The organism is Nocardioides sp. GY 10113 (assembly GCF_004919105.1).
In the GTDB taxonomy this organism is placed as follows: domain Bacteria; phylum Actinomycetota; class Actinomycetes; order Propionibacteriales; family Nocardioidaceae; genus Nocardioides.
This window is the reverse complement of record NZ_STGK01000001.1, coordinates 1-57671: the sequence shown is the minus strand read 5'-3', so window position 1 is coordinate 57671 and position 57671 is coordinate 1. Positions and strand designations below refer to the sequence as shown.

The following is a 57671-nucleotide window of genomic DNA, read 5'->3' as shown; positions in this document are numbered from 1 at the left end:
CGGCTCCACGCCGGCCGACTCGGACGTCAGCCCGGCCGCGGCCACAGCGTCGTGGACGATCTTCCGCTCGAAGGGCGACATCGGGTCCAGCGAGACCGACTCGCCGGACTCACGCACCCGAGCCGCGGTCTCCTCGCCGAGCTTCGTCAGGCGGGTCCTCTTGTGCGCACGGAAGCCGGAGATGTCCAGCATCAGGCGGGAGCGCTCACCGGTCTCCCGGTAGACCGCGAGGCGGGTCAGCTCCTGCAGTGCCTCGAGCACCTGTCCGTCACGGCCGACCAGCTGGTTGAGGTCCGCGCCCACGATCGAGACCGACGCGCGGTCGCCCTCGACGTCCATGTCCAGGTCGCCATCGAGGTCCGCGATGTCCAGCAGCTCCTCGAGGTAGTCCGCGGCGATGTCGCCCTCCCGCTCGAGGCGGGCGACCTTCGGCGAGCCCTCGCCGGAGACGCCGGTCTCGTCGGACGCCACGGTGTCCGCGGCGGCCTCCGTCGCCGTCGTGTCCAGTTCCGTCTCAGTGCTCAATTGCCAGCTCCCTTGTTCTGGTTCGGGCGGCCTCCGCCGCCGGAGTTCTTCCGCTGCGAGCGCGACTGCCGCTTGGGCTGCGTGCGCTGGGCGGGACGCTTCTCTTCCTCGACGACCGTCGGCTGCTCCGCCTCGACGATGGTCGTGCCGTGCTTCGCCGCCTTCTCACGGTCCCGCTGAGCCTTCGCGTCGAAGGCCGGCGTACCGGGGGCGGGGTTGTTGCGGATCACGTAGAACTGCTGGCCCATGGTCCAGATGTTCGAGGTGGTCCAGTAGAGGACGACGCCGATCGGGAACGCCACACCGGTGATCGCGAAGATGAACGGCAGGACGTAGAGCAGCATCTTCTGCTGCTGCGCGTACGGGCCGGTCATCGCGTCAGCCGGCATGTTCTTCGACATCAGCTGCTTCTGGGTCGTGAACGTCGTCACGATCATGATCACGAAGAGGATGAACGCGACCACCATCACCAGCACGTTGGGGTCGTCGCCCCAGGTGCGGGCACCCCAGAAGGAGTCCGCGAGCGGGATCTTGCCGAAGATCTCGGCGCTGCCGAACTCCAGCGCCTTGTCAACGGTCAGGAAGCCGTGCGCCGTACCGTCCGACGCGCCGTCCAGGATCCGGAAGAGTGCGAAGAAGACCGGCATCTGCAGCAGCAGCGGCAGGCAGGAGGCGAACGGGTTGGTGCCCGCCTCCTTGTAGAGCTTCATCGTCTCCTCGGCCAGGCGCTGCCGGTCGTGGCCGTACTTCTTCTGCAGCTCGCGCACCTTGGGCTGCAGCAGCTGCATGTTGCGGCTGGACTTGATCTGCCGTACGAAGAGCGGGATCAGTGCAGCGCGGATGGTCACCGTCAGGCCGATGATCGCGAGCGCCCAGCTCATGCCGCCGTCCGCGGGCATGACCAGGCTGAACAGCCAGTGCCACGCGAGCAGGACCGCCGAGATGGCGTAGTACAGCGGCTCCATGATCAGGTTGCCGATGTCGCCGATGATGCCCACTATCAGGCTCCTTGAGAGGGTCGGGCCCGGTCGGCGTCCACCGACTCGGGCGTTGCAACGTGGGGGTGGTGCTCACGCTTCGGGGGCACGTGATCGACGCCCCCCGGATTCCAGGGGTGGCAGCGGGCCAACCGACGCGCCGCGAGCCAGGAGCCTTTGATCGAGCCGTGCACCCGGATCGCCTCGACGGCGTAGTGCGAGCACGACGGGTAGAAACGGCAGACCTGGCCGTAGAGGGGGCTGATCACGGTCTGGTAGGCCCGCAGCAGCCCGATCAGCACCCACTTCACGAGCAGACCCGGGCCAAGCAGTGCCGGAGATCGCGATCCAGCTCCGCGAACGACGCGGATGCGGCGGCCGGGGTCGCTCGGACCACCAGCACGCTCGCCGGCGGCAGCGCAGCGAGCTGCGCGGCCACGGCGTGCCGCAGCCTGCGCTTCACCCGCGTGCGAACCACGGCGCCTCCGACCGCCTTGCTCACCACGAATCCGACGCGCGGCACCGACGTACCCCCCGATAGCACCGAAGCCTCCCCGTCGCTCGCGACGAGGAGGTGGGTGACGAGGGTGCGCGAACCCGAGCGGCGGCCCTCACGGCTGGCTACCCGGAAGCTGTCCGAGTCGCGCAACCGCGATGCGGTGGGCAGCACGATCAGCCCCGGGTCAGCCGCGGCCAGCGCACGTCTGGATCAGACGGCGAGGCTGCTGCGGCCCTTCCGGCGACGGTTCGCCAGAATGGCACGGCCTGCGCGGGTGCGCATGCGCAGTCGGAAGCCGTGCGTCTTCTGACGACGACGGTTGTTCGGCTGGTACGTCCGCTTGCTCACGTCTGAACCTCTCAAAGGTGTATCGGGAAGGGTCGTCCGGCACGCGACAGCGCCGCGCCCGCTGGTCGGCCGGCACCGCGCAGCCACGCTCCGAGGGCCTCGAAACCCTGCGGTGGTCGTGGACATGCGGCACCGGTCGACACCAGACGACCGATCTACGGTACGCGGAGCGCGGAGACAGGGTCAAACCCGCGACGCCCTCTGGATCCCCACGTTTCGGGACATTGTCCCGAAACCTGTGGATAGCGGGTTGTCCGGCAGTGGAGATCGGGCTACTTTCGATCATCCGGGGTTCCCCGCCGATGAGGACGCCACGACCGTGCAGGCGCCGTGCAGGCAACGAGCAACAAGACTCAAAAAAACATCCTGACCTGCACAAACCTGATACTACTGGCGCCGCCGATTGGTCTCGGTAGTGGTCCGTGGGCGAGAGTGGACCACCGTTCACAGCCTGTGGACAAAGTTGTGGAAGCACCATCGCCTCCGCGATCGACCGACATCACGCATCCATCATCGAGCGGGAGGCAACGTGACCGGGACACCCGAGGGGCACGAGGGCGAGGACCAGCGCACGGCAACCCCGGACGAGCGCCTCGCCGTCGAGTGGCGGCTACTCGTCAACGACCTCCAGGCCAACCAGCGAGCCTGGCTCCAGCTCAGCAAGCCGGTCACCCTGCACGGGACCACCGCGATCGTGGCGGTCCCCGACGACTTCACCCGCAGGCGCCTGGAGGACCGGCTGCGCGGCCAGCTCGAGGACTCCCTCAGCGACCGGTTCGGCCACGAGGTCCAGATCGCGGTGACCGTCGACCCGAGCCTCCAGCTCGACCCCGGGCCGGCGGCCGACGGTTTCGGCGCCGCCCCGGAGACCGCCGCCAGCGAGCCGCTGGCGCCGCCCGTCGACCCCACCCCTCCGGCGTACGACGATTTGTCGACAAGTCGCCGTGGCGACATGTCGATGCCGTCCATGTCCCCGATCTCGGAGATGCCGGCGATCGGCTACGACCCGACCGAGCCGCCGCCCCCCGCCGTCGCGATGCCCACCGCGGCACCCGCCGCCACCGTCACCGGCGAGTCGCGGCTCAACCCCAAGTACACGTTCGAGACCTTCGTCATCGGCTCCTCGAACCGGTTCCCGCACGCGGCCGCGGTCGCGGTCTCCGAGGCACCGGGCCGCTCCTACAACCCGCTGCTGGTCTACGGCGAGTCCGGGCTGGGCAAGACGCACCTGCTGCATGCGATCGGCCACTACGTGCGCACGATCTACGCCGGGAGCAAGGTGCGCTACGTCTCCAGCGAGGAGTTCACCAATGAGTTCATCAACGCGATCCGCGACGACCGGCAGGACCGGTTCAAGCGCAAGTACCGCGACATCGACGTGCTGCTGATCGACGACATCCAGTTCCTGGAGGGCAAGACCCAGACCCAGGAGGAGTTCTTCCACACGTTCAACACGCTGCACAACGCGAACAAGCAGATCGTGCTCACCTCCGACCGCCCGCCCAAGCGGCTCGAGGCGCTGGAGGACCGGCTCCGCAACCGGTTCGAGTGGGGCCTGATCACCGACGTGCAGCCGCCCGACCTCGAGACCCGCATCGCGATCCTCCGCAAGAAGGCGGCGATGGACCGGCTCACCGCGCCCTCGGACGTGCTCGAGTTCATCGCGAGCAAGATCCAGACCAACATCCGCGAGCTCGAGGGCGCGCTGATCCGCGTCACCGCCTTCGCCAACCTGAACCGCCAGGAGGTCGACATGACCCTGGCCGAGATCGTGCTGAAGGACCTGATCCCCGAGGGTGGGGAGCCGGAGATCACGGCGCCGCTGATCATCGCCCAGACCGCGGCGTACTTCGGGCTCTCCATCGAGGAGCTGACCGGCCCCAGCCGCGGACGCCACCTGGTGATGGCCCGTCAGATCGCGATGTACCTGTGCCGCGAGCTCACCGGTCTCTCCCTGCCCAAGATCGGTGCGCAGTTCGGCAACCGCGACCACACCACCGTCATGTACGCCGAGCGGAAGATCAACCAGCTCCTCGGCGAGCGCCGTGCGGTCTTCAACCAGGTGAGCGAGCTGACCAACCGGGTCAAGATGCAGGCCCGACAGGGCTGAGCGAGGCCCCCGGCCGATCGAAATCCCCACCTGTGGAAAAACCGGTGAAAACCGTACGAACTACACGGGGAGGATTCGGTGGAGCCGCCGACGACGTCCTCCCCAGGACGGCGCCGCTCCACACGAACTTGTAGTTCGCCCCGATTTCGTCCACACCTGTTATCCACCGGTCACATCCGGCCTGACCTGGGAAGAGACGACTTCTCCACAGTTTCCACCGGTGCTATTACTCCTCCGAGAATTCCTACGATCCATCCTCCTCGTGAACTTCTCCCGGGCCCCTACCTGGGGATGAACTACAAAAACCTGTCATTCGGGGACCACTCGGGGCCGACCGCTCACGCCCACGGCGCACCAACCGATGACACGCGTGGCAGGATGCACACAGCACGCCTGGACCGAACAGGCCCGTGCGCATCACACGAACATGCCGGCGCCGACAGCCATGTCGTCCGCTGCCGTCCCCTTGAGAGGTACGCAGAAGTGAAGTTCAGAGTCGACCGCGACGTCTTCGCCGACGCCGTCGCCTGGGCTGCTCGCAGCCTCCCGATCCGTCCGAGCGCCCCCGTCCTCGCGGGCCTGCTGATCTCGGCCGGTGACGAAGGCCTGGTCCTGTCGACGTTCGACTACGAGACCTCCGCGCGTGCGACCCTGGCTGCCGAGGTCAACGACGAGGGCACCGCCCTGGTCAGCGGCCGCCTGCTCGCCGACATCTGCCGTGCGCTGCCGAACAAGCCCGTCGACGTCGTCCTCGACGGCGCCCGGGTCTCGGTGATCTGCGGCTCCTCGCGCTTCTCGCTGCAGACGATGCCGGTCGACGACTATCCGACGATCCCCGAGATGCCGGCTGCCTCCGGCGTCGTCAAGAGCGCCGACTTCGCCCACGCCGTGGCCCAGGCCGTGACCGCCGCCGGCCGCGACGACATGCTCCCGGTGCTCACCGGCGTCCGGATCGAGATCGAGGGCGACGCGATCGCGCTGCTGGCCACCGACCGGTTCCGTCTCGCCCAGCGCGAGCTGAGCTGGACCCCCGGCACTCCGGACGCCTCCCTCGCGGCGCTGGTCCCCGCGAAGGTCCTCGCCGACACGGCGAAGTCGCTGACCCAGGGCGAGGAGATCACCATCGCGCTCTCGGCCACCGGCGCCGGTGACGGCCTGATCGGCTTCGAGGGCACCGGTCCGGGTGGCGTGCGCCGCACCACGACCCGCCTCCTCGACGGCGAGTTCCCCAAGGTCCGCAGCCTCTTCCCGAACGAGAAGCTCACGCTGGCCACGATCGACAAGGCGGCGCTGATCGAGTCCGTCAAGCGCGTCGCCCTCGTGGCGGAGCGCAACACCGCGGTCCAGCTCGCCTTCTCCGACGGCGTCCTGACCCTGGACGCCGGCTCGGGCGACGAGGCGCAGGCGTCCGAGTCGGTGCCGGCCACCATCGAGGGTGAGGACCTGGTCACCGGGTTCAACCCGCAGTTCCTGCTCGACGGCCTCGGCGCGATCGACGAGCCCGTCGTCGAGCTGGCCTTCACGCAGGCATCGAAGCCCGTGGTGATCAGCGGTGCCGGCGACGACGCGGAGCAGTCCGGACTGTTCCGGTACCTGCTCATGCCGCGCCGACTGCTCAGCTGACCTCGCATCACGGCGCGTGCCGTCGTAGCGTCACGCACGGGTAGCCCGCACACACCACCCAGGGAGCGACCATGGACATCGGACTCGTCGGCCTCGGCAAGATGGGCGGCAACATGCGCACCCGACTGCGCAACGCCGGCCACACGGTGGTCGGGTACGACCGCAATCCGGACCTCGCCGACGTGGACAGCCTCGCGGCGATGGTCGCGGCGCTGCCCCGGCCCGCGGTGGTCTGGGTGATGGTGCCAGCCGGCGCCCCGACCGATGCGACGATCTCCGAGCTCAAGGAGCTGCTCGGCGAGGGTGACCTGGTGGTCGACGGCGGCAACTCCAAGTACACCGACGACATCGCACACGCCGCCTCCCTGGCCGAGAAGGGCATCGGGTTCGTCGACTGCGGTGTCTCCGGCGGCGTCTGGGGCCTGGAGAACGGGTACGCGCTGATGTACGGCGGGTCGGCGGAGGACGCGGCCAAGGTGATGCCGGCGTTCGAGGCGCTCAAGCCGGCCGGGACCAGCGACGGGCTCGTGCACTGCGGCGCCACGCCGGGCGCCGGCCACTTCGCGAAGATGGTTCACAACGGCATCGAGTACGCGATGATGCAGTCCTACGCCGAGGGCTGGGAGCTGCTCGAGAAGGCCGAGATCGTCGACAACGTTCCCGAGATCTTCGCCTCCTGGCGCACCGGCACTGTGGTCCGGTCCTGGCTGCTCGACCTGCTGGTGGACCAGATCCGCGCCGACGAGCACCTGGATGCCATCCGGGGCTACGCCGACGACTCCGGCGAGGGGCGGTGGACCGTCCAGGCCGCGATCGACCACGCCGTGCCGATGCCGGCGATCTCCGCGAGCCTCTTCGCCCGGTTCGTCTCCCGCCAGGACGACAGCCCCGCGATGAAGGCCATCGCCGCGATGCGCAACGGCTTCGGCGGCCACGCCACGCACTAGCTCTGATGGCGCGAGCGCGTCGCTCGCTCCGCTCGCGCCGCGCTGCCGCGCTCGCAGTCGACGTCTCCTGTGGTCGCGGTGGTCTGGCGGCCTACGCGGGCGGCCCGCGGAGAAGCTCGCTCGCGCCCTCCGGTCGCTCGTTCCTCGCTCCCTCCGGGGCGCTTGCTCGCCTTCCCCGCGGTTGCCGCCCTCGCACTGCCCGGGGCGGATAGTCGCGCTCCGGGCCCATCGCGCCGCGCTCCGGCAGCGGGTTCCTGACGTCTGCGCGGCCTCGGAGAGCTGACGCCTGCCGAGAGGGGGTGGGCCTCCTGGGTGCCAGGCGGCGATGTCGACGTACCGACTGGTCACCGCCAGTGCACGCAGTCCGCCCGTCCCTCGGGCCCAGCCGGCCGCGCCCGCCCGCTCCACCCACGCCAGGGTGGGGCGGGCGCGGTGCGCTCCGCCGGGGTGGGACCGGCTCAGGCCTCGACGGCCATTCGGACCACGGCGAAGCCGAGCCAGGCGGCGGCGAAGCCCCAGGCCAGCGGATGCCTGGCCCAGCGGTCCAACGACGGCGGCGTGCTGCGGCGTACTCGGGAGAGGGCCAGCAGGACCGCGACCAGCACCACGATCCCGGCCGCGACCGGGCCGAAGGGGTGGGCGGCGAGGGACTCCCGCCACCAGCCGTGCACCAGGTAGACCCAGGACCGGGTCAGCCCGCAGCCGGGACACGGCAGCCCGGTCAGCTGCCGGAACGGGCACAGCACCGGGCCGTCCTCGATGGTCCGGGGCGAGAGCAGGCAGGCCACCGCGAGGGCGAGGACCCCGCCGCCGGCGAGCACCTCGGCGCTCGACAGGCTCGACGGCGGGGTCCGGGGGGTCACCGCAACGGCCTGCCCTCGGCGTCGGGGATCTTGCGCATCAGCACCAGGATCGCGTCGACCAGCGCCCAGATGCCGCAGCCGCCGAGTGTCAGCAGCTTCGCGACGCCGAGCCCCGTGTAGCCGAGGTAGAACCGGTCGACGCCGAACTGGCCCAGGAACCAGGAGAGCAGCGCGGTCGTCAGCCACTCCTTGTCGGAGAAGAGGCCCGGGACGTCGCGCGCGGCGAAGTACTGCTGGCTGTCCGCGGCCCGTACCGGCGCGTCGGGCTTGAGCTGTCCGGCCCGCGCCATCTGGCCCAGCGCGGCGTAGTCGTACGGCCCGTACTCCTGGCCCACGACGGAGAGGTAGAACGGGCCGGCGGGCGCGGCGGGCGCGCCGTAGCCCGGGAAGGACTGGTACCCCTGCGGGGCTCCGTAGCCGGGAGCGCCGTACCCCTCGGCGGGCGCGCCGTACGGCTGGTCGTCGGGCCCGCCCTGCGGCGGGTGCGGTGGTTGCGTCATGTTCGGGAGCCTAGGCTTGTCCCGCCACGACGACGCCCGCTTTCGGGCGTTCGCCGCGGCGACACGGGATCGGCGGAGGAGGAGAACGATGCACGTCGCGCACCTGACCCTCCACGACTTCCGCTCCTACGCCGCGGTCGACGTCGAGCTCGACCCAGGGGTGACGGCATTCGTCGGCCGCAACGGGCAGGGCAAGACCAACCTGGTCGAGGCGATCGACTACCTCTCCCGGCTCTCCTCGCACCGGGTGGCCACCGACGCGCCGCTGGTGCGCGCGGGAGCCGACCAGGCGATCGTCCGCGCCGCGGTGGTCCGCGACGGCCGGACCGCGGTGCTCGAGGTCGAGCTGAACCCTGGGCGCGCGAACCGGGCCCGGATCAACCGCTCCCCGCTCCCCCGCGCCCGTGACCTGGTCGGCATCGTCCGCACCGTCGTGTTCAGCCCCGACGACCTCGCCCTGGTCAAGGGCGACCCCGGCGAGCGGCGCCGCTTCCTCGACGAGCTGCTCGTGCTGCGCGCACCGCGGTACGCCGGCGTCCGCTCCGACTACGACCGCGTGCTCAAGCAGCGCAACACGCTGCTCAAGTCGCTCTACGCCGCGCGCGGTTCCAGCCGCGACGCGGCCCTGGCCACGCTGGCGGTGTGGGACGAGCAGCTGATCGGTGTCGGCACCGAGCTGCTCTCGGCGCGGCTGCGCCTCGCGGCCGACCTGGCGCCGTACCTGGGCAAGGCCTACGAGGCCGTGGCCCGGGGCGCCTCCCGCGACGACGCGCGGATCGCCTACGCGGCGAGCGTCCCGGTGGAGAACCTGGTCGGGAGCACCGAGGCGGCGCCGAGCACGGAGGAGCTGCGTGCGGCGTTCGTCGACGAGCTGGCACGCCGGCAGCGCGACGAGATCGACCGCGGGGTGACGCTGGTCGGCCCGCACCGCGACGAGCTGCAGCTGACGCTCGGGCCGGGCGAGGAGAACCGGCTGCCGGTCAAGGGCTACGCCTCCCACGGGGAGTCGTGGTCGTTCGCGCTGGCGCTGCGGCTGGCCTCCTACGACCTGCTGCGCGCCGACGGCGACGACCCGATCCTGGTCCTCGACGACGTCTTCGCCGAGCTCGACGCGGAGCGGCGCAGCCAGCTCGCCGGGCTGGTCGCCGGCGCCGAGCAGGTGCTGGTCACCGCGGCGGTGGCGGCCGACGTGCCGGTCGAGCTGCGCGGCGTCACCTTCCACGTGGCCGACGGGGAGGTGCGCCGTGCCTGAGGAGGAGATCGCCCCCGGCGGGCCGGGGCCCGAGGGGGTGCCCGAGGGGGTGCCCGAGGAGCACCAGCCGGACGGCCTCGACCTGGCCCAGCTGATGATGCGCGGGGCGGCCGGCACCACCGCCCCCGCCTCGGCCGCGGCGAAGCGCGGCATCGTCATCCGCGGCACGCAGCCGGGCGGCGGCGGGCGCCCCGGCCGACTGCGGCGCAGTGAGACGCAGATGAGCGGCGCGCACCCCGACGGGCGCGACCCGAAGGCGCTCGGCGCCGAGCTGGATCGGATCATCGGCGACCGCGGGTGGTCGCTGGACCTGCAGGTCAGGGGCGTCTTCGCGCGCTGGGCCGAGATCGTCGGACCCGAGATCGGAGCCCACTCCACGCCGGAGACCCTGGTCGACGGGGTGCTCAAGGTGCGCACCGACTCCACCGCGTGGGCCACGCAGCTCACGCTGCTCGCCGCCACCGTCGTACGACGCCTCAACGAGGAGCTGGGCGACGGGACGGTCGGGGTGGTCGAGGTGATCGGGCCGAACGCGCCGAGCTGGAAGCACGGTCGGCGTTCTGCCCGGGGCTCCCGGGGGCCACGGGACACCTACGGCTGAGCCGTGGTGGTGGCCGGGATCGGCGTCACGACGGGTCGCGACGCCGCGATTGTCCAGCAGCCCCTGGGGCGATCCGGGGCGCGGATCGGCGTATCGGGGATCGGGCGGACCCCTGTACGGGGCTCCAATCGCCATTTCTGGCCCTCTGAGAGCGGGTTTCTGTCGGATTGTCCCCCGTCAGCGGGCGGCGCTACGTGTCCAGACGCCCTCTAACGGCTAGAATGGCGGCCTAGGCCGGGATCATGCGCCCGGGGTGTCCCCAAGCGCTCGCCTCGGCCTTCGCCATGTCTCGCCATCCTGAAGAGGTCCGTGTGTCCACTGCCGACCAGCCCACGCCTGCGGTTTCCGAGCAGACTCCCGGTCCGGCCACCCCCTCGGTCGAGTACGACGCCTCCGCCATCCAGGTGCTGGAGGGGCTCGAGGCGGTCCGCAAGCGCCCGGGCATGTACATCGGGTCGACCGGTGAGCGGGGCCTGCACCACCTGATCTGGGAGATCGTCGACAACGCGGTGGACGAGTCCCTCGCGGGCTACTGCGACACGATCAAGGTCTCCCTCAACGCCGACGGCTCGGTCAGCGTCGCCGACAACGGCCGCGGCATCCCGACCGACACCGCCCCCGGCCAGGAGCTTCCGGCCGCGACGCTGGCGCTCACGGTGCTGCACGCGGGCGGCAAGTTCGGTGGCGGCGGCTACAAGGTCTCCGGTGGCCTGCACGGCGTCGGCTCCTCGGTGGTGAACGCGCTCTCGACCCGGCTGCGCCTGGAGGTCAAGAACCGCGGCTACCTGTGGGAGCAGGACTTCTCCCTCGGCGTGCCCGACTTCCCCCTGCGCCAGGTCCGCCCCCTCGAGGAGGGTGAGCGGACCGGCACCACGGTCACCTGGTGGGCGTCGGAGGACATCTTCGAGACCACCGACTACACCCTCGAGACGATCTCCACCCGGTTCCGGGAGATGGCGTTCCTGAACAAGGGCCTGCGGATCGAGCTGCGCGACGCGCGCCCGAAGTCCGAGGGCCTGGCCGACGCGGTCGAGGAGGGCGCGATCGAGGTCGACGGCGTCGCCGAGTCGGCCGCGGAGATCCACGCCACCGACGTCGACGGGCACAAGGCGCTGGAGCAGGTCTTCCAGTACGAGCGCGGCCTGGCCGACTACGTCGACTTCCTGAACCGCAAGAAGACCGTGATCTCCCCGATCATCGCGTTCGAGGCCGAGACCCCCGGCGACGTCGCCAACCCGATGAGCCTCGAGCTCGCGATGCAGTGGCAGGCCTCGTCGTACAACGAGTCGGTGCACACCTTCGCCAACACGATCAACACCCCCGAGGGCGGCACCCACGAGGAGGGCTTCCGCGCGGCGCTCACCTCGCTGGTCAACCGGTGGGGCGAGGAGTGGGGCCTGATCAAGAAGAAGGAGGACCGGCTCACCGGCGACGACATCCGGGAGGGCCTGACCGCCATCATCAGCCTCAAGATCGGCGAGCCGCAGTTCGAGGGCCAGACCAAGGCCAAGCTCGGCAACACCGAGGCCAAGGGCTTCGTCCAGGGCGTCGTCCACGACCAGCTCGGCGACTGGATGGAGAAGAACCCGGGCGAGGGCAAGGAGATCATCCGCAAGGCCCAGGCCGCGGCGACCGCCCGGCTCGCCGCGCGCAAGGCGCGCGACCTGGCCCGCAACCGCAAGGGCCTGCTCGGCGGCGGCGGCCTGCCCGGCAAGCTCCGCGACTGCTCCTCGCGGGACCCGGAGGAGTGCGAGGTCTTCATCGTCGAGGGCGACTCGGCCGGCGGCTCCGCGGTGATGGGCCGCGAGAACCGGATCCAGGCGATCCTCCCGATCCGCGGAAAGATCCTCAACGTGGAGAAGGCCCGCATCGACAAGGTGCTGGCCAACCAGGAGGTGCAGGCGATCATCTCGGCCCTCGGCACGGGTGTGCACGAGGAGTTCGACATCGCCAAGCTCCGCTACCACAAGATCGTGCTGATGGCCGACGCCGACGTCGACGGCCACCACATCAACACGCTGCTGCTGACGCTGCTGTTCCGGTTCATGCGTCCGCTGATCGACGCCGGGCACGTCTTCCTGGCGCAGCCGCCGCTCTACCGGATCAAGTGGAACAAGCCGCACGCCCACGAGTACGTGTACTCGGACGCCGAGCGCGACGCGGTGCTGGCGCACGGCCAGGCGAACGGCAAGAAGCTGCCCAAGGAAGCGCCGATCCAGCGCTACAAGGGTCTCGGTGAGATGAACGCCGACGAGCTGTGGGAGACCACGCTCGACCCCGACCAGCGCGTCCTGCTCCAGGTGACGCTGGAGGACGCCGCCCAGGCCGACGAGATCTTCTCGATCCTGATGGGCGAGGACGTCGAGCAGCGTCGTTCCTTCATCCAGCGCAATGCGAAGGACGTCCGATTCCTCGACATCTGAACATCGGTGGTTGACGTGCGAGCGAAGCGAGCCTCGAAACCACCACACCTGGCAGGTTTCGAGGCTCGTCGCTAGCGCTCCTCGCACCTCAACCAGCGAAGTATCCCGGAATCTAAGAATGTTCCTAGACACTCGTAGAGCGAAGCAGAAAGAGCAATCGTGACCGAGACCCCCACCGACACCGGTACCCCCGAGGGCAGCGGCGGCCGGATCGAGCCCGTCGACCTGCAGGAGTCGATGAAGCGCTCCTACATCGACTACGCGATGGCCGTCATCGTCGGCCGCGCGCTGCCGGACGTCCGCGACGGCCTCAAGCCGGTGCACCGCCGCGTCCTCTACGCGATGTACGACGGTGGCTACCGCCCCGATCGCGGCTTCAACAAGTGCGCCCGCGTCGTCGGTGACGTCATGGGTAACTACCACCCGCACGGCGACTCGGCGATCTACGACACCCTGGTCCGCCTGGCGCAGCCCTGGGTGATGCGCAACCCGCTGGTCAACGGCCAGGGCAACTTCGGCTCGCCGGGCAACGACCCGGCCGCGGCGATGCGGTACACCGAGTGCCGGATGGCACCGCTGGCCATGGAGATGGTCCGGGACATCGACGAGGACACCGTCGACATGACCCCGAACTACGACGGCAAGACCGAAGAGCCCACCATCCTGCCGTCGCGGTTCCCGAACCTGCTGGTCAACGGCTCCGCGGGCATCGCGGTCGGCATGGCGACCAACATCCCGCCGCACAACCTCCGAGAGGTCGCGGACGGCGCGGTCTGGGCACTCGAGCACCCCGACGCCACCCGCGAGGAGCTCCAGGACGCCCTGATCGAGCGGATCAAGGGCCCCGACTTCCCCAACGGCGCGCTGATCGTGGGCCGCGAGGGCATCGAGCAGGCCTACCGCACCGGCCGCGGCTCGGTCACCCAGCGCGCGGTGATCGAGGTCGACGAGGACAAGTCGGGCCGCACGGTGCTGGTCATCACCGACCTGCCCTACATGGTCAACCCCGACAACCTGCTGGTGAAGATCGCCGAGCTCGCCGACGCCGGCAAGGTGCAGGGCATCAGCGACGTGCGCAACGAGACCTCCTCGCGCGTGGGTCAGCGGATCGTGGTCGTGCTCAAGCGCGACGCGGTCGCCCGGGTCGTGCTCAACAACCTGCTCAAGCACACCGAGCTGCAGACCAACTTCTCCGCCAACATGCTGGCGCTGGTCGACGGCGTCCCGCGGACCCTGACCATCGACCAGTTCATCAGCAACTGGGTCGAGCACCAGATCGAGGTCATCCGTCGTCGTACCGAGTTCCGGCTGCGGAAGGCCGAGGCCGACGCCCACATCTGGCGCGGCCTGGTCAAGGCGCTGGACATGCTCGACGAGGTGATCGCGCTGATCCGGCGCTCCCCCGAGGTCGACGACGCCCGGCGCGGCCTGATCGAGATGCTGGAGATCGACGAGATCCAGGCGAACGCGATCCTCGACATGCAGCTGCGTCGCCTGGCCGCCCTCGAGCGCCAGAAGATCATCGACCGGCTCGCCGAGCTCGAGCTCGTCATCGCCGACCTCAAGGACATCCTCGCCAACGTCACCCGGCAGCGTCAGATCGTCATCGACGAGCTCGGCGAGATCGTCGCCAAGTACGGCGACGACCGTCGTACGCAGATCATCGCGGCCGCCGGTGACATGTCGATGGAGGACCTGATCCCGGACGAGGAGCAGGTCGTCTCGATCACCCGCGGCGGCTACGCCAAGCGGACGCGCGCCGACCAGTACCGGACCCAGAAGCGGGGCGGCAAGGGCGTGCGCGGCGCGTCGCTGCGCGGCGACGACGTGGTCGAGCACTTCATCTCGACCACCAGCCACCACTGGCTGCTCTTCTTCACCACCGCGGGACGGGTCTACCGGACGAAGGTCTACAACCTTCCCGAGGCCTCCCGCGACGCGAAGGGCGGCCACGTCGCCGGCCTGCTGTCGTTCCAGCCCGACGAGTCGATCGCGCAGGTGCTCGCGATCCGCGACTACGACCAGGCGCCGTACCTGGTGCTCGCGACCCGCAGCGGCCTGGTGAAGAAGACCCGCCTGGCCGACTACAACAGCCCGCGCCAGGCCGGTGTCATCGCGATCAACTTCCGCGAGGACGACGACGAGCTGATCGGCGCGGAGCTGGCCAGCAGCGAGGACCACATCCTGCTGGTCTCCCGCAAGGGTCAGGCGATCCGGTTCCCGGCCGACGACGGTCAGCTGCGGCCCATGGGCCGGGCGACGTCGGGCGTGACCGGCATGAAGTTCAAGGACGGCGACGACCTGCTGTCGATGTCGGTGATCCGGGCCGCGGACGTGGCCCACGAGGAGGACGCGGACAACGTCCAGTACGTCTTCACCATCACCGACGAGGGCTATGCCAAGCGGACCCGGATCGCGGAGTACCGCGTGCAGTCCCGCGGCGGCCTCGGCATCAAGGCGATGGCGCTGGCGAACGAGGACCGCGGCGTGCTCGTCGGAGCGTTCATCGTGGTCGACGGCGACGAGATCCTCTCCATCACGGCCACGGGCCAGGTGGTGCGCAGCCCCATCAACGACGACTTCCGGCCGACCGGACGCTCCACGCAGGGTGTGAAGTTCGTGTCGCCGAAGAAGAAGGACTCGGTGGCGGTCGTGGCCCGTTCGGTGGAGAGCAAGGACGACGAGGACGCCGACGACAACGGCGCCGAGAACGGTGCCGAGAACGGTGCCGACGGAGCCTCCATCGAGGGTGCGGAGGGCGCTTCCGAGACGAACGAATCGCCCGATCAGGCCGTGGGTGACACAATCGAGGGGTCCGCGGAGGTGACGTCGGAGGGATCCGACGCCCCCGATGGTTCCGCAGAGAGTGAGAGCTGATGACCGAGCGCGTCGAGGACACAGCAATCCGGCCCGGCGTCACCGTCGACGAGGGGAAGGCGTCCGGCGAGCCCGAGACGTCGCCGAGCGAGGGTGGTGCGCCCTCGAGCGACTCCGCCAAGGGGGCCACGAAGGGGTCGTCCAAGGGCGCGTCCAAGGGCGCGTCCAACGGGGCGGCGTACGGGTCGCTGAAGGGCTCGTCCGGTGGTCCGGCCAACGGCACCGTCGACGCCCCGAGCCCGATCGCGGCCTCACCGGTCGCGCCGGCTGCCGCGCCCGCCACCCAGGCGGCCCGCCCGCGCGGGCCGCGCCGCGCCCGGCTGCGGGTCACCCGCGTCGACCCGTGGTCGGTGATGAAGACCTCGTTCCTGCTCTCGATCGCCTTCGCGGTGGTCACCGTCGTGTCGGTCGCGATGGTCTGGCAGGTGCTCGGCGCCGCCGGCGTCTGGGACTCCATCAACAGCACGATCCGCGAGAGCATCGGCGGCGAGGACGTCTCGGCCTTCCAGATCGAGGACTACCTCGGCACGTCCCGGATCCTCGGCTTCACGATGCTGGTCGCGGCCATCGACGTGGTGCTGCTCACCGCGGCCGCCACGCTCAGTGCGTTCCTCTACAACATGTCCGCGGCGCTGCTCGGCGGCGTCGAGGTCACCCTGGCCGAGGACCAGTGAGCCTGGCCTGAGCCCTGCTGGTTGTTGCCCGGCGTCGACCCTCGTGGGTCGGCGCCGGTGCTGTTGGGGCTGGTCAGGTGGGTGCTCCGCGGTGCGTCGGGTGGGTCTGGCGATCCGGTGGTGGACGGTGGTCCCGTTCCGCGGGCGTCGTGATGCGGACGGTGCGGTGCGGCCCGGTGGACTGGTCGCCGTCGTGTGCCTGAGACCAACGCAGAGGCGGTTGTCAGGCACACGACCCCGACCGGACCATCGCCGGAGGCCGTCGATTTCGCCCCGCCGGGGGGCTCGGGTAATGTTCCCTCTCGGCTTGGGCAGACGGGGCTTCCACCCTGACGTCCACGCCACCCGGGCCTATAGCTCAGACGGTTAGAGCGCTTCCCTGATAAGGAAGAGGTCACAGGTTCAAGTCCTGTTAGGCCCACCGGTAACGGTCCGATGACCGCAGCCGCACCGCACACGGAGGTCACAGCGTGAAGAAGTTGATGCTCACGGTCCTGGCGGTCGCCGGCGCGGTGTTCGCCAGCAAGAAGCTCCAGGAGAGCAAGGCCGAGAAGGCCCTCTGGGCCGAGGCCACCGACAGGCTTCCGGAGGCCTGACCTCCACTCCCCGGCGTGATCCGCGCCGACCGCGGGGCCTTGGCGCAATTGGTAGCGCACCTGCTTTGCAAGCAGGGGGTTAGGGGTTCGAGTCCCCTAGGCTCCACCAGCTGAAACCGCAGCCACCGGCTGCGGTTTCTGTCGTTGCGGGCCGGCGACCGGTGCCTCGCTCCGACCGGTGAGGTCAGCGCCCGCCGACCCACCGCACGACGTCACCCTGCGGGCCCAGCGCCCGCTGGGTTAGCGTCGTCTCGGTGTAGGCCAGGTGGTCGCGGGTGCGCACCACGCTGCGACGGGTGGCCACCACCTCGAGCCCGTACGCCGCACGCAGCTCGTCGTGCTGCCGCGAGACCGGCGTGGCGTAGGCCGGGATCACCCGCGTCGGCGCGACGTGGGCGCGGGCGCCGGTCGGTCCGCGGTCGGTGCGCCAGGCGTCGTGCGCGTCGTACTCGTCCGCGAGCGGGGTGGGAGCGGGCGTGCGTTGGGTGAGGATCACCAGCGCGGCGATCACCAGTCCGATGCACACCATGAGGAGAACGGTCTCCATCTCCACACCCCCTTGCTCGACCCGCGTATCCCGTCGCGCTTCCTGCGCAAACCTGCGAGCAGGTGAAGGAGGCTGGCGCACCAGCGCGGGCCACCGGGGATCTCGCCCGCGTATCTCCTCCGTATTGGTGACGCGCACCCGAAGGGGAAGCGCGTTCGGGGCGTCGTTGCGCCCGACGCTGGAGCGGCGCATGCTGGAGGGCGAACCCGCCGCGCTCCCCGGCAGCCCCCGGCCCGGGAGGACGCAGTGGCACCTGACCCGCGCGACGCGTTCGAGGAGGCCTACGCGGCCGGCGTACCGGGCACGCTGCGACGCCCCGCCGGCCGCGCCGAGAGCCGTACCGGCCCCCGCTCCCGCGACGACCGCCGGCCGCCGACGGGGGCGCCGCCGCGCACCGTGAGCCCGGAGACTCCCCCGTCGCTCGCGCCCACCGAGCCGACGGCGTACGGCGGCTCGATCCTGATGGGCGACGGCAGCCTGGCGCGCGGGTGGGTGGTGGTCGAGGGCGACGCCATCGCGGAGGTCCGCTCCACCAAGCCGCGCACCGTCGAGCACGCGATCGCCACCGAGGGGGTGATCCTGCCCGGGCTGATCGACCTCCACGGACACCCCGAGTACAACGTGTTCGCCGCCTGGGAGCCGCCGAGGACCTACATCAACCGCGGCCAGTGGCGCGGCAGCGACGAGTACGCCGGCCTGGTCAAGGAGCCCTGGGCGGCGCTCACCCACGGCGGTGCGTCGGTCTCGATCAAGACCGCGATGACCCGGTACGCCGAGGTGCGGGCCGCCGTCGGCGGGGTGACCGCGATCCAGGGCGCCTCGAAGGACTACCCGAACAAGGCCGAGGCGCTGGTCCGCAACGTCGACCTGTTGGTCTTCGGGGACCAGGTCGCGCGCAGCACGGTCGACGTCGGCCGGCTCCGCGAGGACGACATCGAGTCCATCCGCGCGGGGATCTTCGACACCGGGACCGTCAAGGCCCACTACGTCCACCTCGCCGAGGGGCAGAAGACCAACGACGCCTCGGTGCGCGAGTTCGAGCGGTTCGCCGCCTCGCCGCTGTTCAGCCACGCGACGGTGATGATCCACGGCACCGCGTTGACCCGCGACCACTTCGACCAGCTGGCCGCGGTCGGCGGGAAGCTGGTCTGGTCGCCCCAGTCCAACCTCCGCCTGTACGACGAGACGACCGACGTGGCCGCCGCACTCGCCGCCGGGCTGCCGGTGGCGCTGGGCGCCGACTGGATGCCGTCGGGCAGCCCCAGCCTGCTGCACGAGCTCAAGATCGCCCAGGAGGTGGCCGCGCAGACGCCGGAACTCACCCTCGAGGCGCCCGACCTGGTCCGGATGATCACCAGCGGAGCCGCCGAGATCGCCGGGCTGGGTGACCGGATCGGCACGCTCGCCGCGGGTCGACCGGCCGACCTGACGATCCTCCAGAAGCGGGTCGACGACCCCTACGACAGCGTCGTGGCGGCGTACCCGTCCTGGGTGGACCTGGTGATGATCGGCGGCGACGTCATCTTCGGCCGCCCCGACTGGGTGGCGGAGCTGACCGGTGGCGAGGCGGGGGTGGAGCAGTACGAGCGGGTCACCGCGTGGGGGCGGCACATGCTGCTCGACACCCGGTTCGGGTCGCCCGAGGACGGTCCGCCCGAGGGCCCGCCGCGCCGGCTGGCCGAGATCCGTGCCCGGCTGATCGCGCGCTACCCCGCCGTCGGACCGATCTTCGCCTAGGCGACGGGACAGGAACGGAAGGAGCCGTCATGGTCGACGTGGACCCCGGAGCACCGCCCGTCCCCGTGTGGGACAAGGGGCCGCCGATCGCGATCGCGCGCCACTTCGCCGCGCTGCCCGCGATCGCCGCGGAGCACCGTGAGCTGTTCTGGTACGACTGGGGCCCGGTCTTCTACCGTGGCCGGCTCAACGGCACCGCCCGGGTGCTCGGCATCGCCTCCGACCCCGGCCCGACCGAGCGGCTGGTCGCCCGGACGCTCGTCGGCGACGCCGGCCAGCGGGTCCAGGGCTTCCTCGCGAAGATCGGCCTGACCAGCACCTACGCGCTGGTCAACGCGTTCCCCTGGGCGGTGCACCCGAGCGACTCCAGCAGGGCCCGCAAGCTGCTGAAGGACCCCGACCAGCTGCGCTGGCGCAACCGCTTCTACGACCTGGTCACCGACGCCCGGCTGGAGGCGATCGTCGCCTTCGGGCAGAACGCACAGGCCGCGCTCGACCTGTGGACGACGGCGCCGGACGTGCCGGTCTTCCGGATCCCGCACCCCTCCTCCGACGACGCCGCCGTCCTGGCCGCCCGGTGGCGCGAGGCGGTGACCGCGCTGCGTGGGCTGCTCGCCCCGGACCCCGGCGGGGAGCAGTCCGCGCCCAACTACGGCGCCGCGCTGGTCGAGGCCGACTACGCGCCGATCCCCGCGGCGGACCTGCCCTACGGCGTACCGGTGTGGATCGGGGACGACCGGTGGGGCCGGTCGTCGAGCCCGCCGCACTTCAACCCGATCAAGCGGGCCTCCGACGACAAGGAGCACGCGATGGTGTGGCAGGCGCCCGGCGGCTGACCACCGGGGCCCTACTCGCCCTCCGCGGTGGTCCGGAGGTCCTCCTCGTCGAACTCGTCGTCGTACTCCTCGTCGTCGGCGATGAGGATCCCGAGCTGGGTCATGATCGTCACCGCGTCGTAGTAGAACCGGACGGTCTCGGTCCTCCCGTCGGCGGCGTAGGTGGCCACCTCGCAGAACGGCACCGCGATCGTCTCGTTCGTCGGCGGCATGCCGGCGAACTCGCCGTCGTTGCGCCCCTTGGCGAGGAAGAAGCAGACCGAGTGCCCCGGGCCCTCCAGGTAGCTCGCGTCGGCGACGGTCGCGGTGGAGAAGCCCCGGGCCCACTCCGCGAGGTAGTCGATGGCCTCCTCCGGGCCGCGGTAGGTGCCGCCGCTCGGTACGTCGATCAGCGTGACGTCGTCGGCGAGGTGCTCGGTCATGCTCGCGAAGTCGCGGTCGTTGAACAGGCGGTGCATGAGGCGCTGCGTGTCGCTGTGTCCCATCAGTACTCCTGTGCCGGTCGGACAGCGGCACGGACGGATGTCAGGTGGCGTGGATGGCATGGGTCGGTGCCCCTGTGGAGATGACGTACCTCGGGTCGAACCTAACCCGGCGGGCGCTCGGTCGACACCCCGGAGTGCGGTGCGGGCCGACGTGGTCCATGTGGGCGATGCGCTGCGCGCGGTCCCGGCCCTACGTTCGGTCCATGAGTCGCCCGCGGCGCGCAGCGGGGCGGATCGCCGTGACCGGGACCGCCGCGGCGGTGGCGATCGGCGGCGTGGCGGCGTCCGCGCCGGAGGCCTCGTCGGCGCGCGACGGCGGGGCGATCGACGCCCCCACGCCACCAGCCTGTGACGAGGTCCGGACCCGGAGCAGCAGGACCGCCCACTTCATCGACGGCGACGGAACCCTCTTCTTCACCGTGCGGAACCGGCGGTTCGGCGAGGAGCTGTGGGTCTCGGACGGCACCTCCGGATCGACGGGGATGGTCAAGGACATCGGCCCCGGTCGGGCCGACGGCTTCGACGCGGCCGGATACGACCGGTCCCCGATGGCCGCGGCGGGAGGTCTGGTGCTCTTCGCCGGCGACGACGGGGTGCGCGGGCGGCAGCTGTGGGCGTCTGACGGCACGGAGGCAGGCACCGCCCTGGTGAAGGAGATCGGGTCCTCGGCGCCGCCCTACTACGACGAGGGTCCGGCCTCGCTGACAGGCATGGGCGGCGCGGTCTACTTCAGTGCTGAGGACGAGGCGCACGGCCACGAGCTGTGGCGCTCGGACGGTACCGAGGCGGGGACGGCGCTGGTCAAAGACCTTCGGCCGACGGAGTACGACGGGTACCCCCGCAACCTGACGGCAGTCGGCGACCGGCTCTTCTTCACCGCTCGGGACGGGGTGCACGGTGAGGAGCTGTGGGTGTCGGACGGGACCGAGGCGGGCACCGCGCTGGCCAAGGACCTGCGGCCCGGGGTCTCGTCGAGCGAGGTCAGGGGGCTCACGGGCGTCGGCGGGAGAGCGTTCTTCCTGTTCGACGACGGGGTGCACGGTGAGGAGCTGTGGACGTCGGACGGAACCGCCGCCGGCACGGTACTGGCGAAGGACATCCGGCCGGGGCGCCGATATGCCGAGGTGCGCGAGCTGACAGGCCTGGGGAACATGCTCTTCTTCACCGCCGACGACGGCGTGCACGGTCGTGAGCTGTGGACGTCGGACGGCACCGAGGCGGGAACCGTCATCGTCAAGGAGAGCCTGCCGGGCCGGCCCAGCGCGTTTCCCGACTACCTCACCGCGGCCGGCGGGCACCTGTTCTTCACCCGCTGGAACCGCGCGCACGGCTACTCCCTGTGGAAGACCGACGGCACCAGGGTCGGCACGGTGCGGGTCAAGAGCTTCCCGCGCGGACCGGCCGCCACCTACCCGTGGGACCTGGTCGGGGTGGGCGGCTCGCTCTACTTCCGCGTCGATGACGGCGTGCACGGTGACGAGCTGTGGCGCTCCGACGGCACCGAGGCGGGGACGGTGCTGGTCAGGGACATCCGCCGGGGCTCGCGCGCGGGGTACCCGCGGGACCTGGCGGCGGTCGGCGACCGCCTCTACTTCACGGCCAACGACGGCATCCACGGCGACGAGCTGTGGACCTCGGACGGGACCGGGGCCGGGACCATGATGGTCGACGACATCGATGCGCACGTCATCTTCCGGGTGCTGCGGAGGACGGAGCCGAACACGAGGAAGGGCACGCTGCGGGTGGGTGTCCGCGTCGGCGCGGCCGGAACGATCGAGATGACGCCGGTCGGGCGATCGCTGCTCAGGCCGGCGACCGTCACCCCTGGCGGGCCAGGCGAGTCCTCGCTCCTCCTCCGGCCGACGCGCGAAGGTCGACGCACGCTGCGACGTACCGGACGCCTGGTGGTGACCGCGGAGTTCACCTACTCCCCCTGCGGCGGCGTCGGCGCCAGCCGTACGCGCTCGTACACCCTGAGGTTGCGGTGACCGCGCGGCGCCGCCGTGCCAGGCGGGCGGCGACGCTGGGCGCCGCGGCAGCCGTTGCGCTGGGAGGATCAACGGCGGGGCCGGATCCCGCAGCGGCCCAGGATCAGTCGATCCTCGCCGCCGGCTCCGCGACCGCCGGCCTCGGGAGCACCCGGTGCGGCAGCACCCTCCCTCGCACGCGGGCCAGCAGACCCCAGGACATGGTTGCGGCGGGGCCCTGGGTCTACTTCACGGCGGCGGACGGCGTCCATGGTCGTGAGCTGTGGCGGTCGGACGGCAGCACCGCGGGGACCACGATGGTCACGGACATCCGCCCCGGGGGCCGGTCGAGCCGTCTCCGGTACCTCACCGCGGTCGGTGGTGAGGTGTACTTCACCGCAACGGACGGCCGCCACGGGCAGGAGTTGTGGCGCTCGGACGGCACAGCCGCTGGGACCACGATGGTCACGGATCTCCGTCCGGGGGTCGGCTCGGGCGACATCGGGGCGGTCACCGCCTTCGGAGACCGGGTGGTCTTCGCCGCCCGGGACCGCGCGCACGGGTGGGAGCTGTGGCGCTCGGACGGTACCGCCGCCGGGACGCTGCTGGTCAAAGACATCTGGCGGGGCCAGGGCAGCGGCGCCCCCAGCTATCCGGCGGTGGTTGGAGGTGAGGCCTACTTCACCGCCGACGACGGCGTGCACGGGCGCGAGCTCTGGCGCTCGGACGGCACCAGGGCGGGCACGGTCCTCGTCAAGGACCTGGCACCGGGGAGGGACGACAGCTACCCGGGAGGTCTGACCGACGCCGGTGGGGTGGTCTTCTTCACCGCTGAGGGCGGTGACCCCGCCGGAGCGCTGTGGCGCTCGGACGGGACCGCTGCCGGCACCGTCCTGGTCAAGGCGATCAGGGCCGACGGCTACGGCGCCGAGGTCGGAAACCTGCAGTCCTTCGGGGACGATCTCCTTTTCACGGCCAGGGACGGGGTCCACGGCAGCGAGCTGTGGCGGACGGACGGGACCGAGGCGGGGACGACCATGGTCAAGGACATCCGCCCCGGCGCACGGAGCAGCAGCGTTGGGAGCATCACCGATCTCGGCGGGACGGCGGTATTTCGTGCGGAGGACGGGACCGGAGGGCCACGCGAGGTCGGGCTCTGGCGGACGGACGGCACGTCGGCCGGGACCTTCGAGCTGAAGACCTTCGACCTGGGCGACTACGGCAGCTCGCTCTGGATCGTCGCGGTCGGTGGGACCGCGTTCCTCGGCCCACGGCACGGCGCGCACGCCGGCGAGCTGTGGCGCTCGGACGGCACCGAGGCGGGGACGACCCTGGTCAAGCGCATCGGCCCCGGTGCGCAGTACGGCAACCTGACCGAGGGCAGCGAGCTCGCGGGGGCGCTCCTGTTCGCCGCGAACGACAGGCTGCACCGCAAGGAGCTGTGGCGCTCGGACGGCACCGAGGCGGGGACGGCACTGGTCGAGGACATCAACAGGAGGGTGGCCTTCGAGATCGGGCGCGCGCCGGTCCACGATCTCGAGGAGGGCACGCTCACCGTACAGGTCCGGGCGGACGGCGCCGGACGCTTCGAGGTCAAGCCGACTCCGCGGCTGCGGCGGTCGGTGGCGGACCTGGCCGCCCCCGGCCTCGCGGACATCATCCTCCGGCCGACCAGGCTCGGTCTGCGCACGCTCCGCCGTACCGGTCAACTGCAGGTGACGGCGCGGTTCGCCTACACGCCCTGCAGCGGAATCGGCGGCACCGAGAAGCGCTCGTTCGTGCTGCGGATGCGGTGAGCGCGTGGCAGGTGTGGGCCATTTGGGCGATGTGCATCGCGCGTCCTGGTCCTAGATTCAGCCCATGAGTCGCCCGCGTCGTACGGCGGGACGGATTGCCCTGACGGGGACCGCCGCGGCGGTCGTGGCCGCCACCGGCGCGGCGGTGCCGGTCGACGGGGCGCCGAGCGATGCGGGGTCCGCGGTCGCGGAGCCCAGCGCGGGTGAGCAGCGGGGTGCGGCGCGCGCGGTCTGCGACGGACCCGTGCGCACCGCCAGGAGCTCACCGAGCTACCTGACCGCGATGGACGGGCAGGTCTTCTTCAGCGCCGCCGAGGTCGGGTACCGGTGGCGGCTGTGGCGCTCGGACGGGACGGAGGAGGGCACGGTCAGGATCGGGCCCGGTGGTCCGAGTGACATCGTCGCCCTCGACTCGACGCTGCTGATGAACGCCAGGGGCCGGGGCTCGGGCGCGGAGCTGTGGCGCTCCGACGGCACCCGAGCAGGGAAGGACCTGGTCAAGGACATCTTCACGGGCCGGCGCGGTTCGGGCCCGTCCCAGCTGACGGTCGTCGGCGACACGGTGTACTTCGTGGCAACCGACCGCGCGCACGGCGAGGAGCTGTGGCGCACCGACGGCACCGAGGCGGGCACCGTGCTGGTCAAGGACATCGGCGTCCCCGGCGGGACGCCGCGCGGGGGCGACCCCTACGGCCCGGAGGGTCTGACCGCTGTGGGCGACCAGCTGTTCTTCACGGCCGACGACGGGGTGCACGGCCGGGAGCTGTGGCGGACGGACGGCACCCGGGCCGGGACGGTGCTGGTCGCGGACATCGAGGAGGGCCGCCGGAAGTACGGGCCGTGGGACCTGACCGCGGTCGGTGACACCGTCTTCTTCACCGCCGACGACGGGGTGCACGGGCGGGAGCTGTGGCGCTCCGACGGCACGGCGGCGGGGACGGCGCTGGTCAGGAACATCAAGCCCGGCCGATCGCGCTACGGTCCCGAGGCCCTGATCGCCATGGGCGACCTGCTGTTCTTCATCGTCGATGACGGGGTGCACGGGCGGGAGCTGTGGCGCTCCGACGGCACCCGGGCCGGGACGGTGCTGGTCAGCGACGTCGACCCGAGTCCTGACTCGTACGCCGGCGCCGACAACCCCGTCGTCGTGGACGACACGATCTTCTTCACCGGCGGGCTCGGTGACGACTTCGGGCTCTGGGCCACCGACGGATCCGAGGGCGGCACGGCTCTGATCGCCGCCGGCCTCGACTACTGGTCCTACGGGGAGTACTACTACGGCTATGCGGCGCCGATCGGCGGGATGCTCTACCTCTCACCGCCCATGGACGAGGGCTGGCAGCTGTGGCGCTCGGACGGAACGAAGGCGGGGACCGTGCTGGTCAAGGAAGGTCGTGGCGGCTTCTACGGCGGCCCGGCCTACATGACCGACGTCGGCGGGACCGCCTACTTCACCGCCGACGACGGCCGGCACGGCCGGGAACTCTGGCACTCGGACGGGACCGGGGCCGGCACGGCGCTGGTCAAGGACATCAACACGACCGTCGCCTTCTCCATCGGCCGGGTCCGCGCCCGCGACCTCGACGCGGGGACGCTGACCGTGCGGGTGCGTGTCGAGGGTGCCGGCCGGCTCACGCTGAAGCGGGCTCCGCGGCTGAGGCGGTCGATCACCACGCTGGATGCCCCGGGCAAGGTCGAGGTCACGCTCCGTCCGACACGTCTCGGCCTGCGCCTGCTCCGCCGGACCGGGCAGCTCACGGTCACGGCGCGCTTCGCCTACGAGCCGTGCAGCGGGATCGGCGGCACCGAGAAGCGCTCCTTCACCCTCCGGATGCGGTGAGCGCGCCGGAGGCTGAGGGTGACCCGTCCGGGCTGACGGAGATCCGCTTCCACCACAGCCCGTCGCTCCCCCGCGTCCTGGAGGAGGCTGGCTGCTCGCTGCTGGTCTCGACCTACCAGGCCGGCCAGCTGGTCTCGGTCGGTGTCGCGGACGGGCGACTCGAGTTCGCCTTCCGCCGCTTCGAGCAGGCGATGGGGGTGGCGGTCGGTGCGGAGCGGGTCGCCGTCGGCGGCAAGGGGCAGATCTGGTTCCTCCAGGATCACTCCGACATCGCGGGCTCGATCGCCCCGGCGGGCCGCCACGACCGCTGCTGGGTGCCGCGCTCGACCGCGATCACCGGCAGCATCGCCTGCCACGAGCTCGCCTGGGGCATCGACCGCGAGGGGCGCCCCGACCTGTGGATCGTCAACACCCTGTTCTCGTGCCTGGCCGGTCTGGACGAGCGCTTCAGCTTCGTCCCGCGCTGGCGCCCGCCGTTCATCACCGGGTACGCCGCCCAGGACCGCTGCCACCTCAACGGCCTGGCGATGCGTGCGGGCGCGCCGGCGTACGTCACCGTGATGGCGCCCACCGACGAGCCGCGCGGCTGGCGGAGCTCGCGCAACGACACCGGCGCGGTGATCGACGTGGCGTCCGGGGAGGTCGTCACCGCGGGCCTGGCGATGCCCCACTCGCCGCGCTGGTACGACGGGCAACTGTTCGTCCTCAACTCGGGGCTGGGATGCCTCGAGCGGGTCGACCTCGCCACCGGGCGGCGCGACCAGGTGGCGGCGGTGCCCGGCTACGCGCGGGGGCTGGCGTTGTACCGGGGCCTGGCCTTCGTCGGTCTCTCCAAGATCCGGGAGACGGCGGTCTTCGGCGGAACGCCGATCGCCGCGCACCACGACGAGCTCAAGTGCGGGGTGGGCGTGGTCGAGCTCGCGACGGGGACCACGATCGCGACCCTGCAGTTCGCCAACGGGGTCGAGGAGATCTTCGACGTCCAGGTCGTGCCGGGGGCCCGGTGCCCGACGTTCGGTGGTGCGCCCGGCGACGGAGACGAGATCTGGGTGCTTCCGGGCGGTTGATGCGCACGTCCGGGGATCGGGTCGCCCCGGAACGCGGCGAGGGCGCCGGGACCGATCGGTCCCGACGCCCTCGCCGGATCACTGGTGCGGACGAGCCGCGGTCACTACGGGCAGACGCGCCCGACCTGGCAGCGTCGGACCACGTCGAAGCTGCCCGAGGCGGTGGCCCCGGAGCGCAGCCCGACCGCGCGGACGGTCTTGGTGCCCCACCAGATGTCCACGCCGAACGACGCCGTGTAGCGGCCGCGGGCGTCGGCGCGCGCCCCCTGCGGGGAGATCCGCTCGTCCTGGTAGGTCACGGCGACACGCTCGCCGGGGACCAGGCCGGTGACCGTCACCGTCTGCTCGTCGGAGGCGCGGACCCGGTCGTCTGCCAGGCGCAGGCGGAGCTCCTTCACCGTGAAGACCCGGACGGTGGTGACGCCGCGGCGGTCGCTCTCGGCGCCGGTCAGGACGACCCGGGCCTTGCCGGTGCCCAGACCGCTCGGGACGGTCACCGTGCGCTGGACCTTCCCGTGGCGGCCGGCGTTGCCGGTCGCGACGGTGGTGTCACCGACGGTGACGGTGAAGGCCTCGCGGGGGTCGAGCCCGCGGGCGCGGATGGTGATCCGGTCACCGGCCAGGCGCAGGCCCTTGCCGGCGCGGACCGTGAGCGCCTCGGCCTCGCGGCGGAGGTCGACGGTGACCTGGGCCCGGGTGACGCCGTTCTCGTTGCGCGCGGTGAGGACGTAGGTGTTCACCCCGACGGCGGTCGGGGTGACCGACTCGGTACCGCTCGTGGCACGGTCCCCGGTCCAGCGGCCGCGGGCGGTGAGGCTGGTCGCCTCGGCGGAGGACCAGGTCAGCGTCGTGGACTGGCCGCGACGCAGCGTGGACTTCGCGACGCTCAGCTCCAGGTCCGGTGCCAGGTTCGTGGCCACGTCGCCGGCGGGCGTCGTGGTGTCGACCGCGTCGGCGTACCCGGCGAGGTGGGCGGTGACCCGGACCGAGATCGCCTGGTGCAGCTCGGCGGCGGTGAGGGTGTACGTCGCCTGGTCAGCGCCGGAGATCGGCGAGCCGTCGGCGTACCACTGGTAGCCGAAGGAGTCCGCGGCCGGGACGGTGGTGCCGGTGCCGGCGGTCAGCGTCTCGCCGACCTTGAACGTGCCGGAGATCGAGGCGGTCGGGCCGGTGCTGAACGTGCCCGGCAGCACCGCCGCGGTCGTCGTGCTGGACGAGGCGGTGTCGAAGTACGAGCGGGTCGCGCTCGCGTCGACCCGCAGCGGCGCACCGAGGTCGGCGGCGGTCGGGGTGTAGGTGCCGCCGGTGCTGGCCGTCGGCGAGCCGCCGACCCAGGAGTACGCGACGGCGGCGTCGGCCGGGTCGAGCCCGGTAACGCTCGCGGTCAGCGGGACGCCGACCTTCGGCGTACCGGTGATGGTGGGGTTCGGCAGCGTGATGGTGCCGCCGTCCACCGGGCCGACGCCGGTCGAGGTCTTCGTGGTGGCGTCGGGGTATCCGTAGAGGGTGGCGCCGACCCGGACGCTGATGGTGTGGCCGGCGTCGGCGTTCACCGGCTGGTACGTCGTGCCGGTGGCACTCGCGATCGGGTTGCCGTCGCGCAGCCACTGGTAGGTCTTCGTGGCGCTCGCGGGGGTGGTGGTCAGCGAGGCGGCGTTGACGCTGAGCGTCTGCCCGACGGTGGTGGTGCCGGAGATGGCCGGCGTGCCGGAAAGGGTGATCGCCGACGTCTCCTGCAGGGACCCGCTGGTGATGTAGCGGACGTCGGTGCAGTTGTTGCACTCGTAGCTGGAGTCGCCGATCTCGATCGGCACGACGGCGTCCGGCGCCGCGTCGACGAGCGAGGTGCTGGGCGTGATCCAGAAGTAGCGGCTGTAGTCCAGGTGGATCGCCAGCATGCCCGGGTAGGCAATCACCTCGGAATTGCCGAGGTCGTACGTCGTGGAGGTGCCGAAGATGGCCGTGTCACCGCCGCTGGTGACGACGTCGAAGTCGACCAGCGTGCCGGTGCTGTCGATCATCAGGATGCCGGTCATGGTGCCCCCGTCGTCGAAGGTGACGTCAGTGAGCGTCCACATGCGCTCACCGGCCGCGGAGGCCGGGCTGGCGAGGCCGATGACGAGCGTCGCGAGCGCGGCCGCGAGCGCGACGACGGCCGCCAGGGCGCGGCGCGCGAGGGCGCGGGCCGGGGGTGGAACGTGACTCATGAAGGTGTTTCTCCTCGACAGGTGGGGAACCGCGGGCGAAGCGCTCGAGACCGCGGGAACCGACGAAATCTAGTGACGACCGGGCGCCCCCGACCGGGGACAGGCCAGGGGTTCCGAAACCCGCGGGAAAGTCGGGACATTCGTCCTGGGCCGGAGATGGCAGGGCGATCGCGCCGCCCAGAACATTGACAGTCGTCTATGTCTCCCGCATCCTTGATATCGATATCCGTCGATGTAAGGAGTGGTGATGGACGAGCTGCCCGTCGTGGTGATCGGCGCCGGCCCGCAGGGCCTGGCGGCTGCCGCGCACCTGCTGGAGCGCGGCCTCGAGCCGCTGGTGCTCGAGTCCGGCAGCGGACCGGCGTCCGCGATCGCCGAGTGGGGGCATGTCCGGCTCTTCTCCGCCTGGCCCGAGCTGGTCGACGCGGCCTCGGCCCGGTTCCTCGAGCCGACCGGCTGGTCGGCGCCGACCGAGGGGTACCCGACCGGTGCGGAGTGGATCGAGCGGTACCTGGCGCCGCTCGCCGCCGCGCTCGGTGACCGCGTCCGGTACGACGCGCGGGTCGTCGGCGTCGGGCGCAAGGGCCGCGACCGGCTGGTCGACGCCGACCGCGCGGCGCAGCCGTTCACCGTCCACCTGACCAGCGCAGACGGCCGCGAGGAGCGGGTCGAGGCGCGCGCCGTCATCGATGCCTCCGGCACCTGGCGCGGGCCCAGCCCCGCCGGCGCCGACGGCATCCCCGCCCTCGGCGAGCGCGCCGCCGCCGACCTGATCGCCTACCAGGTGCCCGACCGCGCCCACCCCGAGCGGTACGCCGGCCGGCACACCGTCGTGGTCGGCGCCGGCGCCTCGGCGTTCAACGCCGTCCACGAGCTGGTCCGGATCGCCGCCGACCACCCGGGCACCCGCGTCACCTGGGCGATCCGCCGCGGTGTCACCGCCGACACCTTCGGCGGCGGCGCCGCCGACCAGCTCCCCGAGCGGGGTGCGGTGGGCCAGCGGGCCAAGGCTGCCGTCGAGTCGGGTGCGGTCGAGCTGGTCACCGGGTTCCGCACCGCCGAGATCCGCCGCGAGCCCGGTGCCGGCGGTGCGGATCGGGCCGTGCTGGTCGGCGAGGACGGGCGTGCGCTGCCCGCCGCCGACACGGTCGTGGTGCTGACCGGCTTCCGGCCCGACCTGTCGTTCCTCTCCGAGCTGCGGCTGGACCTCGACCCGACCCTGCAGGCCCCGCGCCGGGTGGCGGCCGAGGTCGACCCGAACATCCACTCCTGTGGCTCGGTGCAGGCCACCGGCGCCGCCGACCTGGCCCAGCCCGAGCCCGACCTCTACCTGGTCGGCATGAAGTCCTACGGCCGGGCGCCCACCTTCCTGGCGCTGACCGGCTACGAGCAGGTCCGCAGCGTCGCCGCGGCGCTCGCCGGCGACCACGAGGCGGCCGCCCGCGTGGAGCTGGCGCTGCCCGACACCGGCGTCTGCGGCGGTGCGGGCCTCTACGACGAGCCCGAGGGCGCCGGCGGCTGCTGCGCGCCCACCCCCGTCGTCCTCACCCTCGGGGCGTCCCTGCACGGGTGAGCGCGAGTCGGCAGATGCTCTCTGCCGACTCGCGGCTCGGGGGGTCAGGAACCCGCGGTTCGCCCCTTGACGCCCAGGTCGATCCCGATCGCGACCGGCCACAGGTAGGAGCCGAAGAGCGCCACGTAGAAGGCGACCTGCGCGGCGCCGGAACCCACCGCCGTGCCGACCACCATGGCGATGGCCGCCGCCGAGACGGCCAGCCCGAACCAGGCCACGGGACGGTGGACGACCCGTGCCCGCAGCGCCACCCACGACACCGTGCCGACCATCGCGCAGGTGACGGCCAGGACGAGCGAGCCCAGGGCGTCGGCGACGAGAGTGGCGTCGTACAGCGTGGTGATGGTCCGGTCGGGGAGGTCGTCGACGTCCGGTACGAACAGCCACACGCCGTAGAAAGCGGTGAAGAGCAGCAGCTGGAGCGCGGTGAACCCGCCGGCGACGAGCGCGAACGGCGCGGCGACCGTCCCGGGCCGGGCGCGCTCGAGGATCCGGCTGACCGCCCCGAGCAGGGCGAGCAGGGCGACGACCCCGACCACCGACGCGACGGCGTTGAACGTCAGGGTCGTCGAACCGGCATCGACGTACGCGCGGATGTCGCCGGCGCCGGCGGTGGTGCGGTCGGGGGCCTCGGGGGTGGTGCTGAAGAGGAAGCAGACCAGCCAGGCCACGCCCGCGACCAGCGCCACGCGGTGCGGACGGGAGCCTGGCGGGACGGCCTGCGTTGTCGTCGGGTGGTCGGTCGCTGACCCGGGCTTCTCGGTCGTGCTCATCGCGTGCCTCCTGGGGCGAGGTGGAAGGGACGCCCCACCGTCCGCCGGGCGGCGTCCCGCCGAACAGGGCCGCCCGCCCCGCGGGTGCCCGCCCCCGCGCCCGGCCGGAGCCGGGACATCTGTCCCTCCCCGACGGGACGCTCCGATGGCTACGGTGAGTCCCCCGTCACCACCCAGGAGCGCCGATGAGCGGACCGCGCGGAGCCGGCTGGCGCAGCGCCGCCAGGGTCGCCGTCGTCGCGACGCTCGCGGCGATGCTGGCCGTGCTGCTGCTTGTCGGGTACGCCGCCGGGCGCTGGGCCGGGACGGAGGCCTCCTCGGTCACCGACCTGGTGTGGGCGCTCAGCTTCCTGGCCTTCCCTGTGGTCGGGGCGCTGATCGCGTGGCACCGGCCTCGGCTGCCGCTCGGCTGGGTGTGGCTCGGCGTCGGGGTCGCCCAGACCTCGGCCGCCGGCTGGGGCCTGGTCGCCCAGCACGCCGCCGGCACCGGCCGCGAGGCGGTGGCCGACTGGGCCAGCCTGGTGGAGAACCTCAGCTTCGGCACGGCGTTCGTGCTGGCGACGACGTTCGGGCTGCTGCTCTTCCCCGTGGCCGGCGTCCCGCTGCGAGCGACCCTGCTGCGGATCAGCGTGGTCGCGACGCCGCTGATGCTGGTCGGCTACGCCCTGGCCACCGGCAGGATCGAGGACGACCTGGGTCGGGAGAGCCCGCTGGCTGTGGCGGCCTGGGCGCCCTGGCCGCGGGTGGTCGGCGACCTCGCCGGCGACCTGCTGCTGTTGGTCACGCTGGGCGCCGCCGCGACCCTGCTGGTGGCCTGGCGGCGGGCCCGCGGCGAGGACCGCATCCGCCTGATGTGGCTCGGGCTCGGCGCCCTCGTGCTGCTGCTCGCCGCCACCTTCGGCACGGTGCTGGCCGTGGGCACCGGACTGCCCGCGGTCGGCCCCCTCGCCGAGGCGGTCGTCGTCGTCGCGATCCCGCTGGCGGTCGGCGTCGGCGTGCTGCGCGTCGGCCTGTTCGATGTCGAGGCCGTCGTCGACCACACCATCGTGTACGCCGTCCTCACCGGGCTCGTGCTCGCCACCTACGTCGCCTCTGTCGCCGTGGCGACCGGCTTCCTCGGCGACGATGCGGCGCGCGGCGCCTCCCTGGTGGCCAGCGCCGCGGTCGCGGTGTCGCTCAGCCCCATCAAGGAGCGGCTGCAGCGCCGCGTCGACCGCCTCGTCTACGGCGACCGGGACCGGCCCTACTCGGTGCTCGCCGGCCTCGCCGCCCGACTCGAGCGGACCACCGCGCTCGATGAGCTCCTGGCGGCGGTGACCGACACCATCGGGCGGGCGTTGCGGCTCGCCTACGTCCGGGTCGAGCTCGACCAGTTGCGCCTGGAGCCCGGGCCGGCCGCGCCGGCGGGTGCGGTCGCCCTGCCGTTGGTCGCCCACGGCCGTCAGGAGGGGGTGCTCGTGGTCGGCGGGCGCAGCGGGCGGGCGGTCTTCTCCGAGCACGAGCTGGCCCTGCTGCGTGACCTGGCCACCCAGGTCGCCCGTGAGGTACGGGTCGCCCGCCTCGCCCGCGACCTGCAGGAGTCCCGGGAGCGGATCGTCCGGGCACGGGAGGAGGAGCGGCTGCGCGTACGCCGTGACCTGCACGACGGCATCGGCCCCACCCTGGCAGCAGCGGGCCTCCAGGTCGATGCTCTGCGCGACCGGTGGATCAGCGAGGACCCCGAAGTGGACGCGCTGCTGGCGAAGGTCAAGGCGGAGATCGCCGACTCGGTGGCGGACGTGCGCCGCGTCGTCGACGGATTGCGGCCGCCGGCGCTTGACGACCTGGGCCTGGCCGGAGTGGTCAGGGTGCACGCCGAGGACCTCACCGCGGCCGGGCTGATCGTCGATGTCGACTGCCCGCCGGATCTGGCCGTGCCGAGCGCGGCGGTGGAGGTGGCGGCGTACCGGATCGTGACCGAGGCCGTGACGAACGTCGTCCGGCACGCACGAGCGGGGCGCTGCACGGTGCGGATGCGGCTCACGGACGGATGGTTGTTGGTCGAGGTGCTCGACGACGGGGTCGGCCTCGGTGGCGCGGTCGGTGCGGGCGTGGGCACGGCCTCGATGCGGGAGCGAGCGACCGAGCTGGGCGGCGAGGTCACGATCGGCGAAGGACCCCGCGGCGGGACCGTGGTCGCGGCCCGGCTGCCCGTGGATGGGGGCACCTGATGGCCGCTCCCGATGGCGCGCGGTCCGTTCGTGTGCTGATCGTCGATGACCACCCGATCTTTCGCGACGGGCTGCGGACCGCGCTCTCCGGCACCGACGAGTTAGTGGTGGTGGGCGAGGCCGGCGACGTGCACGCTGCGCTGGCGGCCGTCGACGAGCTAGGGCCCGACGTGGTGCTGATGGACCTCAACATGCCCGGCACCAACGGCATCGAGGGGACCCGGCTGGTGCGGGCGCGGGCCGGCTGTGCCGTGCTGGTGCTGACGATGCAGTCCGACGACGACTCCGTGTACGCCGCGGTCCGAGCCGGCGCGGCCGGCTACCTGCTGAAGGGCGCCGACCGCGGAGAGGTGATCCGGGCGGTGGTCGGGGTGGCCAACGGCGAGGCTGTGTTCGGACCCCAGGTCGCCGCGCGGATGCTGGCCCACCTGTCCGGCGAGGGCCCGGCCCGGGGGCGACCGTTTCCCCAGCTGACCGAACGGGAGCGCGACGTCCTCGACCTGGTCGCCCGGGGGCTGGGCAACCAGGCGATCGCGCACCGGCTGTCCCTGTCGCCGAAGACGGTCCGCAACAACGTCTCGACGATCCTGGGCAAGCTGCACGCCGTCGACCGCGCGGAGGCGATCGAGCGGGCCCGCGACCAGGGGCTGGGCGAACCCGGGCCGCGCTGAGCCGGCCGAGGTTCGGCGGAGGCCTCTGCCGACTCGGCTCCCGTCCCGCGCGTCGGCGCTGGGACCTCTGTCGCCCCCGCGCTCAGCGGGCGGTGGTGCGCCGGTACTGCCGCACCGAGAGCGGCACGAACACCACCAGGATCAGCACCACCCAGACCAGCGTGTACGCCTCGGGGTGCTGCATCGGCCAGGCGTCGGACGGCGGCATCCCCCCGGTGTTGCCGAACAGCTCCCGGGAGGCCTGCGTCAGCGCGGAGACCGGGTTCCACTCGACCAGGGTCTGCAGCACCCCGCTGAACGACTCGGTCGGCACGAACGCGTTCGAGACGAACGTCAACGGCATGATCACGATGAAGGAGGCGTTGTTGATGACGTCGACGCTGGGCACGAGCAGCCCGACGTAGGCCATCACCCAGCTGATCGCGTAGGCGAAGAGCAGCAGCAGCGCGAAGCCGGCCAGCGCGTCGGCGGCACCCTCGCGGATCCGCCAGCCGACCAGCAGTCCGGTGACGGCCATGATGATCAGCGACAGCACGTTGTAGACCACGTCGGAGGTGGTCCGGCCGACCAGCACCGCCGAGTGCGACATCGGCAGCGACCGGAACCGGTCGATGATCCCCTTCTGCATGTCCTCGGCCAGCCCGGCGCCGGTGAAGGTGGCGCCGAAGACGACCGTCTGGGCGAAGATGCCCGCGATCAGCCACTCCTTGTAGTCGACCGCGCCGCCGGGGTCGATCGCGCCGCCGAAGACGAACGCGAAGAGCAGCACGAACATGATCGGGCTGATCAGGACGAAGACCAGGATCTCCGGCACCCGCTTGATCTTGATCAGGTTGCGCTGGGCCACCACCCAGCCGTCTGCGAGGGCCTGGGTGAGGGTGGCTCGACCGGCGGTGTGGTGCCGGTCGGTCGTCTGCTGGACGCTCATCGGGACACCTCCGTCCTCGCGCGGTCCTTGCCCGCTGTCGCCTCGGCCGCGTGGCCGGTCAGGGAGAGGAACACGTCGTCCATCGTCGGGCGGCGCAGTCCGACGTCGAGCACGGTCACCGTCCGTTCCTCGAAGCCGTGCAGCACGCGCAGCAGATCGCCGGTCCCGGTGCCGCGGACCGCGGCGGTCAGCTCGCGACCGTTCTCCCCGACCACCACCTCGCCCGCCGCCACCGCGGCCAGCACGTCGCGCGCCGCGTCGCGGTCCTCGCTGTCGGCGAGGACCACCTCGATCCGCTCGCCCCCGGTGCGGGCCTTCAGCTCGTCGGCGGTGCCGCGGGCGATCTCGCGACCGTGGTCGATCACCAGGATCTCGTCGGCCAGCTTGTCGGCCTCCTCCAGGTACTGCGTGGTCAGCAGCAGGGTCGCGCCCCCGGCGACCAGCTCGCGGATCACGTCCCACATCTGCTGGCGGCTGCGCACGTCCAACCCGGTGGTCGGCTCGTCGAGCACCAGGACGGGTGGCTCGGCGACCAGTGCGCCCGCCAGGTCCAGGCGCCGCCGCATGCCGCCGGAGTAGGTCTTGGACGGCCGATGCGCGGCATCGGCGAGGTCGAACCGGTCCAGCAGCTCGGTCGCCCGCTCCTGGGCCCGGGCCTTGCCCAGGTGGTAGAGCCGGCCGACCATCACCAGGTTCTCGTAGCCGGTCAGGTGCTCGTCGACCGCGGCGTACTGCCCGGACAGGCCGATGTTCGCCCGCACCGCGGTCGGCTCCCGCCGTACGTCGAACCCGGCCACCTCCGCCTCGCCCTCGTCGGGCACCAGCAGCGTGGTCAGGCAGCGCACCGCCGTGGTCTTCCCTGCGCCGTTGGGGCCGAGCAGGGCCAGCACCCGGCCCTGGTCGACATCGAGGTCGAGGCCGCGCAACGCCTCCACGTCGCCGTACCGCTTGGTCAAGCCGCGGGCGCGGATCATGGTCGTCATCGCTCGTTGCCTCCGCTGCTGGGTGATCCGGACTCTTCGACACTACGGACCGGCGCCGACAGTGCGACTCATCGATCGGGGCGCGAGCGCCGCACGACGGGGTCCTGCATCAAGTGATGGAGGTCACTGCCTAGAGTGCCGTCCATGCCCCCACACGTCGTCCCCCCCAGCGACCGGGCCGTGGAGAAGCTGCAGACGCTCGTCCGGATCCCGACGGTCTCCGACCGCGATCCCGCGAACGTCGACACGGCCGCGTTCGACGCGTTCGTCGACGCGCTGCTGGAGCAGTTCCCGGTCCTGCACGAGCACCTCGAGCTCACCCGTGTCGACACCCACGGCCTGCTCTTCCGCTGGCCCGGTGAGTCCGCGGCGCGACCGGTGGTGCTGATGGCCCACCTCGACGTGGTGCCGGTCGGCGACGAGGCGCGTTGGACGCACCCGCCGTTCTCCGCCGAGATCCACGACGGCTCCGTCTGGGGTCGCGGCACGCTGGACGACAAGGGCTCCCTGGTCGCCATCTGCGAGGCCGTCGAGTCCCTCATCGGGGCCGACGTGGTCCCCGCGCAGGACGTCTGGCTCTCCTTCGGCTGCAACGAGGAGGTCTCCGGCGCCGCGGCGATCCTCGCGGTCGAGGAGCTGAAGCGCCGGGGCGTGCGGCCGTGGTTCGTGCTCGACGAGGGCGGCGCGATCGCGGCCGAGGCGTTCCCCGGGATCTCCGCGCCGGTGGGCGTGGTCGGGGTGACCGAGAAGGGCGTCACCTCGCTGGAGCTGGTCGCCACCGGCGACGGCGGCCACGCCTCCACGCCGGCCAAGAACGGCCCGACGGTCCGGCTGGCCCGGGCCATCACCCGGCTCGACGCCGCGCCGATGCCGGCCCGGCTGCCCGACGTCACCCTCGAGCTCTTCCGGCGGATGGCGCCCGCGGCCCGGCGCCCGCTGCGCCCGGTGCTGCGTCGGATCCTCGACGCCGAGCGGCTGCGCCCGTTGGTCACCCGCGCGCTGCTCGCCGCCGGTCCCGAGGCCGCCTCGATGGCCCGGACGACCTTCGCCGTCACCACCCTCTCCGGCTCCCCCGCCCTGAACGTGATCGCCTCCACCGCGAAGGCCGGCGTCAACATCCGGATCATGGTCGGCGACTCGGTCGCCGACGTGATCGCCCACGTCAAGGGCGTGATCGACGACGACAGCATCCGCGTCGACGTCATCGAGTCGAACGAGCCCAGCCCCGTCTCGCCGTACGACGACGAGGCGTTCGCCCTGATCGAGCGGACGATCACGGAGCGCTTCCCCGACGCGGTGGCCGCGCCGTACGTGATGATGGCCGCTACCGACGCCCGCTTCTTCACCGCGATCTGCGACCGGGTCTACAGGTTCACGCCGTTCCGGATGGACAAGGCCCAGCGCGAGTCGATCCACACCTACGACGAGCACCTCGGCGTCCAGGCGTTCCTGGACGGCATCGACTGGTACCGGCAGCTGATCGTCTCGCTGCCCGAGGGAACGGACCCCGCATGAGCCTCCCCGCCCCCACGCTGACCCCGGCCCGCGGCCTGGTCGCGATCGTCGGCTTCCTCGTCTTCGTCGAGTTCGCCAGCGGCATCCTGCAGGGCTACTACACGCCGATCTTCTCCGACATCGCCGACCACCTCGGGATCAGCGACGCGGACGTCAACTGGTTCGAGGCCGCGCAGCTGATCGTCTCGGCGCTCGCCGTGCCGCCGCTGGCCCGGCTCGGTGACCTGGCCGGCCACAAGGCCGTGCTGCTGTGTGCCACCGCCGCGACCGCGGCCGGCTCCTGGGTGATGGCGTTCGCCCCCGGCTTCACCACCTTCCTGGTCGGCGTCGCCCTCCAGGGCGCCTACGTGGTCTGGTTGCCGCTCGAGGTCGCGATCGTCTACCGGCGTACCAGCGGCAACCCGCGCCAGCACCAGCTGACCCGGCGTTCCGCGGCGATCCTGGTCGGCGCCCTGCAGCTCTCGGTGATCGTCGGTGCGCTCACCAGCGGCGCGCTGGTCGGCTCGGTCTCGATGACCACGCTGCTGATGCTGCCCGCGATCGCGGTCACCGCCTGCTTCGTGGTGATCTGGTTCGGCATCGAGGACGTGCCCGGCACCGCCGGCCGCGCCTCCCTGGCGGCGATGGACCTGCGCGGCCTCGCGCTGCTGACCGCGGGCCTCGGGCTGGTCATGGCCGGCCTGATCGCGGTCCGCCTGCAGGGCCCCGGCTCGCCGTTGCCGTGGCTGCTGCTGCTCGCCGGCGCCGCGACGATGGTGGTCTTCGTGCGCGCCGAGCTCGCCATCGAGGAGCCCCTGGTCGACGTCCGACTCCTCGCGTCGAGCGGGCAGTGGCAGGTCCAGCTCTGTGCGTTCCTCTTCGGCATGTCGGTGCTCGGTGCCCAGATCCCGCTCTCCACGTTCGCCCGCACCGATCCCGACGTGGTCGGCTACGGCCTCGGCGCCAGCGCTGCCTTCGTCTCCACGTTGGTCGGGGTCTACGTCATCTTCATGGCCGTCGGCGCGTTCAGCCTGCCGCTCACCTCCCGGCTGTTCGGCGAGCGCGGCGCGCTGGTGGTCTCCGCGGTGCTGGCCGGCACCGGCTACGCGCTGTGGCTGCCCCTGCACGGCAGCACCGGCCAGGCGCTGGTGAACATGATGGTGATCGGCGTCGGCTCCGGTGCCCTGGTGGCGGCCCTGCCGGCGGTGGCGGCCGCGGCGGCACCGCCGGAGCGCACCGGGTTCGCCACCGGCATGACCAACGGCATCAAGACCGTCGGTGGCGCCATCGCCTCGGCCGTCTTCGCGATCGCGCTCTCGGCGACAGGTTCGCTGGACGCGGCCGGTGAGGGTCACGCCCCGCTGGCGGGCTACCTGACCGTGTGGGCGGTCTGCGCCGTGTCCGCGTACGCCGCGGCCGTCGCGCTGGCCTTCCTCCCGCGACGTACCGCCCAGGCCGGAAGCGACGTACTCTCGCACGCATGACCCCCGCCGCGGCCCTGCTCGTCGACGCTCTCGGCAGGGTCGCGGAGGATGTCGCCGGCGTCCTCGACGGCCTCGACGAGACCCACCTCAGCGCCCGGGTCGGCACCGGCGCCAACCCGATCGGCTGGCTGGTCTGGCACCTGACCCGCGTCCAGGACGACCACGTGGCCGGGGTCGCCGGGTCCGAGCAGGTGTGGAGCGCCGAGGGGTACGTCGGCCGGTTCGGCCTGCCGCTCGATGCCGCCGACCTCGGCTACGGCCACACGAGCGAGCAGGTCGCCGCGGTCCGGGGGTTCTCGGCGGAGCTGCTGCGCGAGTACCACGACGCGACCTACCGGCGCAGCGCGGCGTACCTGGGCACGATCTCCGACGCCGATCTCGGCCGGGTCGTCGACGAGCGTTGGGACCCGCCGGTGACGCTCGGCGTGCGGCTGGTCAGCGTGGCCAACGACTGCGCCCAGCACGTCGGCCAGGCGGCGTACGTGCGGGGTCTGTTGACGGGGTGGAGGCCCGCGTCGGGCTGACGCCGGGGGTGGTTTCGAGGCTCGCTGCGCTCGCACCTCAACCACCGCGGGCGCGCTGCGCTCGCGCCTCAACCACCGGGGGCGCGCTGCGCTCGCGCCTCAACCACCGGGGGCGCGCTGCGCTCGCGCCTCAACCACCGGGGGCGCGCTGCGCTCGCGCCTCAACCACCGGGGGCGCGCTGCGCTCGCGCCTCAACCACCGGGGGCGCGCTGCGCTCGCGCCTCAACCACCGGGGGCGCGCTGCGCTCGCGCCTCAACCACCGGGGGCGCGCTGCGCTCGCGCCTCAACCACCGGGGGCGCGCTGCGCTCGCGCCTCAACCACCGGGGGCGCGCTGCGCTCGCGCCTCAACCACCGGGGGCGCGCTGCGCTCGCGCCTCAACCACCGGGGGCGCGCTGCGCTCGCGCCTCAACCACCGGGGGCGCGCTGCGCTCGCGCCTCAACCACCGGGGGCGCGCTGCGCTCGCGCCTCAACCACCGGGGGCGCGCTGCGCTCGCACCTCAACCACCGGGGGCGCGCTGCGCTCGCACCTCAACCACCGGGGGCGCGCTGCGCTCGCACCTCAACCACCGCGGGCGCCACCGGTGGTCAGGCCGCGGCAGGCACCGATCGCGTCACCCGGTAGCGCACGAACGAGGGCACCGCGATCGCCGCGATCACGGTCCCGACCACCACCAGTACGCCGCCGCCGGCGGCTGCCGCCGCGGTGCCGACCACCGCGGCGCTCGCCCCGTGGGCGACGTCGGCCAGCCGGGGCCCGCCCGCGACGACCACGATGAAGATGCCCTGCAGGCGCCCGCGCACGGCGTCGGAGGCGGCCGACTGCAGCATGCTCATCCGGAACGCCGCGGAGGCCATGTCGGCGGCGCCGCCGATGACGAGCATCAGCACCGCGACGGCGAGCCAGGTGGTCGCCGTGCCGTCCTGGCGGGTCGCCGCCCCCACGGCGAGGCCGAAGCCGACCATGCTCACCCCCCAGGCGAGGATGCACCACACCACGGCCAGCCCCTGGCGGCTGATCCGGGAGACCCAGCCCGACAGCATGCCGCCGACCACCGCACCGGCGGGGATGCCGGCGAAGAGCAGCGCGAAGACGAGGCCGCCGTCCTCGGGGCCGCCGAAGCTCTCGTGCGCGATCTGCGGGAAGAGCGCCCGCGGCATCCCGAACAGCATCGCGATGATGTCGACGACGAACGACATCATCAGCACCGGCTGGGTGCGCAGGTAGGCCAGGCCCTCGGCGACCGAGCGCAGGCCCGGGGCGCCGGCCGGGGCGTCGAGGACCGGGAGCCGGGGCAGCCGGATCACCGCGCTCAGGGTGGCCAGCAGGAAGATCGCGTCGAGCAGGTAGAGCCAGGAGAAGCCGGTGACCGGGATCAGCATGCCGGCGACCAGCGGTCCGGCGATCGCGCCGGCCTGCATGACGGTCATGTTGAGCGAGTTCGCCGAGGGGAGCAGCTCGGCCGGCAGCAGCCGCGGCAGCACCGAGGAGCGGGTCGGCTGGTTGATCGCGAAGAACGCCTGCTGCACGGCGAACAGGGCCAGCAGCAGCCACACGTTCGTCGACCCGGCGGCGGCCTGCAGCCAGAACAGGACGCTGGTGCCGATCAGGCCGGAGGTGGTGACCACCAGCAGGGTGCGGCGGTCGAAGTGGTCCGCGAGCGCGCCGCCCCACAGCCCGAAGACGACCAGCGGGACCAGGCCGAAGACGCCGGTCAGTCCGACGTACGCCGATGAGCCGGTGTCGGCGTAGATCTGCGCCGGGACCGCGACGACCGTCAGCTGGGCGCCGACGACGGTGATGATGTTGGCCAGCCACAGCCGCCGGAAGTGCGGGTTCCGCAGCGGTCGGGTGTCGGCCAGGATCCCGCGGAGACTCACCGGTGGATCCTAGGGACCGCCTGGCGGAGCCCGAAATGCGCGGCGGGACCGGGGTCGGCGCCGACCCCGTGCCCCGCCGCGGCTCGGTGGATGGATCCGGGACGGGTCAGCGAGCAGCCTTGGCGAGCCGCTTCTCCATGCCGTGCAGCAGCTGCAGCACCGCGGGTGCCTTCGCGGCGTCGACCGACCGGTCCGCTTCGAGCACGGTCACGGTGACGTAGCCGTCGGCGAGCTCCTTGGTGTCGGTGCCCTCGGCGTGCTGCACCGGGTTGAGCCCGGGCGCGATGGCGTAGCGGCTCGGGTCGGTCGGGTCCTGGGCGAAGCCGATCCGGGCCAGCGACTCCTGGGAGTTCTCGGCGTAGACGAGGCCGAGCGGCGCCGGCCGCGCCTCGCTGAGGACGGGGTAGTTCACGTTGAGGTACTCCCCGCGCGGCAGCTCCGGCAGACCCGCCGCGATCATCTCGACGAGCAGGTCGGCGGTCTCGCCGTACGCCGCCTCGGCCTCGCGCCCGTAGCTGGTGGCGGTGCTGATCGCGACCGCAGGGACGCCGTACGCGCCGGAGGCGACCGTGGCGGCGGCGACAGTGCCGGAGTAGTTGGTGTCGAAGCCGGTGTTCTGGCCGACGTTGGTGCCCGAGACGACCAGGTCGGGGCGCTCGCCGGCGAAGAGTTGGTCCATCGCGAAGTGGACGGTTCCGGCCGGCGTGGTCGTGACCGACCAGCGGTCCGGGCCGCGCTCGGTCACGGTCACCGCGCCGTAGAACTGGACCTGAGCGCTGACGCCGCTCTGGTTCGCCGCGGGCGCGACCATCGTGACGTGGTGGCCGGCGGCGGTCAGGGCGTCGAAGACGGCGCTGATCCCCGGGGCGTTCCAGCCGTCGTCGTTGGTGAGCAGGATGTCGAGCCCCTCGGTGGGCAGGGTGGCGGGTGCCTCGGACGCTGCTGCGGCCGGCGGTGCGGGCGTCCCGGAGGCGGTGGTGAGGGTCAGCCCGGTCACGGCGAGTGCGGCGCAGGCGGTGGGCAGAAGGAGGCGGCTGGGCTTCATGGGTGGTCCCTTCGGATCGACCTCGTGCAGACCTGACAGGTGTCAGGCGGATGGGCAAACTAGTGATCCCCGTCACATCGACGCCAGTAAAATCCCGGTCGGCGGGATCCGCGCGCCGAGCGGGGGCGCAGAGGCGCCCGTCGGTCCGGCGAGGGCCTCGGTTGCCCCCGGGGAGGGTCTCCGTCGCGGAGAACCCCTCCGTCGCGTGCACGCGGCCTAGGCTGGCGCCGTGACGCGTGCCACTCTCGCCCTCCCCGCCACCGCCGACGCCGACGCCTGGGCGTCCTGGGTCGGCGAGCGCGCCGCCTCCGAGCTCGCGGCCGCCCGCAACCTGGTCCGGCAGGTGCGCGACGCCGACACCGCCGACCCGCGGTCGGTGCTGGTGCTCTGGGACCGCGCCGCGGGGCACCTGGGCAACGCGGCGGCCATGGGCTCCCTGCTCGGCAACGTCCACCCCGACTACTCGGTCCGCGACCTCGCCGACGGGGCGGAGCAGGACGCCCACCGGCTGGCCACGGAGTGGAGCCTGGACCGGGGCCTGTACGAGGTCTTCGCCGCGCTCGACGACGCGGCGCTGGTCGACGACCCGCTGGCCAGCCGTCTGCTGGCGAAGGTGCGCCGGGACTTCCAGCGCTCCGGGGTGGACCGCGACGACGCCACCCGGGCGCGCCTCTCCGAGGTCCAGGAGCGGATCACCGAGCTGGACCAGGAGTTCGGCAAGGCGGTCCGCGACGACGTGCGCACGATCCGGGTGACCCCGGAGCGCCTGGCCGGGCTCCCGCAGGACTGGCTGGAGGCCCACCCGGCCGACGAGGACGGCCTGGTCACCGTGACGACCGACTACCCCGACGCCGTACCGACCCGGATGTTCGCCCGCGACCAGGGTGTCCGCCGCGACATCTCCGTGGCCTTCCTGGAGCGGGGGTGGCCGCACACCGAGCCGCTGCTGACCGAGATGTTCGCGCTGCGCCACGAGCTGGCCACCACCGTGGGCTTCCCCGACTGGCCCTCCTACGACGCCGACGTGAAGATGATCGGCACCGGTGGGGCGATCCCCGCGTTCATCGACAGGATCGCGGCCGCAGCCCAGGGGCCGATGGAGCGCGACCTGGCCGTGCTGCTGGAGCGCTACCGCGCCGACTTCCCGGACGCCGAGGGGATCGAGTCCTACGACGCGATCCACTACCAGGAGCTGGTCCGCGCCGAGCAGTACGACGTCGACTCCCAGCGCGTGCGCACGTACTTCGAGTTCGCCAAGGTCCGCCAGGGCCTGCTGGAGGTGACCGGTCGCCTGTTCGGGCTGGAGTACCGCCCGCTCGACGTGCCGGTGTGGCACGAGGAGGTGACGGCCTACGAGGTGGTCGCCGGGGACCGGGTCCTCGGCCGCATCTTCCTCGACCTGCACCCGCGCGAGGGCAAGTACAAGCACGCCGCCCAGTTCGCGCTCACCGACGGCGTGGCCGGCGAGCAGCTGCCGGAGGGCGTGCTGGTCTGCAACTTCTCCCGCGGCCTGATGGAGCACGACCACGTCACCACGCTCTTCCACGAGTTCGGCCACATGCTGCACCACGTCCTCGGCGGGCACGGCGACTGGTACCGGTTCGCCGGCGTGGCCACCGAGTGGGACTTCGTCGAGGCGCCCAGCCAGATGCTCGAGGAGTGGGCCTGGGACGCCGAGGTGCTGCGCTCCTTCGCCACGGATGCGGCCGGTGAGCCGATCCCGGCCGACCTGGTGGCGCGGATGCGCGCGGCGGACGACTACGGCAAGGGCATCTACGCCCGCACCCAGATGTTCTACGCCGCGATGTCGTACTGGTTCCACCGCGACCCCGCCGACGCGGCCGCCTCCGGAACGCAGCCGCGCGACCTCACCGAGCGGATGGTCGAGCTCCAGGGTCGGTACGCCGCGCTGCCCTACCTCGAGGGCACCCACATGTTCGCCAGCTTCGGCCACCTGGGTGGCTACAGCTCGGCGTACTACACCTACATGTGGTCGTTGGTGATCGCGAAGGACCTGTTCAGCGCGTTCGACGAGGACGACCTCTTCGACGCCGAGGTCGCCGGGCGCTACCGGGACCGGGTGCTGGCCCGGGGCGGAGAGGACGACGCGGCGAACCTGGTCGCCGACTTCCTCGGGCGGCCGTACTCCTTCGACGCGTACGCCGCCTGGCTGGCTCGCTGACGCCCGCGTCGGAGGAGCCGGCTCGATCCCGCGGGAGCCCTTGATCCCGGGTTCCTGTCGGCGTACTCTCGCGATATATCGCGACATGACGACGTAGTGACGCCGACAGATCGGCGCCGTCGTCGCGATATCCGATACCGCATCCAGAGCCCCGGGCGCCGGGGTCGACCGTGAAGGAGGTCCCGAGATGGGACGCCGAGACTTCGGGGGATGTTTCCCCTTCGACATGTCGGGTGAGGGCCACCGCGGAGGTGGCGCCTACGAACGCTACGAGAACACCGAGCCCCGGCGCCGCCAGCGCGGTGGGCCCTGGGGTTCGTGGGGGACCTGGGGTGACGCCACCTGGGGCGGGCACCCCCGGCCGGGCGCACCGGGGGTGCCGGGTCCGCCGCCGTGGCTGGTCGGGCTCTTCGGCGGCGGTCGGCCCGAGGGCGGTCGCGGCCCGCGGGTGCGCCGCGGCGACGTACGCGTCGCGATCCTGGACGTCCTGCGCGCCGCCGGGGAGCGCGAGGAGTCGCCGAACGGCTACCAGGTGATCCAGCAGATCGCCGAGCGCAGCGCGGGTGCCTGGCGCCCCAGCCCGGGGTCGGTCTACCCGACCATCCAGCAGCTGGAGGACGAGGGCCTGGTCGAGCTCGACGAGGGGCGCGGCCGCCGCGCGCTGCGCCTGTCGGAGACGGGCGCCCGCTACTGCGAGGAGAACGCTGAGGAGCTGGCCGCGGTCTGGGCGCCGTTCGAGCGCAGCGGCGAGGAGCCCGGCACCGCCGAGCACGCCGACCTGCGCGCCGAGATCCCGCAGGTGATGAGCGCGGTCTGGCAGATCGCCACCAACGGCTCGCCCGACCAGCGCGACGCCGCGGTGGAGGTGCTCGTCGAGGCCCGCCGGCGGCTCTACGGGATCCTCGCCGACGGTCCTGCCCGGGACGAGGCCGCCGGGGAGGAGTGAGCCGGCGCCGATCGGGTCGTGTGCCTGAGAGCGCCCCCTGGAGGGGTGTGGGGCACACGACCCGGTTCGCGCCGCGGTCCGCGGCTCAGTCGGTCAGCGATACCGCCCGGTTCAGCCAGGTCGCGCTGGGCCGCATGCCGACCTTCTCGTAGAGCGAGAGCGCACCGGTGCGGGAGTCGGTCGACAGCGACGAGGTGACCGCCCCGTGCTGGCGCCCGGCGGCGAACGCCGCCACTAGCAGGGCCTGCGCCAGCCCGCGGTCGCGATGCTCCCGGGCCACCGCGAGACGGTCGATGTAGGTGTCCAGGGCATCGGGCTCGCCGGCGTTCCAGGCGAACGCGACGCCGACGACGACCTCCTCCGCGCCGGTGTCGCTGGTGATCACCTGGAGGTGCCAGGGCTCGAAGCCCGGGCGCAGCCAGACGCCGGCCGCGAAGTCGTCGAAGGTACGGCGGGGGCGGTCGGACCACTCCCCGAACGCGTCCTCGACCACGGTGTGGACCTGCGCGTGGTCCGCCGGCGTCGCGGTCCGCAGCCGGTACCCCGGTGGCAGCGGGCGTTCCGAGATCCGCTCGCCAGCGCCCAGTCGGAGCACCCAGCTGGTCCAACGCACGCGGTAGCCGAGCGCGCTGAGCAGTCGGTCGCCGTCGGAGCCCTCGGGCACCGGCATGCCGAGCTCGACCTGCCCGTCGGCACGGGCGCGGTCGCGCGACCACGCGGCCAGCCAGGTCCCGATCCCGCGCCCCCGGTACGACGGCAGCACCGCCGCGTCGTACCGGCCGTCGCCCATCAGCTCGGCGTAGCCGACGAGCCGCCCGTCGGGGTGCTGGTCGGGGTGCTGGTCGGGGTGCTGGTCGGGGTGGTCGGCGGCCGGGTCGAGGACGGCGACCGAGTGCGCGGAGACGTCGTAGGAGGGCCGCTGCCAGTCGGCGATGATGTCGGCCTCCTCGATCTCCACCGTGCCGACGTCGTGCAGTTCGCAGGCGGCCATCAGGTCGAAGACGGCGGGCGCGTCCGCGGTGCTCAGCGGGCGGGTGGCGAGGCCGGCGGGGAGGGCGGGTGCTGCGGTCACCCGCCGAGTGTGCCGGTGTCGGCGGGAGGAGCGCATCGCATTAACGAGGTGCGCAGACGTCGAAGGGCCGACCTCTCGCGAGGTCGGCCCTTCGGTCAGCCGATGTGGCGGGGTGACCCGCCCGGATCAGGCGTTGCGGATCGCGGAGATGTCGAACTCGAGCTTGACCTTCTCCGAGACGAGCAGGCCGCCGGTCTCCAGGGCGGCGTTCCAGGTCAGGCCCCAGTCCTTGCGGTTGATGGTGGCCTCGCCCTCGAAGCCCACGCGGAGGTTGCCGAACGGGTCCTTGGCGGAGCCGCCCTCCTCGAACTCGATGGTGAGGGACTTGGTGACGCCCTTGATCGTGAAGTCGCCGGTGATGGTCCAGGTCTCGCCGTCGCGGGCGACCGCGGTGGAGACGAAGGTCAGCTCGGGGTAGGTCTCGGCGTCGAAGAAGTCGCCGGAGGTCAGGTGGCCGTCGCGGTCGGCGACGCCGGTGTCGATGCTGGCCGCCTGGATGGTCAGCGAGACCGACGAGGCGGCGGGGTTGGCGGTGTCGATGTGCGCGGTGCCGGCGAACTCCTTGAAGGCGCCGCGGACCTTGGTGACCATCGCGTGCCGAGCGACGAAGCCGAGGCGGCTGTGGCTGGCGTCGATGGTGTAGTCGCCGGAGATGTCGGCGAGCGCGGCGGTGGTGTCGACGGTCTGCGTCATGGTGAACTCCTCGTGGTGGTCGGGTTGTTGAAGTCTCAACTACCCGGAACCCCGGCCACTCCGGGGATATTCCGGCTGGGGCGAAGTTTATTGAAAGTTGTACGACGGGCGCCCGCCGGGCGTCGCTTCGTCACCGGTGGGTGGCCGGTGGGTGGCCGGTGGGTGGTCGGTGGAGGGCGCGGGCGCAACAAGAAGCTGGCGCAACAAGAAGCGGCCGCGACTCCCGAAGGAGTCGCGGCCGCTGTGGCGTCGGTGGAGGGTCAGGCTGCGTGGCCGGCCGGACGCGCGGCGCTCGCCGCGACGCGGATCCAGCGTGCCTCCATGTGCCGACGACCGTCGTTGCCGATCACCGAGACCCAGCGCATCTGGAGCTGGTTGGACTTCTGAGAGTCGTGCATGGGACACCTCCTGTTCACTCGTTGTTCACCAACCTAGCACGTCCCCCACCTGAATCCCTGATTTCCGTGCCGAATGGGCTTCCGTGCCCCACTTCGACACCCCCTGGGGCACCCCGGCGATCCTCTTCCTCCACCTGCCGCGAGCGAGTGCCGGTGGAGGCCTGGGCGGTGCGGCTGGTGACAGGGAAACCAGCATTTCTGCCCGGAATCGGGCAGAAATGAGGGAGGACTTGACCTTTCGGTGGGCGCGGCACACGCTTTCGGAGTGCCGATCGATCCGTACCTGCTCCAGCGCGTGGTGGCGAGCACCGGACTGAGTGAGGCGGAGGCGACTCGGGTGATCGGTGACGTGATCGCCTTCCACCAGGAGCCGATCGCCGAGCTCGTCCGTCGCCGCCACGCCGAGCTGCAGGCGCGTGGCATCCGCAATGCGGAGATCTACCCGCTGCTGCGCGCGGAGCTCGCCGAGCGTGTCGTGGCCGCCCCCGACCTCAGCGACCGGCAGCTGCGCCGGCTCGTCTACGGCTAGAAGACCCAGGAGCGCACATGTGCGGAATCGTCGGCTACATCGGCACCCAACAGGCGGCCCCGCTGCTCGTCGAGGGTCTCTCGCGGCTCGAGCATCGCGGCTACGACTCGGCCGGCGTGGCGGTCAGCGGCTCCACCGGCCTGAGGGTCGCCAAGCGGGCGGGGCGGGTGCGCGACCTCGGGGAGAGCCTGCCCAAGAGGTTCTCGGGCAAGGCCGGCATCGGGCACACCCGGTGGGCCACCCACGGCCCCGCCAACGACGTGAACGCCCACCCCCACGTCGACGGCAAGGGCACGGTGGCCGTCGTCCACAACGGCATCATCGACAACGCGGCCGCGCTCCGCGCCGCGCTGACCGCCGACGGGGTGGAGCTGGCCTCCGACACCGACACCGAGGTCCTCGCGCACCTGGTCGCGAGGTCGGAGCAGGCGACCCTCGAGGACAAGGTCGCCGAGGTCCTCTCCCGGATCGAGGGCACCTACGGCGTCGCCTTCCTCCATGCGGACTTCCCGGACCGGATCGTGGTCGCCCGCAACGGCAGCCCGCTGCTGGTCGGCGTCGGCGAGAAGGAGATGTTCGTCGCCTCCGACCTCGCGGCCGTGGTCCGGTACACGACGACGGTCGCGCACCTCGACGACGGCGAGATGGCCACCGTCACCTCCGGCGGCTTCACCACCTACCGCCTCGACGCCACCGGCCCGGCGGCGATCGAGCGCCGGGCCCAGTCCGTCGACATCGACCCCGACGCCTACGAGGCCGGCGAGCACGCCTCCTTCATGCTCAAGGAGATGCACGAGCAGCCGGTCGCGGCCGAGAGCGCGCTGCGCGGCCGCCTGGACGAGCGGTTCGGCACCTCCCACCTGGGCGGCCTCGGGCTGGACGCCCGCGACCTGCGCGAGATCAAGCGGGTCAAGCTGCTCGGCTGCGGGTCGGCGTACTACGTCGGCCAGATGGGCGCCTCGCTGATCGAGGAGCTCGCCCGCGTGCCCGCGGACGCCGAGGCGGCCTCCGAGTTCCGCTACCGCAATCCGATCATCGAGCCCGACACGCTCTACGTGGCGGTCAGCCAGTCCGGCGAGACGGTGGACACGCTCCTGGCGGTCCAGGAGATCAAGCGCAAGGGCGGGCGCGCGATCGGCGTGGTCAACGTGGTCGGCTCCGCGATCGCCCGCGAGGTGGAGCGCGGCATCTACCTGCACGCCGGCCCGGAGGTCGCCGTCGCCTCCACCAAGGCGCTCACGAACATGTTCCTCGCCTTCGCGCTGCTCGCGCTCCAGCTGGGGCGGGTCCGCGACCTCTCGCTGGCCCAGGGCAAGGAGCTGATCGCCGCGCTGAACGAGTTGCCCGGCCAGATCCAGCAGATCCTCGACACCTCCGACGCCATCGAGCCCATCTCGCGGCGGATCGCCGAGGCGGAGAGCCTCTTCTTCGTCGGCCGCGTCCGCGGCTTCCCGGTCGCCCGCGAAGGGGCGCAGAAGCTGAAGGAGATCAGCTACCGGCACGCCGAGGCCTACCAGACCTCCGAGCTCAAGCACGGCCCGCTCGCGCTGATCTCCCCCGAGGTGCCGACGGTGGCGATCGTCCCCGACGACGAGCTGGTCGAGCGCAACGTCGCCGCCCTGCACGAGATCTCGGCGCGCGGTGGCCCGCTCGTGGTGGTGACCCACCCGGGCGTGGACCTCGGCGACCTGGAGGAGCGCGACTGCGCCCGGATCGAGGTGCCGCGCAGCCTGCGGTCGCTCGACCCGATCCTGCTCACCATCCCGCTGCAGATCCTGGCCTACCAGGCGGCCCAGTCCCTCGGCCTGGACATCGACAAGCCGCGCAACCTGGCCAAGTCGGTCACGGTGGAGTGAGCCAGCGCACCGCGACGACGAATCACGGGGGACTAGACGCCACGACTACCGTGGGAAGGTGACTTCTTCCGACGTACCGGTCGACGGCCCCATCGACGAGACCGACGCCCCGGTGGCGACCGCGGAGGTCGACCCCCCGACCGAGGCCCCCGAGGGCGCAGACGATACCCCGGCCGCCGGCTTCGCCGAGCTCGGCCTCGGGAAGAAGGTGCTCAAGGCGCTGGCCGACGTCGGCTACGAGAGCCCGTCGGCGATCCAGGCCGAGACCATCCCGCACCTGCTGGAGGGCCGCGACGTCCTCGGCCTGGCGCAGACCGGCACCGGCAAGACCGCCGCGTTCGCCCTGCCGATCCTGGACCAGCTGGACCTGAGCCAGAAGACCCCGCAGGCGCTCGTGCTCGCTCCGACCCGCGAGCTCGCGCTGCAGGTCTGCGAGGCGTTCGAGAAGTACGCCGCGCACACCAAGGGGATCCGCCTGCTGCCGGTGTACGGCGGCCAGGGCTACGGCGTCCAGCTCTCGGCGCTGCGCCGCGGCGTGCACGTCGTGGTCGGCACCCCCGGCCGGATCATGGACCACCTGGACAAGGGCACCCTCGACCTCTCCGAGCTGCGCTTCCTGGTGCTCGACGAGGCCGACGAGATGCTCAACATGGGCTTCGCCGAGGACGTCGAGACGATCCTCGCCGACACCCCGGACACCAAGCAGGTCGCGCTCTTCTCCGCGACGATGCCGCGCCAGATCCGGGCGCTCTCGGGGACCTACCTCAAGGACCCGGTCGAGGTCACCATCGAGCGCAAGACCAGGACCGCCGAGAACATCAAGCAGCGGTACCTGATGGTCAGCTACCCGCAGAAGGTCGACGCGATCACCCGGATCCTCGAGGTCGAGACCTGGGAAGCCGCGATCGTCTTCGTCCGCACCAAGAACGAGACCGAGCTGCTCGCCGAGAAGCTCCGCGCCCGCGGCCTGAGCGCCGCCGCGATCAACGGCGACATCCCGCAGCAGGCCCGTGAGCGGACCGTCAACCAGCTCAAGGCCGGCAAGCTCGACGTCCTCGTCGCCACCGACGTCGCGGCCCGCGGTCTCGACGTGGAGCGGATCAGCCACGTCATCAACTACGACATCCCGACCGACACCGAGGCGTACGTGCACCGGATCGGCCGCACCGGCCGCGCCGGTCGCAGCGGCGACGCGATCTCGTTCGTGACCCCGCGGGAGCGGTACCTGCTCAAGCACATCGAGCGGGCCACCCGCTCCACGCTGGAGCAGATGACCCTGCCGACCGTCGAGGCCGTCAACGAGACCCGGCTGAACCGGTTCGACGACAAGATCAACGAGGCCCTGGAGCACCCCAACCTCGGCTTCTTCCGCGACGTGGTCGGCCACTACGTCAAGGAGCACGACGTCCCCGAGGCCGACGTGGCCGCGGCGCTGGCGATCGTGATGCAGGGCGACACCCCGCTGCTGATGGAGCCCGAGCCGGAGCCGGAGCGCCGCCCGCGCCGCGAGTTCGACCGCGACCGGGACCGGGGCGAGCGCGGTGCCCGCCGCTTCGACCGCGACGAGCGTGGGTCGCGCGACCGGGGTGACCGGGGCGACCGCCGGCCGCGCAGCGGCGCACCGATGCAGTCCTACAAGATCCAGGTCGGCAAGCGGCACCGTGTCGAGCCCCGCCAGATCGTCGGCGCGATCGCCAACGAGGGCGGACTGGACCGGCGCGACTTCGGCCGGATCACGATCCGCGGCGACTACTCGATCGTCGAGCTGCCCGCCCGGCTGCCCGACGGGGCCTGGGAGAAGCTCAAGGAGACGCGGATCAGCGGCAAGCTGATCGAGCTGAGCAAGGACTACGGCCCGCCGAAGCGCGACCGCGACTGAGGCCGGCTGGGGGGCCGGTGGCGCAGGGGCGCGAGACGTGGCGCAGGAGCGTCGTACCCGTGGGTGCGGCGTGCCTGCTGCCGTTGGTGGCGCTGTCCGGCTGCTCGGTCGACGTCGCCGCGTACGACCCGGGCTCGACGAGCCCGTCGTCCGGCGCCGCCGCCTCGCCGACGTCGAGCGCCGACGGTTCCTCCGGTGCCAGCGAATCCGGTGCCAGTGACCCCGGTGCCAGTGACCCCGGCGCCAGTGACCCCGACGCCGGCGGGTCCGGCGGTGGGTCGAGCGCGTCGACCGCCACCGACTCCCCCGGCCGGAGCGCCGCCGGACCGGGCACGAGGCGCCGCACCGGCGCCGCCGCGCGGATCCCCGAGGCGGTCATCCTGGAGCAGCTGCGGCGTACGGCCGAGCGGATCGCCCAGCGGCTGCCCACCGCTTCCCCGACCGTGCTCCCCACGGATGTGGACGCCGACACCAACCGCGGGCTCGGGTACCGGCTGATGCTCGACTTCGGCTTCCCGGAGCAGCAGTGGGCCTACCTGGACGCGCTGTGGCGCCGCGAGTCCGGCTGGAACCACCTGGCCGAGAACCCCCGGTCCGGCGCCTACGGGATCCCGCAGTCGCTTCCCGGCACGAAGATGGCGGTCGTCGGGGACGACTGGCGCACCAACCCGGAGACGCAGATCCGGTGGGGCCTTGCCTACATCGCCGCCCGGTACGGCAGCCCGCAGCAGGCCTGGGCGCACTCCGAGCGCGTCGGCTGGTACTGACACCGGGCCGAGGTCGGGCTGAGGGTTCGCTGAGCCTGCGCTGAGCCCCCGCTGAGCGGAAAGTCCGCTGGTCGCGCGTGCCAGAAGACACCTGCGCGGTCAAGGGACTCCCGCTCCGCGGCGCCCGATGTGGCCAAACACACATCGCCGCCGAATGGGGGATCCCCCGTCCGGGCCGATACCAAATCCCTCGGGGAAGTGGTGCGTCCGCGCACCGTCGCCAGTCCGCCGTAGGAGGAAGACCCCTCGTGACCCGACCGAACCAGCACACCGAGAGCACTGCCCGCGACGCCGGGCAGCCCGGCCGCGACCGCTCGGCCATGGAGGCGGCCGGCTTCGACTACGACGCGGTGCTGGTCGGCGGCGGTGTCATGTCGGCGACCCTGGCCACCCTGCTGGCCCACCTCGAGCCGACCTGGCGGATCGCGATCGTCGAGCGGCTCGACGAGCTCGCCGTGGAGTCCTCGGGCCCCTGGAACAACGCGGGCACCGGTCACGCCGCGCTGTGCGAGCTGAACTACACCTCGCGCCGCGACGACGGCAGCATCGACATCACCAAGGCCGTCGGGGTCAACGAGCAGTTCTGGCTCTCCCGCCAGCTGTGGTCCTTCCTCGTCGAGAACGGGAACATCCCCGACGCGGACGCCTTCATCCACCCCACGCCGCACCTGTCGTTCGTCTGGGGCGCCGACAACGTCGAGTACCTCCGCGACCGCCACCGGGCGCTGGCCGACCACCCGCTCTTCGCCGGCATGGAGTACACCGAGGACCCGGCCGTGATCGCCGAGTGGGCGCCGCTGCTGATGGCCGGTCGTCCGGACGACGGCGAGCCCGTGGCGGCCACGCGGTCCCTGCAGGGCACCGACGTCGACTTCGGCGCGCTCACGAAGGCGCTCATCGCCGACCTGACCGACACCGGCGCGGTCGACCTGGTCACCGGCGTCGACGTACGCCGCCTCAAGCGCGTCGAGCGCGACGGCGTCGAGGGCTGGAAGGTGGGCGGCAAGCGCCTCAGCGGTGACGGCGCGGCCCAGCTCGAGACCACCGCCCGCTTCGTCTTCGTGGGCGCCGGCGGCCGCGCGATCACCCTGCTCCAGCGCGCCCGGATCCCCGAGGTCCGCGGCTTCGGCGGCTTCCCGGTCTCCGGCGTCTTCTGGCGCACCCGCAACCCCGAGGTCGTCGCCCGGCACCAGTCGAAGGTCTACGGCAAGGCGGCCGTCGGTGCGCCGCCGATGTCCGTGCCGCACCTGGACAACCGGGTCGTCGAGGGCGACTCCGCGCTGATGTTCGGCCCCTACGCCGGCTTCTCGCCGCGGTTCCTCAAGAACGGCTCGATCTTCGACGTGCTGATGTCGGTCCGGCTGCACAACCTGATCCCGATGCTCTGGGTCGGCCTGACCAACCTCGGCCTGGTGCGCTACCTGATCGCGGAGGTCTTCGCCTCCAAGAAGGCCCAGCTGGTCCAGCTGCGGGACTTCTATCCCGACGCCGACCCGGCGGACTGGGAGAAGATCGTCGCCGGTCAGCGCGTCCAGGTGATCCGCCCCTCGGGCAGCGGCCGGTGGTTCCGCCGCGGGACGCTGCAGTTCGGCACCGAGGTGATCACCGCCGCGGACGGCTCCATGGCCGGCCTGCTCGGCGCCTCCCCCGGCGCCTCGACCGCCGTCGCGGTGATGATGGACGTGCTGCAGCGCTGCTTCCCGGAGAAGACCGAGGAGTGGCGACCGGCCATGGAGAAGATGATCCCCTCCTACGGCAAGCAGCTCTCCCAGGAGCCGGAGCTCGCGGCAGAGATCCTCTCCGCCACCGACCGGACGTTGGGGCTGACCCCGGACCCGCTCGACGCGGTCGGGGCCTGAGCGGCCGCGAGGCGGCGTACCGACTTGAACGTCCGGTCGCCTCGTGAGTTCATGTCCGGATGAGCTCCGACCGGTCGACGACTCCGACGATCCGCTGGACCATCGGTGAGCTCGCCGCGCGCTTCGACCTGCCCACCAACGTGCTGCGGCACTGGGAGGGCCAGGGGCTGCTGAGTCCCGACCGGGACCCGGCCGGGCGGCGCTACTACGTCGAGGACGACGCCTACCGGGTGGCGGTGATCCTCTCCAGCAAGGCCGCCGGGATGAGCCTGGACCAGATCGCCGGCCTCGTCGACGGCTCGTCGGAGGGGCGCCACCGCCTGCTCACCGAGCACCTCGCCGACCTGGACCGTCGCCAGGAGGAGATCGAGCGCTCCCGGCACCTGACCCGGCACGCCCTGGAGTGCAGTTCGCACGACGTCGCCACCTGCCCCGGCTTCCAGTCCTACGTCGCCGACATCGTCTCCGGCGCCACCACCGGCTTCCCGATCCGCGACCACCGACATCACACCCCCGGGGACGGGATTCCCGCCGACTGAGTCGGGGGCGGCTGGTAGGAACGGGGCATGCTCCGTCGACGCCTCCGCGCCGCCCTCGTGGCCCCCGTGCTGCTCGTTCCGCTCCTCTCGGCCTGCAGCGGTGACGACGACGGATCCGCGGGCGGTGCCGACGCCTCGCGTGACGTCGCCGAGGGGCTCGCCTCGGCGTTGGCCGGGGCGGCGGCCTACGAGGCGGACGCGGCCGTCGCGGAGGGCGGATCCGGCAGCGCCACGGACGGTTCGCCGCTGCTCGGCGTCCGCTTCGCGGGCACCGACGCCGGGACGGTGGCGGCCCGCTACGACGAGATCGTCGCCGGCATGGACGGCGTCGTGCCCACCGTCGAGCTGAGCGACCTCGGCGCCAGCACGCCCGACCAGGCCGGGGAGCGACGGACCGCGACGCTGGCCTGGTCCTGGCCGGTCACCGACGACAAGGCGTGGACCTATACGTCGCAGGCGACGCTGGTCGGCTCCGGCGCGGACTGGGCGGTGCAGTGGCAGCGGTCGGTCGTGGAGCCGACGCTGGCAGGCGGGGACGTGCTCGACCTGTCCGCCGTCGCACCCGAACGCGGCGAGATCACCGGCGCCGGTGGGGCCGCGATCGTGACCGAGCGACCCGTGCGGCGCTACGGCATCGACAAGACCAAGGTCGGCGCGCAGCAGGCCGCCGCCTCGGCACGCCGCCTGGCCGCCCTGGTCGGCATCGACGAGGCGCCCTACGTCAAGCAGGTGCGGGCCGCCGGCGACAGTGCCTACGTCGAGGCGATCACCTACCGCCGCGGCGAGGTGCCGGTCGAGGTCGACGCGGGCGCGTCGGGCATCAAGGGCGTGCTCGTGCTCTCCGACAGGATCGCGCTCGCGCCGACCCGGGAGTTCGCCGCGCCCATCCTCGGGCGGGTCGGGCCGGTGACCGCCGAGATGGTGGCGGAGGACCCCGAGACCTACCGGCCCGGCGACGTCGCCGGCGTCTCCGGCCTGCAGGCGCGCTACGACGACCGGCTGCGCGGCACGGCCGGCACCCGGGTCGAGGCCGTCGGCGAGGGCGGCGAGCGCAGCACCCTCTTCCGGGTCGCCCCCGTCGCCGGCCGTGCACTGGCGACGACGCTGGTCCCCCGGTTGCAGACCCGCGCGGAGCAGCTGCTCGCCGACGTCGGCCCGGCCAGCGCGCTGGTCGCGATCCGGCCCAGCGACGGGGCGATCCTGGTCGCCGCCAACGGCCCCGGCACCGGCGGGCAGAACTACGCCACCTACGGCCAGGCGGCGCCCGGCTCCACCTTCAAGATCGTCTCCGGCCTGGCCCTGCTCCGCGACGGGCTCACCCCCGACAGCCCCGTGGACTGCCCGGCGACGGTGACGGTGAACGGCAAGCAGTTCGAGAACTACGACGACTACCCGGCGGGGTACCTGGGGCGCGTCCCGCTGCGCACCGCCGTGGCGCAGTCGTGCAACACCGCCTTCATCGGCCAGCACGACCGGATCGGCCAGGGCGACCTGGCTGCCGCCGCCGGCAGCCTCGGCCTGGGGATCGACCACGACCTCGGCTTCCCCGCGTACTTCGGTCAGGTGCCGCCCGCGACCTCGGAGACCGAGGGCGCCGCCGACCTGATCGGCCAGGGCAAGATCCTGGCCTCCCCGATGGTGATGGCCGCCGTGATCGGCAGCGTCCAGGCCGGGCGCACCGTGGTGCCGACGCTGCTGCCCGACCACGACGCGACCGCCGAGGCCGAGTCGACGCCGCTGACCGCGGGCGAGGCGGACCAGCTGCGCGCCATGCTGCGCGAGGTCGTCACCTCCGGCAGCGGTCGCGGACTGGCCGACCTGCCCGCGCCGCCGGCGATCGCCAAGACCGGCACCGCGGAGTTCAGCGTGGACGGCGAGACCGCGCTGCACGCGTGGATGGTCGCGGCGCACGGCGACCTGGCGGTGGCGGTCTACGTCGACCGCGGCGAGTCCGGCAGCCGCACCGCGGGGCCGATCCTCGAGGCGTTCCTGCGGTCGGCGGGCTGAGCGGCTCGGGGACGGCGGGAGCGACGAAGGAGCGACCGGAGGGCGCGAGCGAGCTTCTCCGCGTGCTGCCGCGGTGAGA

At 72.2% G+C, this 57671-nt stretch carries 48 protein-coding genes and 2 tRNA genes (1 of these 50 running past the window's edge); 32 read left to right on the top strand and 18 right to left on the bottom strand.

The window, feature by feature from the left end:
* The 5 genes in view from E8D34_RS00240 to rpmH are tightly spaced (at most 50 nt apart) and all read right to left on the bottom strand, a layout consistent with a single transcriptional unit that may run on beyond the window.
* Positions 1 to 471, bottom strand: the 5' portion of a protein-coding gene (locus E8D34_RS00240) for a R3H domain-containing nucleic acid-binding protein (protein ID WP_136592929.1). 42 nt of this gene lie to the left of the window's left edge; 471 of the gene's 513 nt are visible here — the first part of the coding sequence; its start codon is at positions 469 to 471; its stop codon lies off the left edge, out of view.
* Between the two features lie 50 nt (positions 472 to 521).
* Complete coding sequence (gene yidC / locus E8D34_RS00235; RefSeq protein WP_276606561.1) at positions 522 to 1523, bottom strand: membrane protein insertase YidC; 1002 nt, start codon at positions 1521 to 1523, stop codon at positions 522 to 524.
* 2 nt (positions 1524 to 1525) lie between these two features.
* Entirely contained in the window at positions 1526 to 1813 is a 288-nt protein-coding gene (gene yidD, locus E8D34_RS00230) for a membrane protein insertion efficiency factor YidD (RefSeq protein WP_206056482.1), read from the bottom strand.
* Entirely contained in the window at positions 1810 to 2172 is a 363-nt protein-coding gene (gene rnpA, locus E8D34_RS00225) for a ribonuclease P protein component (protein ID WP_136592583.1), read from the bottom strand. Before rnpA ends, yidD begins: the two co-directional genes overlap by 4 nt.
* Positions 2173 to 2211: 39 nt before the next feature.
* Positions 2212 to 2349 (bottom strand): 50S ribosomal protein L34, encoded by a 138-nt coding sequence (gene rpmH / locus E8D34_RS00220; RefSeq protein ID WP_136592582.1) that lies wholly within the window; start codon positions 2347 to 2349, stop codon positions 2212 to 2214.
* Positions 2350 to 2878: 529 nt separating this feature from the next.
* Here rpmH and dnaA point away from each other — a divergent pair.
* The 3 genes from dnaA (at position 2879) to gnd (ending at position 7029) form a co-directional block, all read left to right on the top strand.
* Positions 2879 to 4459 (top strand): chromosomal replication initiator protein DnaA, encoded by a 1581-nt coding sequence (dnaA, locus tag E8D34_RS00215; protein ID WP_136592581.1) that lies wholly within the window; start codon positions 2879 to 2881, stop codon positions 4457 to 4459.
* A 483-nt stretch (positions 4460 to 4942) separates the two neighbouring features.
* On the top strand, positions 4943 to 6082 hold the full coding sequence (gene dnaN / locus E8D34_RS00210) for a DNA polymerase III subunit beta (RefSeq protein WP_136592580.1): 1140 nt from the start codon (positions 4943 to 4945) through the stop codon (positions 6080 to 6082).
* Between the two features lie 71 nt (positions 6083 to 6153).
* Entirely contained in the window at positions 6154 to 7029 is an 876-nt protein-coding gene (gene gnd, locus E8D34_RS00205; RefSeq protein ID WP_136592579.1) for a phosphogluconate dehydrogenase (NAD(+)-dependent, decarboxylating), read from the top strand.
* Positions 7030 to 7487: 458 nt separating this feature from the next.
* Here the strand turns inward: gnd and E8D34_RS00200 are convergent, their stop codons facing one another.
* Both E8D34_RS00200 and E8D34_RS00195 read right to left on the bottom strand, forming a co-directional pair.
* The gene (locus E8D34_RS00200; RefSeq protein WP_136592578.1) at positions 7488 to 7892 is read right to left on the bottom strand and encodes a DUF2752 domain-containing protein; all 405 of its coding nucleotides are present in this window, start codon (positions 7890 to 7892) and stop codon (positions 7488 to 7490) included.
* A complete protein-coding gene (locus tag E8D34_RS00195) occupies positions 7889 to 8392 on the bottom strand; it encodes an NINE protein (RefSeq protein WP_136592577.1) in 504 nt (167 codons plus the stop codon). The genes E8D34_RS00200 and E8D34_RS00195 overlap by 4 nt, the downstream gene beginning before the upstream one ends.
* Before the next feature lie 88 nt (positions 8393 to 8480).
* Between E8D34_RS00195 and recF the strand changes: the two genes are divergently transcribed.
* The 8 genes from recF to E8D34_RS00160 all read left to right on the top strand — a co-directional run bounded on the left by recF (position 8481) and on the right by E8D34_RS00160 (position 16924).
* On the top strand, positions 8481 to 9644 hold the full coding sequence (recF, locus tag E8D34_RS00190; protein WP_136592576.1) for a DNA replication/repair protein RecF: 1164 nt from the start codon (positions 8481 to 8483) through the stop codon (positions 9642 to 9644).
* Positions 9637 to 10245 carry a DciA family protein gene (locus E8D34_RS00185; RefSeq protein WP_240770996.1) on the top strand — a complete coding sequence of 203 codons (609 nt, stop codon included), beginning with the start codon at positions 9637 to 9639 and terminating at the stop codon, positions 10243 to 10245. The genes recF and E8D34_RS00185 overlap by 8 nt, the downstream gene beginning before the upstream one ends.
* Positions 10246 to 10556: 311 nt before the next feature.
* Positions 10557 to 12668 carry a DNA topoisomerase (ATP-hydrolyzing) subunit B gene (gene gyrB, locus E8D34_RS00180; protein ID WP_276606560.1) on the top strand — a complete coding sequence of 704 codons (2112 nt, stop codon included), beginning with the start codon at positions 10557 to 10559 and terminating at the stop codon, positions 12666 to 12668.
* 159 nt (positions 12669 to 12827) lie between these two features.
* Positions 12828 to 15545, top strand: coding sequence for a DNA gyrase subunit A (gene gyrA, locus E8D34_RS00175; RefSeq protein WP_136592574.1), 2718 nt, complete (start codon positions 12828 to 12830; stop codon positions 15543 to 15545).
* A complete protein-coding gene (locus tag E8D34_RS00170; RefSeq protein ID WP_136592573.1) occupies positions 15545 to 16219 on the top strand; it encodes a DUF3566 domain-containing protein in 675 nt (224 codons plus the stop codon). The genes gyrA and E8D34_RS00170 overlap by 1 nt, the downstream gene beginning before the upstream one ends.
* A gap of 347 nt (positions 16220 to 16566) precedes the next feature.
* A tRNA-Ile gene (locus E8D34_RS00165) sits at positions 16567 to 16640 on the top strand.
* A 49-nt stretch (positions 16641 to 16689) separates the two neighbouring features.
* Positions 16690 to 16815 (top strand): DLW-39 family protein, encoded by a 126-nt coding sequence (locus E8D34_RS21215; RefSeq protein ID WP_240770995.1) that lies wholly within the window; start codon positions 16690 to 16692, stop codon positions 16813 to 16815.
* A gap of 33 nt (positions 16816 to 16848) precedes the next feature.
* A tRNA-Ala gene (locus tag E8D34_RS00160) sits at positions 16849 to 16924 on the top strand.
* Positions 16925 to 16999: 75 nt separating this feature from the next.
* Here the strand turns inward: E8D34_RS00160 and E8D34_RS00155 are convergent.
* Positions 17000 to 17362 carry a hypothetical protein gene (locus E8D34_RS00155; protein WP_136592572.1) on the bottom strand — a complete coding sequence of 121 codons (363 nt, stop codon included), beginning with the start codon at positions 17360 to 17362 and terminating at the stop codon, positions 17000 to 17002.
* Between the two features lie 246 nt (positions 17363 to 17608).
* Here E8D34_RS00155 and E8D34_RS00150 point away from each other — a divergent pair, with 246 nt between their 5' ends.
* Positions 17609 to 19099: an amidohydrolase family protein gene (locus E8D34_RS00150; RefSeq protein ID WP_136592571.1), complete on the top strand. Its 1491-nt coding sequence runs from the start codon at positions 17609 to 17611 to the stop codon at positions 19097 to 19099.
* 29 nt (positions 19100 to 19128) lie between these two features.
* On the top strand, positions 19129 to 19935 hold the full coding sequence (locus E8D34_RS00145; protein WP_136592570.1) for a hypothetical protein: 807 nt from the start codon (positions 19129 to 19131) through the stop codon (positions 19933 to 19935).
* 11 nt (positions 19936 to 19946) lie between these two features.
* Here E8D34_RS00145 and E8D34_RS00140 read toward each other — a convergent pair whose 3' ends face one another.
* Complete coding sequence (locus E8D34_RS00140; protein ID WP_168929274.1) at positions 19947 to 20420, bottom strand: ester cyclase; 474 nt, start codon at positions 20418 to 20420, stop codon at positions 19947 to 19949.
* Positions 20421 to 20623: 203 nt separating this feature from the next.
* Here E8D34_RS00140 and E8D34_RS00135 point away from each other — a divergent pair, with 203 nt between their 5' ends.
* From E8D34_RS00135 to E8D34_RS00120, 4 genes are all read left to right on the top strand, one after another.
* Entirely contained in the window at positions 20624 to 22408 is a 1785-nt protein-coding gene (locus tag E8D34_RS00135; RefSeq protein WP_168929273.1) for an ELWxxDGT repeat protein, read from the top strand.
* Between the two features lie 200 nt (positions 22409 to 22608).
* The gene (locus tag E8D34_RS00130; protein WP_136592567.1) at positions 22609 to 24183 is read left to right on the top strand and encodes an ELWxxDGT repeat protein; all 1575 of its coding nucleotides are present in this window, start codon (positions 22609 to 22611) and stop codon (positions 24181 to 24183) included.
* A 64-nt stretch (positions 24184 to 24247) separates the two neighbouring features.
* The gene (locus tag E8D34_RS00125; protein WP_136592566.1) at positions 24248 to 26023 is read left to right on the top strand and encodes an ELWxxDGT repeat protein; all 1776 of its coding nucleotides are present in this window, start codon (positions 24248 to 24250) and stop codon (positions 26021 to 26023) included.
* Positions 26020 to 27090: a TIGR03032 family protein gene (locus tag E8D34_RS00120; protein ID WP_240770993.1), complete on the top strand. Its 1071-nt coding sequence runs from the start codon at positions 26020 to 26022 to the stop codon at positions 27088 to 27090. Before E8D34_RS00125 ends, E8D34_RS00120 begins: the two co-directional genes overlap by 4 nt.
* A gap of 104 nt (positions 27091 to 27194) precedes the next feature.
* Here the strand turns inward: E8D34_RS00120 and E8D34_RS00115 are convergent, their stop codons facing one another.
* Positions 27195 to 29297, bottom strand: a complete 2103-nt coding sequence (locus tag E8D34_RS00115) for a hypothetical protein (protein WP_136592565.1) — start codon at positions 29295 to 29297, stop codon at positions 27195 to 27197.
* Between the two features lie 247 nt (positions 29298 to 29544).
* Between E8D34_RS00115 and E8D34_RS00110 the strand changes: the two genes are divergently transcribed.
* A complete protein-coding gene (locus E8D34_RS00110) occupies positions 29545 to 30870 on the top strand; it encodes an NAD(P)-binding domain-containing protein (protein WP_136592564.1) in 1326 nt (441 codons plus the stop codon).
* A gap of 44 nt (positions 30871 to 30914) precedes the next feature.
* On the opposite strand, the gene E8D34_RS00105 is transcribed toward E8D34_RS00110, so the two are convergent.
* Positions 30915 to 31643 (bottom strand): hypothetical protein, encoded by a 729-nt coding sequence (locus E8D34_RS00105; protein WP_136592563.1) that lies wholly within the window; start codon positions 31641 to 31643, stop codon positions 30915 to 30917.
* A gap of 185 nt (positions 31644 to 31828) precedes the next feature.
* Between E8D34_RS00105 and E8D34_RS00100 the strand changes: the two genes are divergently transcribed.
* Entirely contained in the window at positions 31829 to 33853 is a 2025-nt protein-coding gene (locus tag E8D34_RS00100; RefSeq protein WP_136592562.1) for a histidine kinase, read from the top strand.
* Positions 33853 to 34524, top strand: a complete 672-nt coding sequence (locus E8D34_RS00095) for a response regulator transcription factor (protein ID WP_136592561.1) — start codon at positions 33853 to 33855, stop codon at positions 34522 to 34524. The genes E8D34_RS00100 and E8D34_RS00095 overlap by 1 nt, the downstream gene beginning before the upstream one ends.
* An 82-nt stretch (positions 34525 to 34606) precedes the next feature.
* Here E8D34_RS00095 and E8D34_RS00090 read toward each other — a convergent pair whose 3' ends face one another.
* Positions 34607 to 35452, bottom strand: a complete 846-nt coding sequence (locus E8D34_RS00090; RefSeq protein ID WP_136592560.1) for an ABC transporter permease — start codon at positions 35450 to 35452, stop codon at positions 34607 to 34609.
* Positions 35449 to 36435, bottom strand: coding sequence for an ATP-binding cassette domain-containing protein (locus E8D34_RS00085; RefSeq protein ID WP_136592559.1), 987 nt, complete (start codon positions 36433 to 36435; stop codon positions 35449 to 35451). Before E8D34_RS00085 ends, E8D34_RS00090 begins: the two co-directional genes overlap by 4 nt.
* Before the next feature lie 144 nt (positions 36436 to 36579).
* Between E8D34_RS00085 and E8D34_RS00080 the strand changes: the two genes are divergently transcribed.
* Genes E8D34_RS00080 through E8D34_RS00070 form a run of 3 tightly spaced genes read left to right on the top strand, consistent with a single transcriptional unit; the run spans position 36580 to position 39937 of the window.
* The gene (locus E8D34_RS00080) at positions 36580 to 37950 is read left to right on the top strand and encodes a M20/M25/M40 family metallo-hydrolase (RefSeq protein WP_136592558.1); all 1371 of its coding nucleotides are present in this window, start codon (positions 36580 to 36582) and stop codon (positions 37948 to 37950) included.
* A complete protein-coding gene (locus E8D34_RS00075) occupies positions 37947 to 39413 on the top strand; it encodes an MFS transporter (protein ID WP_136592557.1) in 1467 nt (488 codons plus the stop codon). Before E8D34_RS00080 ends, E8D34_RS00075 begins: the two co-directional genes overlap by 4 nt.
* Complete coding sequence (locus tag E8D34_RS00070) at positions 39410 to 39937, top strand: DUF664 domain-containing protein (RefSeq protein WP_136592556.1); 528 nt, start codon at positions 39410 to 39412, stop codon at positions 39935 to 39937. The genes E8D34_RS00075 and E8D34_RS00070 overlap by 4 nt, the downstream gene beginning before the upstream one ends.
* Positions 39938 to 40527: 590 nt before the next feature.
* Here the strand turns inward: E8D34_RS00070 and E8D34_RS00065 are convergent.
* Both E8D34_RS00065 and surE read right to left on the bottom strand, forming a co-directional pair.
* Positions 40528 to 41820: an MFS transporter gene (locus E8D34_RS00065; protein WP_136592555.1), complete on the bottom strand. Its 1293-nt coding sequence runs from the start codon at positions 41818 to 41820 to the stop codon at positions 40528 to 40530.
* Positions 41821 to 41926: 106 nt separating this feature from the next.
* Entirely contained in the window at positions 41927 to 42865 is a 939-nt protein-coding gene (gene surE, locus E8D34_RS00060; protein WP_136592554.1) for a 5'/3'-nucleotidase SurE, read from the bottom strand.
* 229 nt (positions 42866 to 43094) lie between these two features.
* Between surE and E8D34_RS00055 the strand changes: the two genes are divergently transcribed.
* Entirely contained in the window at positions 43095 to 45047 is a 1953-nt protein-coding gene (locus E8D34_RS00055) for a M3 family metallopeptidase (RefSeq protein WP_240770992.1), read from the top strand.
* A 187-nt stretch (positions 45048 to 45234) separates the two neighbouring features.
* Positions 45235 to 45993, top strand: a complete 759-nt coding sequence (locus E8D34_RS00050; RefSeq protein WP_168929271.1) for a PadR family transcriptional regulator — start codon at positions 45235 to 45237, stop codon at positions 45991 to 45993.
* An 85-nt stretch (positions 45994 to 46078) separates the two neighbouring features.
* Here E8D34_RS00050 and E8D34_RS00045 read toward each other — a convergent pair whose 3' ends face one another.
* The 3 genes from E8D34_RS00045 to E8D34_RS20635 all read right to left on the bottom strand — a co-directional run bounded on the left by E8D34_RS00045 (position 46079) and on the right by E8D34_RS20635 (position 48156).
* Positions 46079 to 47065, bottom strand: a complete 987-nt coding sequence (locus E8D34_RS00045) for a GNAT family N-acetyltransferase (protein ID WP_240770991.1) — start codon at positions 47063 to 47065, stop codon at positions 46079 to 46081.
* 126 nt (positions 47066 to 47191) lie between these two features.
* Positions 47192 to 47758: a YceI family protein gene (locus tag E8D34_RS00040; protein ID WP_136592552.1), complete on the bottom strand. Its 567-nt coding sequence runs from the start codon at positions 47756 to 47758 to the stop codon at positions 47192 to 47194.
* Between the two features lie 260 nt (positions 47759 to 48018).
* Complete coding sequence (locus E8D34_RS20635) at positions 48019 to 48156, bottom strand: hypothetical protein (RefSeq protein WP_168929270.1); 138 nt, start codon at positions 48154 to 48156, stop codon at positions 48019 to 48021.
* Between the two features lie 265 nt (positions 48157 to 48421).
* Here E8D34_RS20635 and E8D34_RS00035 point away from each other — a divergent pair, with 265 nt between their 5' ends.
* The 7 genes from E8D34_RS00035 (at position 48422) to E8D34_RS00005 (ending at position 57592) form a co-directional block, all read left to right on the top strand.
* Positions 48422 to 48685, top strand: coding sequence for a hypothetical protein (locus E8D34_RS00035; protein ID WP_136592551.1), 264 nt, complete (start codon positions 48422 to 48424; stop codon positions 48683 to 48685).
* Positions 48686 to 48702: 17 nt separating this feature from the next.
* The gene (gene glmS, locus E8D34_RS00030; RefSeq protein ID WP_136592550.1) at positions 48703 to 50541 is read left to right on the top strand and encodes a glutamine--fructose-6-phosphate transaminase (isomerizing); all 1839 of its coding nucleotides are present in this window, start codon (positions 48703 to 48705) and stop codon (positions 50539 to 50541) included.
* A 58-nt stretch (positions 50542 to 50599) separates the two neighbouring features.
* Complete coding sequence (locus E8D34_RS00025) at positions 50600 to 52420, top strand: DEAD/DEAH box helicase (protein ID WP_168929269.1); 1821 nt, start codon at positions 50600 to 50602, stop codon at positions 52418 to 52420.
* A 59-nt stretch (positions 52421 to 52479) separates the two neighbouring features.
* Positions 52480 to 53187, top strand: a complete 708-nt coding sequence (locus tag E8D34_RS21210) for a transglycosylase SLT domain-containing protein (protein WP_240770990.1) — start codon at positions 52480 to 52482, stop codon at positions 53185 to 53187.
* A gap of 248 nt (positions 53188 to 53435) precedes the next feature.
* Complete coding sequence (gene mqo, locus E8D34_RS00015; protein WP_240770989.1) at positions 53436 to 55046, top strand: malate dehydrogenase (quinone); 1611 nt, start codon at positions 53436 to 53438, stop codon at positions 55044 to 55046.
* A 59-nt stretch (positions 55047 to 55105) separates the two neighbouring features.
* A complete protein-coding gene (locus E8D34_RS00010) occupies positions 55106 to 55585 on the top strand; it encodes a MerR family transcriptional regulator (protein ID WP_136592549.1) in 480 nt (159 codons plus the stop codon).
* A gap of 27 nt (positions 55586 to 55612) precedes the next feature.
* The gene (locus E8D34_RS00005; protein WP_240770988.1) at positions 55613 to 57592 is read left to right on the top strand and encodes a penicillin-binding transpeptidase domain-containing protein; all 1980 of its coding nucleotides are present in this window, start codon (positions 55613 to 55615) and stop codon (positions 57590 to 57592) included.
* Positions 57593 to 57671: the final 79 nt, after the last annotated feature.

Excerpts from the sequence above, each read along its gene's own strand:
- E8D34_RS00145 (WP_136592570.1), top strand. The coding sequence starts at position 19,129 with ATGGTCGACGTGGACCCCGGAGCACCGCCCGTCCCCGTGTGGGACAAG.
- E8D34_RS00155 (WP_136592572.1), bottom strand. The coding sequence starts at position 17,362 with ATGGAGACCGTTCTCCTCATGGTGTGCATCGGACTGGTGATCGCCGCG.
- E8D34_RS00105 (WP_136592563.1), bottom strand. The coding sequence starts at position 31,643 with ATGAGCACGACCGAGAAGCCCGGGTCAGCGACCGACCACCCGACGACA.
- E8D34_RS00010 (WP_136592549.1), top strand. The coding sequence starts at position 55,106 with ATGAGCTCCGACCGGTCGACGACTCCGACGATCCGCTGGACCATCGGT.
- E8D34_RS00080 (WP_136592558.1), top strand. The coding sequence starts at position 36,580 with ATGCCCCCACACGTCGTCCCCCCCAGCGACCGGGCCGTGGAGAAGCTG.
- E8D34_RS00125 (WP_136592566.1), top strand. The coding sequence starts at position 24,248 with ATGAGTCGCCCGCGTCGTACGGCGGGACGGATTGCCCTGACGGGGACC.
- E8D34_RS00195 (WP_136592577.1), bottom strand. The coding sequence starts at position 8,392 with ATGACGCAACCACCGCACCCGCCGCAGGGCGGGCCCGACGACCAGCCG.
- E8D34_RS00070 (WP_136592556.1), top strand. The coding sequence starts at position 39,410 with ATGACCCCCGCCGCGGCCCTGCTCGTCGACGCTCTCGGCAGGGTCGCG.
- E8D34_RS00050 (WP_168929271.1), top strand. The coding sequence starts at position 45,235 with ATGGGACGCCGAGACTTCGGGGGATGTTTCCCCTTCGACATGTCGGGT.
- E8D34_RS00005 (WP_240770988.1), top strand. The coding sequence starts at position 55,613 with ATGCTCCGTCGACGCCTCCGCGCCGCCCTCGTGGCCCCCGTGCTGCTC.
- gnd (WP_136592579.1), top strand. The coding sequence starts at position 6,154 with ATGGACATCGGACTCGTCGGCCTCGGCAAGATGGGCGGCAACATGCGC.
- E8D34_RS00170 (WP_136592573.1), top strand. The coding sequence starts at position 15,545 with ATGACCGAGCGCGTCGAGGACACAGCAATCCGGCCCGGCGTCACCGTC.
- E8D34_RS00040 (WP_136592552.1), bottom strand. The coding sequence starts at position 47,758 with ATGACGCAGACCGTCGACACCACCGCCGCGCTCGCCGACATCTCCGGC.
- E8D34_RS20635 (WP_168929270.1), bottom strand. The coding sequence starts at position 48,156 with ATGCACGACTCTCAGAAGTCCAACCAGCTCCAGATGCGCTGGGTCTCG.
- E8D34_RS00075 (WP_136592557.1), top strand. The coding sequence starts at position 37,947 with ATGAGCCTCCCCGCCCCCACGCTGACCCCGGCCCGCGGCCTGGTCGCG.
- E8D34_RS00110 (WP_136592564.1), top strand. The coding sequence starts at position 29,545 with ATGGACGAGCTGCCCGTCGTGGTGATCGGCGCCGGCCCGCAGGGCCTG.
- E8D34_RS00100 (WP_136592562.1), top strand. The coding sequence starts at position 31,829 with ATGAGCGGACCGCGCGGAGCCGGCTGGCGCAGCGCCGCCAGGGTCGCC.
- E8D34_RS00085 (WP_136592559.1), bottom strand. The coding sequence starts at position 36,435 with ATGACGACCATGATCCGCGCCCGCGGCTTGACCAAGCGGTACGGCGAC.
- E8D34_RS00130 (WP_136592567.1), top strand. The coding sequence starts at position 22,609 with ATGGTTGCGGCGGGGCCCTGGGTCTACTTCACGGCGGCGGACGGCGTC.
- E8D34_RS00095 (WP_136592561.1), top strand. The coding sequence starts at position 33,853 with ATGGCCGCTCCCGATGGCGCGCGGTCCGTTCGTGTGCTGATCGTCGAT.
- E8D34_RS00115 (WP_136592565.1), bottom strand. The coding sequence starts at position 29,297 with ATGAGTCACGTTCCACCCCCGGCCCGCGCCCTCGCGCGCCGCGCCCTG.
- recF (WP_136592576.1), top strand. The coding sequence starts at position 8,481 with ATGCACGTCGCGCACCTGACCCTCCACGACTTCCGCTCCTACGCCGCG.
- surE (WP_136592554.1), bottom strand. The coding sequence starts at position 42,865 with ATGAAGCCCAGCCGCCTCCTTCTGCCCACCGCCTGCGCCGCACTCGCC.
- E8D34_RS00135 (WP_168929273.1), top strand. The coding sequence starts at position 20,624 with ATGAGTCGCCCGCGGCGCGCAGCGGGGCGGATCGCCGTGACCGGGACC.
- E8D34_RS00140 (WP_168929274.1), bottom strand. The coding sequence starts at position 20,420 with ATGGGACACAGCGACACGCAGCGCCTCATGCACCGCCTGTTCAACGAC.
- E8D34_RS00090 (WP_136592560.1), bottom strand. The coding sequence starts at position 35,452 with ATGAGCGTCCAGCAGACGACCGACCGGCACCACACCGCCGGTCGAGCC.
- glmS (WP_136592550.1), top strand. The coding sequence starts at position 48,703 with ATGTGCGGAATCGTCGGCTACATCGGCACCCAACAGGCGGCCCCGCTG.